42 protein-coding genes (2 of these 42 running past the window's edge) are annotated in these 53,485 nt (G+C 68.6%); 26 read left to right on the top strand and 16 right to left on the bottom strand.

Annotated features, from left to right (window positions below):
- Nucleotides 1–134: the 5' end (the start) of an LLM class flavin-dependent oxidoreductase gene (locus E6C72_RS28745; protein ID WP_109443578.1), read on the bottom strand. 865 nt of this gene lie to the left of the window's left edge; 134 of the gene's 999 nt are visible here — the first part of the coding sequence; it begins with the start codon at nt 132–134; its stop codon lies off the left edge, out of view.
- Nucleotides 135–268: 134 nt separating this feature from the next.
- Nucleotides 269–1,510 (bottom strand): sodium:proton antiporter, encoded by a 1,242-nt coding sequence (locus E6C72_RS28740; protein ID WP_247876003.1) that lies wholly within the window; start codon nt 1,508–1,510, stop codon nt 269–271.
- A gap of 306 nt (nt 1,511–1,816) precedes the next feature.
- Between E6C72_RS28740 and E6C72_RS28735 the strand changes: the two genes are divergently transcribed.
- Nucleotides 1,817–4,555: an ATP-binding protein gene (locus E6C72_RS28735; RefSeq protein WP_109443576.1), complete on the top strand. Its 2,739-nt coding sequence runs from the start codon at nt 1,817–1,819 to the stop codon at nt 4,553–4,555.
- A 139-nt stretch (nt 4,556–4,694) separates the two neighbouring features.
- Here the strand turns inward: E6C72_RS28735 and E6C72_RS28730 are convergent, their stop codons facing one another.
- Complete coding sequence (locus tag E6C72_RS28730; protein ID WP_109443575.1) at nt 4,695–7,847, bottom strand: efflux RND transporter permease subunit; 3,153 nt, start codon at nt 7,845–7,847, stop codon at nt 4,695–4,697.
- Between the two features lie 60 nt (nt 7,848–7,907).
- Complete coding sequence (locus E6C72_RS28725) at nt 7,908–9,113, bottom strand: efflux RND transporter periplasmic adaptor subunit (RefSeq protein ID WP_109443574.1); 1,206 nt, start codon at nt 9,111–9,113, stop codon at nt 7,908–7,910.
- Between the two features lie 290 nt (nt 9,114–9,403).
- Between E6C72_RS28725 and E6C72_RS28715 the strand changes: the two genes are divergently transcribed.
- The gene (locus E6C72_RS28715; protein ID WP_247876002.1) at nt 9,404–10,120 is read left to right on the top strand and encodes a TetR/AcrR family transcriptional regulator; all 717 of its coding nucleotides are present in this window, start codon (nt 9,404–9,406) and stop codon (nt 10,118–10,120) included.
- Between the two features lie 42 nt (nt 10,121–10,162).
- Here E6C72_RS28715 and E6C72_RS28710 read toward each other — a convergent pair whose 3' ends face one another.
- Complete coding sequence (locus E6C72_RS28710; protein ID WP_109443573.1) at nt 10,163–10,861, bottom strand: fumarylacetoacetate hydrolase family protein; 699 nt, start codon at nt 10,859–10,861, stop codon at nt 10,163–10,165.
- 28 nt (nt 10,862–10,889) lie between these two features.
- Entirely contained in the window at nt 10,890–11,528 is a 639-nt protein-coding gene (gene maiA, locus E6C72_RS28705) for a maleylacetoacetate isomerase (protein WP_109443572.1), read from the bottom strand.
- Between the two features lie 114 nt (nt 11,529–11,642).
- On the opposite strand from maiA, the gene E6C72_RS28700 reads away from it, so the two are divergent.
- Entirely contained in the window at nt 11,643–12,410 is a 768-nt protein-coding gene (locus E6C72_RS28700) for an IclR family transcriptional regulator (protein WP_109443571.1), read from the top strand.
- Here the strand turns inward: E6C72_RS28700 and E6C72_RS28695 are convergent.
- Nucleotides 12,370–13,635 (bottom strand): NAD(P)/FAD-dependent oxidoreductase, encoded by a 1,266-nt coding sequence (locus E6C72_RS28695; RefSeq protein ID WP_109443570.1) that lies wholly within the window; start codon nt 13,633–13,635, stop codon nt 12,370–12,372. The genes E6C72_RS28700 and E6C72_RS28695 overlap by 41 nt on opposite strands.
- A gap of 134 nt (nt 13,636–13,769) precedes the next feature.
- On the opposite strand from E6C72_RS28695, the gene E6C72_RS28690 reads away from it, so the two are divergent.
- From E6C72_RS28690 to E6C72_RS28670, 5 genes are all read left to right on the top strand, one after another.
- Nucleotides 13,770–15,041, top strand: coding sequence for an aromatic ring-hydroxylating dioxygenase subunit alpha (locus E6C72_RS28690; RefSeq protein WP_109443569.1), 1,272 nt, complete (start codon nt 13,770–13,772; stop codon nt 15,039–15,041).
- Nucleotides 15,038–15,541 (top strand): nuclear transport factor 2 family protein, encoded by a 504-nt coding sequence (locus E6C72_RS28685; protein WP_109443568.1) that lies wholly within the window; start codon nt 15,038–15,040, stop codon nt 15,539–15,541. Before E6C72_RS28690 ends, E6C72_RS28685 begins: the two co-directional genes overlap by 4 nt.
- Before the next feature lie 11 nt (nt 15,542–15,552).
- Nucleotides 15,553–15,879, top strand: coding sequence for a non-heme iron oxygenase ferredoxin subunit (locus E6C72_RS28680; RefSeq protein ID WP_109443567.1), 327 nt, complete (start codon nt 15,553–15,555; stop codon nt 15,877–15,879).
- A 4-nt stretch (nt 15,880–15,883) separates the two neighbouring features.
- Nucleotides 15,884–16,948: a gentisate 1,2-dioxygenase gene (gtdA, locus tag E6C72_RS28675; protein ID WP_109443566.1), complete on the top strand. Its 1,065-nt coding sequence runs from the start codon at nt 15,884–15,886 to the stop codon at nt 16,946–16,948.
- 98 nt (nt 16,949–17,046) lie between these two features.
- Nucleotides 17,047–18,411, top strand: coding sequence for an MFS transporter (locus E6C72_RS28670; RefSeq protein WP_109443565.1), 1,365 nt, complete (start codon nt 17,047–17,049; stop codon nt 18,409–18,411).
- A 33-nt stretch (nt 18,412–18,444) separates the two neighbouring features.
- On the opposite strand, the gene E6C72_RS28665 is transcribed toward E6C72_RS28670, so the two are convergent.
- The gene (locus E6C72_RS28665) at nt 18,445–19,917 is read right to left on the bottom strand and encodes an MFS transporter (protein WP_109443564.1); all 1,473 of its coding nucleotides are present in this window, start codon (nt 19,915–19,917) and stop codon (nt 18,445–18,447) included.
- 306 nt (nt 19,918–20,223) lie between these two features.
- Between E6C72_RS28665 and E6C72_RS28660 the strand changes: the two genes are divergently transcribed.
- The 7 genes from E6C72_RS28660 to E6C72_RS28630 all read left to right on the top strand — a co-directional run bounded on the left by E6C72_RS28660 (nt 20,224) and on the right by E6C72_RS28630 (nt 26,064).
- Nucleotides 20,224–20,898: an amino acid ABC transporter permease gene (locus tag E6C72_RS28660; RefSeq protein WP_109443563.1), complete on the top strand. Its 675-nt coding sequence runs from the start codon at nt 20,224–20,226 to the stop codon at nt 20,896–20,898.
- Nucleotides 20,899–20,911: 13 nt separating this feature from the next.
- Nucleotides 20,912–21,565, top strand: a complete 654-nt coding sequence (locus E6C72_RS28655; RefSeq protein ID WP_109443562.1) for an amino acid ABC transporter permease — start codon at nt 20,912–20,914, stop codon at nt 21,563–21,565.
- Between the two features lie 35 nt (nt 21,566–21,600).
- Nucleotides 21,601–22,410 carry a transporter substrate-binding domain-containing protein gene (locus tag E6C72_RS28650; RefSeq protein ID WP_109443561.1) on the top strand — a complete coding sequence of 270 codons (810 nt, stop codon included), beginning with the start codon at nt 21,601–21,603 and terminating at the stop codon, nt 22,408–22,410.
- An 82-nt stretch (nt 22,411–22,492) separates the two neighbouring features.
- Nucleotides 22,493–23,236 (top strand): amino acid ABC transporter ATP-binding protein, encoded by a 744-nt coding sequence (locus E6C72_RS28645; protein WP_109443560.1) that lies wholly within the window; start codon nt 22,493–22,495, stop codon nt 23,234–23,236.
- Nucleotides 23,237–23,281: 45 nt separating this feature from the next.
- Complete coding sequence (locus E6C72_RS28640; protein ID WP_109443579.1) at nt 23,282–24,220, top strand: 2-hydroxyacid dehydrogenase; 939 nt, start codon at nt 23,282–23,284, stop codon at nt 24,218–24,220.
- A gap of 12 nt (nt 24,221–24,232) precedes the next feature.
- Complete coding sequence (locus tag E6C72_RS28635; protein WP_109443559.1) at nt 24,233–25,330, top strand: LacI family DNA-binding transcriptional regulator; 1,098 nt, start codon at nt 24,233–24,235, stop codon at nt 25,328–25,330.
- Nucleotides 25,327–26,064: a 2-keto-4-pentenoate hydratase gene (locus tag E6C72_RS28630; RefSeq protein WP_109443558.1), complete on the top strand. Its 738-nt coding sequence runs from the start codon at nt 25,327–25,329 to the stop codon at nt 26,062–26,064. The genes E6C72_RS28635 and E6C72_RS28630 overlap by 4 nt, the downstream gene beginning before the upstream one ends.
- A gap of 43 nt (nt 26,065–26,107) precedes the next feature.
- On the opposite strand, the gene E6C72_RS28625 is transcribed toward E6C72_RS28630, so the two are convergent.
- Both E6C72_RS28625 and soxR read right to left on the bottom strand, forming a co-directional pair.
- On the bottom strand, nt 26,108–27,286 hold the full coding sequence (locus E6C72_RS28625; protein ID WP_247876001.1) for a D-alanyl-D-alanine carboxypeptidase family protein: 1,179 nt from the start codon (nt 27,284–27,286) through the stop codon (nt 26,108–26,110).
- A 122-nt stretch (nt 27,287–27,408) separates the two neighbouring features.
- Nucleotides 27,409–27,864 carry a redox-sensitive transcriptional activator SoxR gene (soxR, locus tag E6C72_RS28620; RefSeq protein ID WP_109443556.1) on the bottom strand — a complete coding sequence of 152 codons (456 nt, stop codon included), beginning with the start codon at nt 27,862–27,864 and terminating at the stop codon, nt 27,409–27,411.
- A gap of 162 nt (nt 27,865–28,026) precedes the next feature.
- Between soxR and E6C72_RS28615 the strand changes: the two genes are divergently transcribed.
- Entirely contained in the window at nt 28,027–29,217 is a 1,191-nt protein-coding gene (locus E6C72_RS28615; protein ID WP_109443555.1) for an HPP family protein, read from the top strand.
- Nucleotides 29,218–29,308: 91 nt separating this feature from the next.
- Here the strand turns inward: E6C72_RS28615 and E6C72_RS28610 are convergent, their stop codons facing one another.
- Complete coding sequence (locus tag E6C72_RS28610) at nt 29,309–30,316, bottom strand: zinc-dependent alcohol dehydrogenase family protein (RefSeq protein WP_109443554.1); 1,008 nt, start codon at nt 30,314–30,316, stop codon at nt 29,309–29,311.
- Between the two features lie 115 nt (nt 30,317–30,431).
- Here E6C72_RS28610 and E6C72_RS28605 point away from each other — a divergent pair, with 115 nt between their 5' ends.
- On the top strand, nt 30,432–31,280 hold the full coding sequence (locus E6C72_RS28605) for a LysR family transcriptional regulator (RefSeq protein ID WP_109443553.1): 849 nt from the start codon (nt 30,432–30,434) through the stop codon (nt 31,278–31,280).
- 97 nt (nt 31,281–31,377) lie between these two features.
- Here the strand turns inward: E6C72_RS28605 and E6C72_RS28600 are convergent, their stop codons facing one another.
- Nucleotides 31,378–32,307 carry a replication protein RepA gene (locus E6C72_RS28600; protein ID WP_109074722.1) on the bottom strand — a complete coding sequence of 310 codons (930 nt, stop codon included), beginning with the start codon at nt 32,305–32,307 and terminating at the stop codon, nt 31,378–31,380.
- 883 nt (nt 32,308–33,190) lie between these two features.
- Here E6C72_RS28600 and E6C72_RS28595 point away from each other — a divergent pair.
- The 3 genes from E6C72_RS28595 (at nt 33,191) to E6C72_RS28585 (ending at nt 36,225) form a co-directional block, all read left to right on the top strand.
- The gene (locus tag E6C72_RS28595; protein ID WP_109443552.1) at nt 33,191–34,183 is read left to right on the top strand and encodes a cation diffusion facilitator family transporter; all 993 of its coding nucleotides are present in this window, start codon (nt 33,191–33,193) and stop codon (nt 34,181–34,183) included.
- A gap of 109 nt (nt 34,184–34,292) precedes the next feature.
- Nucleotides 34,293–35,321 (top strand): AAA family ATPase, encoded by a 1,029-nt coding sequence (locus E6C72_RS28590; RefSeq protein WP_109443551.1) that lies wholly within the window; start codon nt 34,293–34,295, stop codon nt 35,319–35,321.
- Entirely contained in the window at nt 35,311–36,225 is a 915-nt protein-coding gene (locus E6C72_RS28585; RefSeq protein WP_109443550.1) for a ParB/RepB/Spo0J family partition protein, read from the top strand. The genes E6C72_RS28590 and E6C72_RS28585 overlap by 11 nt, the downstream gene beginning before the upstream one ends.
- Here E6C72_RS28585 and E6C72_RS28580 read toward each other — a convergent pair.
- Entirely contained in the window at nt 36,222–37,655 is a 1,434-nt protein-coding gene (locus E6C72_RS28580) for an aldehyde dehydrogenase family protein (protein WP_109443549.1), read from the bottom strand. The genes E6C72_RS28585 and E6C72_RS28580 overlap by 4 nt on opposite strands.
- 108 nt (nt 37,656–37,763) lie before the next feature.
- Here E6C72_RS28580 and E6C72_RS28575 point away from each other — a divergent pair, with 108 nt between their 5' ends.
- Entirely contained in the window at nt 37,764–38,663 is a 900-nt protein-coding gene (locus tag E6C72_RS28575) for a LysR family transcriptional regulator (protein ID WP_109443548.1), read from the top strand.
- 23 nt (nt 38,664–38,686) lie between these two features.
- Here the strand turns inward: E6C72_RS28575 and E6C72_RS28570 are convergent, their stop codons facing one another.
- A complete protein-coding gene (locus E6C72_RS28570; RefSeq protein ID WP_109443547.1) occupies nt 38,687–39,826 on the bottom strand; it encodes an NAD(P)/FAD-dependent oxidoreductase in 1,140 nt (379 codons plus the stop codon).
- Nucleotides 39,823–42,834 (bottom strand): LodA/GoxA family CTQ-dependent oxidase, encoded by a 3,012-nt coding sequence (locus E6C72_RS28565; RefSeq protein ID WP_109443546.1) that lies wholly within the window; start codon nt 42,832–42,834, stop codon nt 39,823–39,825. Before E6C72_RS28565 ends, E6C72_RS28570 begins: the two co-directional genes overlap by 4 nt.
- Nucleotides 42,835–43,158: 324 nt before the next feature.
- On the opposite strand from E6C72_RS28565, the gene E6C72_RS28560 reads away from it, so the two are divergent.
- The 5 genes from E6C72_RS28560 (at nt 43,159) to E6C72_RS28540 (ending at nt 48,439) form a co-directional block, all read left to right on the top strand.
- The gene (locus E6C72_RS28560) at nt 43,159–44,688 is read left to right on the top strand and encodes a malonyl-CoA synthase (RefSeq protein ID WP_136700868.1); all 1,530 of its coding nucleotides are present in this window, start codon (nt 43,159–43,161) and stop codon (nt 44,686–44,688) included.
- Nucleotides 44,689–45,014: 326 nt separating this feature from the next.
- Complete coding sequence (locus E6C72_RS28555) at nt 45,015–45,470, top strand: curli production assembly/transport component CsgF (RefSeq protein WP_109865434.1); 456 nt, start codon at nt 45,015–45,017, stop codon at nt 45,468–45,470.
- A gap of 96 nt (nt 45,471–45,566) precedes the next feature.
- Nucleotides 45,567–46,634 (top strand): CsgG/HfaB family protein, encoded by a 1,068-nt coding sequence (locus tag E6C72_RS28550; protein ID WP_109865433.1) that lies wholly within the window; start codon nt 45,567–45,569, stop codon nt 46,632–46,634.
- A gap of 80 nt (nt 46,635–46,714) precedes the next feature.
- Nucleotides 46,715–47,749: a hypothetical protein gene (locus E6C72_RS28545; RefSeq protein ID WP_109865432.1), complete on the top strand. Its 1,035-nt coding sequence runs from the start codon at nt 46,715–46,717 to the stop codon at nt 47,747–47,749.
- 66 nt (nt 47,750–47,815) lie between these two features.
- Nucleotides 47,816–48,439: a hypothetical protein gene (locus E6C72_RS28540; RefSeq protein WP_109865431.1), complete on the top strand. Its 624-nt coding sequence runs from the start codon at nt 47,816–47,818 to the stop codon at nt 48,437–48,439.
- On the opposite strand, the gene E6C72_RS28535 is transcribed toward E6C72_RS28540, so the two are convergent.
- On the bottom strand, nt 48,396–53,485 hold the 3' portion of the coding sequence (locus E6C72_RS28535; protein WP_136700867.1) for a non-ribosomal peptide synthetase. 916 nt of this gene lie beyond the right edge of the window; 5,090 of the gene's 6,006 nt are visible here — the last part of the coding sequence; the start codon falls outside the window, past its right edge; its stop codon occupies nt 48,396–48,398. The genes E6C72_RS28540 and E6C72_RS28535 overlap by 44 nt on opposite strands.

Raw genomic sequence — 53,485 nt, 5'->3', positions numbered from 1 at the left:
TGCTCGGCCAGCCAATAGCGCTTGTAGCCCCAGCGCTCCGCATGGCGCGCGAGATCGAGCGTGTTGCGGAAGCTGTCGGCGGCGGTCGCCCCTTGGGTGATCGGGCTGAGGTCGAGAACGGAAAACGGGATCATCGCGCGGTCCATAACAGCGGCGGGGTGGGGCCGGCTGGCGGCCATCGGTTGCCTTACAAGGTATGGTCGCGGTGCTGCCGGTTCCACGCCGGGGCCTGCGCGGCTGCCTTGCGTGGATGGGTGTGCGATGGGTATCAGCGGTCCTGGGAGCCGCCGTAAAGCCGCCGGCCGATGGCTTCCAGCGTCAGGCCCTGCACCAGGATGCTGAAGGCGACGGCGACATAGCAGACCGCCAGGATGGGATCACGGTAGGGGCTGGGCGGCAGCGACAGCACCAGGGCCACCGCAACGCCGCCACGCAGGCCCGCCCAGGTCAGGACGACCAGCGCACTGGTCTTGCCGGTGCGCCCCATATGCATCAGCAGGGCCGGGGTCAGGCTGAGCAGCCGCGCCGCCAGGGCCAGGGGAACCGCCAACGCCGCGGCAAGCAAAGCCGGCCCCGTCCAGGAGATGACCACCGTCGCCTCCAGCCCGACCAGCAGGAACAGCACCGAATTCAGCACGGCGTCGATCATCGTCCAGACCACGCGCAGGTCGCGACGGCTCCCGTCGCTGCGGACATGCCGTTCGGTCGTGGAGCCAATCAGCAGACCGGCCACCACCACGGCGATGGGACCCGACAGGCCGAGCCGGCTGGCCAGAGAATAGGTACCCAGCACGAGGGCCAGCGAGATGGTCAACTCCACCACGCTCTCGTCGACCCGCCGCTTCGCCTGATAGGCAATCCAGCCACAGACGAAGCCCAGAGCCGCACCGCCGAATGCCTCCTTCAGGAAATCCAGCGCCGCCTCCCCCACCGTCAGGTCCTGTCCGCTGCCGGTCGCCAGATGGAGCAGGGTGACGAAGAGCACCACCCCGGCGCCGTCGTTGAACAGGCTTTCGCCGGAGATCACCGAGCGCAGCGTGTCCGGAACCGGCAGCCGCCCCAGGATGCCGTGCACCGCCACCGGATCGGTCGGCGCAATGGCGGCGCCCAGCACCAGGCACCAGATCAACGGCACCTTGATCCCAACCAGACCGAAGAGGACGTGCAGACCCACCCCCATCAGGCCGGTGAACAGCAGCACACCCACGGTGGCCAGCGCCAGAACCGTCCATTTCCGCTTCAGCAGGGCGCACAGATCCTCATTCACTGCGGCGGTGTAGAGCAGCAGACTGAGGATGCCGTCGAGCAGGATCACCGGCAGACTGATCTGGTCGATCAGACGCCGCAGCCAGTCGCCCACCCCCAGGCCGGCGCTCACCGCATCGACGCCGCTGACCAGCAGGGCCAGAGCCAGCCCCTGGAAGAACAACGAGATGGTGCCGGGCAGCTTCAGCCACCTGTAATTGACGAAACCGGAGACGGCCGCCAGGGACAGCAATATGGCGGACAACTGAAACGGACCCACGGGCACTCTCCGAAAAAAAGCGGTACAAAATGAACGGTTCCCAGGCCGATCTTCCGCACAGAACAAGAAACGGCTGCCGGCTGCGATGATCTCGAAAACATCGACAGGATCGCGACGGTCGCGTCGGCATGAGGAAGCAAGAAAACTACTCCCAAATGGCTAGAGGCCGCTGATTGCCACCCATCTTGCGATTGCCTATTCTCGCGCCATGATCTGCTTCAAAGCCCCTATCTTTTATCGGACTGCACGGTATCGGCAGGGCGCCCACGCAGTCGCAATGTCGGTGACACGATGACCGATCCGGTTTGGCAGGACGCCGCAAAGCTGCGGCAATCCGCTGTTTCCCGCCGCGCGCCCGACGGTACCGGGAATGACCTCTGGGGCGGTCCGGACATCTTCACCGGCGGCGGGGAGATGGGCGCACGGATGCGGGCGATGGACTGGTCGGCGACCCCACTCGGCCGGCCGGAAGACTGGCCGCAGTCGCTGCGCACCATCGTCAACCTGATGCTGACCTCCAGCTTTCCGATGTTCGCGGTTTGGGGTCCGGAGCTGACCTTCCTCTACAATGACAGCTACCGCCCGATCCTGGGCGACAAGCCGGAGGCGCTGGGACGCCCCTTCGCCGAGGTGTGGGCCGACATCTGGGAGGATCTGGCCCCCCTGGCGGTGCGGGCGTTGGCCGGCGAGGCGACCTACCATGAGGACCGGCTGCTGGTGATGCAACGGCACGGCTATCGGGAGGAGACTTATTTCACCTTCTCCTACAGCCCGGTTCGCGACGAGACCGACCGGGTGGCCGGCATGTTCTGCGCCTGCACCGAGAACACCGCCCGCGTGCTGGCCGAACGGCGGCTGACCTTCCAGCTCGATCTGGCGGAACGGCTGCGCGGGCTGAACGATCCGGTCGGCATCACCGCCGCCGCCGCCGAGGCGATCGGCCGTCATCTCGGCGTGGCGCGGGCTGGCTATGGCCGCACCGACCCGACCGGCAGCATGATCTCGATCGAGCGCGACTGGAGCGACAGCGGCGTGGAGAGCCTCGCCGGGCAGACCCGGCTGCTCGACAGCTTCGGCCCGGCGCTGATCGCGGAGCTGCGGGCGGGATACACGCTGCGCGTCGACGACGTCACCACCGATCCGCGCACCAGCGGCAAGGAGCCGGCAGAGGCCGTCACCGGCAGCGGCGCGCGCTCGCTGCTGGTCGTGCCGTTGCTGAAGGCGGGGCAACTGACGGCGATCCTCTATCTGCACGAGACCAAGGCACGCCATTGGACCGATACCGACGCCGCCCTGGCGGAGGATGTGGCTGAGCGGACCTGGGCGGCGGTGGAGCGCGCGCTCGCCGAGGCGGCATTGCGGGCGGCCAACAAGGCGCTGATCCGCGAGCGCGCCGCGGTGGAGGCGGCCAACGCCCGGCTCGCGGCGGAGGGGGAGCGGCTGCGCACCCTGTTCCGGCAGGCGCCCGGCTTCATGTGCGTGCTGCGCGGACCGGATCATGTCTTCGAACTCGCGAACGACACCTACATCCAGCTGGTCGGACGCCGGGATCTGGTGGACCGCCCGGCGCGGGACGCCTTGCCGGAGGTGGAGGGACAGGGCTTCTTTGAACTGCTCGACCGCGTCTATGCCAGCGGCGAGACCTTCGTCGGGCGCAGCATGCCGATCAGTTTCCAGCGCCGGCCGGGCGAGCCGCTGGAGGAGCGCTTCCTCACCTTCGTCTACCAGCCGATCAAGGATGAGGACGGGCGGGTCAGCGGCCTGTTCGTCGAGGGCAGCGACGTCACCGAGGCCAAGCGGGCGGAGGAGGAACTGCAACAGCTCAACGCCACGCTGGAGGCCCGCGTCGCCGAGGAGGTGGCGGAGCGCGAACGGGTCCAGGTCGCCCTGTTGCAGACGCAGAAGACCGAGGCGCTGGGCCAGATGACCGGCGGCGTCGCCCACGACTTCAACAACCTGCTCCAGGCGCTGTCGGGCTGTCTGCACATGATCGAGAAGCGGGCCGAGGGGACGCGCATTCAGCCGCTGGTCGATGCCGGCCGGCAGGCGGTCGATCGCGGCGCCAAGCTGGTGCAGCAGCTGATGGCCTTCGCCCGCCGGCAGGCGCTGCGGCCGGAAACGGTCGATCTGCGCGACCGGATCCTCGGCATGTCGGAGCTGCTGAACCGGGCTCTGCGCGCCGACATCCGGCTGGAGGTCGACTTCGCCACCGGGCTGTGGCCGGTGGAGGTCGATGCGACGCAGCTGGAGCTGGCGCTGCTGAACCTCGTGGTCAACGCGCGCGATGCGATGCCGGAGGGAGGGGTGCTGACGATCCGGGCGGCGAACGTGACCCTGACGCAGGGAGAACCGGAGGGGCTGTCGGGCGAGTTCGTGCGGCTGACGGTGAGCGACACCGGAACCGGCATGCCGGCCGAAGTGCGGACGCGCGCCTTCGATCCCTTCTTCACCACCAAGGAGATCGGCAAGGGCAGCGGGCTGGGTCTTTCGCAGGTCTACGGCTTCGCCCGCCATTCCGGCGGCACCGCCTGGATCGACAGCGAGGAGGGGCGGGGCACCACCATCGGCCTGCTGATCCGCCGGTCCGGCGCCATGCCGCCGGGGACAGCGGCCGAACCAGTGGTGGCGGAGGCCGGCGCCAGCCGCATCGGCGGCCATGTGCTGGTGGTGGAGGACGATCCCATCGTGGCGCTGACGGTGGCGACGGCGCTGGAGGATGCCGGCTTCACCATCACCCGCGCCGGCACGGCCGACGAGGCGCTGCCCCTGCTGGAGGCCGGCGCCTTCGATCTGCTGTTCAGCGACGTGGTGATGCCCGGCAGCATGAGCGGGGTCGATCTGGCCCGCACGGCGCAGAAGCTGAGGCCGGACCTGCCTGTCGTGCTGGCGACCGGCTACAGCGAGGAGGTCGCCCGCGCCACCGGTGTGATGGTGCTGCCGAAGCCCTACCGCATCGACCATCTGGTCGATGTGCTCGACACCCTGCTGACGGAGGGGAAGATCCCCTCTCCCCCCCGGGGAGAGGGTTAGGGTGAGGGGGGAGCAAAGCCAGGATCTTCAAGCATCGCGCACTCCGCGTTCTCTCGGAAAATCCATGCCTTGCATTCCTCTCACCCCGACCCTCTCCCCGTGGGGAGAGGGAGATTTCTCGGGGGAGAGCACTCGCGCCTCAGTCCCCCGCAGCCGGCTGCGGCATGGTCCCATGCCCTGGCCGCCGGCGGACGAACAGGCGGTAGACGGCGACGAAGAACACGGGCACGAACAGGATCGCCAGCACGGTGGCGGAGATCATGCCACCCATCACGCCGACACCGATGGCGTTCTGGCTTTCCGACCCCGCGCCGGTGCTGATCGCCAGCGGCAGCACACCGAGGATGAAGGCCATCGAGGTCATGATGATGGGGCGAAGACGCTGACGGCAGGCCTCCGCCGCCGCTTCCTTCAGCTCCATGCCCTGATCGTAGAGCGCCTTGGCGAACTCCACGATCAGGATGGCGTTCTTCGCCGACAGGCCGATGGTGGTCAGCAGCCCGACCTGGAAATAGACGTCGCTCGGCAGGCCGCGCAACGTCGCGGCGATGACGGCGCCGATGACGCCCAGCGGCACCACCAGGATGACCGACATCGGCACCGACCAGCTCTCATAGAGTGCGGCCAGACAGAGGAAGACGATGATCATCGACAGGGCGTAGAGCGCCGGTGCCTGCGAGCCGCTGAGCCGCTCCTCGTAGGACAGGCCGGTCCACTCGTAGCCGATCCCAGGCGGCAGCTTCCGCATCATCGCCTCCATCTCGGACATCGCCTCGCCCGAGCTGATGCCCGGTGCGGGCGATCCCTGGATGTTCAGCGACGAGGAGCCGTTGTAGCGCTCCAGCTTCGGCGAGCCGTAGATCCACTGCGCCGTGGTGAAGGCGGAGAAGGGGACCATCTGGCCGCTGGCGTTGCGCACATACCAGCGGTCAATGTCGCTGGGCTGCATGCGGTAGGGCGCGTCGGCCTGGAGATATACCTTCTTCACCCGGCCCTGGTCGATGAAGTCGTTGACGTAGGACGAACCCCAGGCCGCCGACAGCGTCGTGTTGATGTCGCTGAGCGACAGGCCGAGCGCGCTCGCCTTCTCGCGGTCGATGTCCAGCTTGAACTGCGGGGTGTCCTCCAGCCCGTTGGGACGGACGCCGACCAGCTTGGGGTTCTGCGCCGCCGCACCCAGCAGCTGGTTGCGGGCCTGCATCAGCCGGTCATGGCCGAGCCCGCCGCGGTCGACCAGCTGAAGGTCGAAGCCGGTCGCGTTGCCGAGGCCGGGAACCGACGGCGGCAGGAAGGAGAACACCACCGCGTCCTTCAGCTTCGACATCGCCCCCATCACCCGGCCGGCGATGGCCTGCGGCTTCTGCGACGCCTGGGTGCGCTCGCTCCAGTCCTTCAGGCGGACGAAGGCCATGCCGGCATTCTGGCCACGGCCGGAGAAGTTGAAGCCGACAATGGTGAACAGACCCTCGACGCTGTCCTTCTCCTTTTCCAGCATGTAGGCGGTGACGGCCTTGGCGGTCTCGGCCGTGCGCTGGGAGCTGGCGTTCGGCGGGGCCGACCACAGCACGAACAGCTGGCCGCGGTCCTCCGTCGGCAGGAAGGAGGACGGCATCTGCACGAACAGGTAGCCCAGTCCGCCCAGGATCAGGGCATAGGCGATGAAGTAGCGGCCCAGCCGGTTCACCGCCCCGCGCACGCCACTGACATAGACCCGGCTGCCGGCGTCGAAGCCGCGGTTGAACAGGCCGAAGAAGCCGCCGCGGGCATGGCCGTGCCCCTCGCCATGGCTGGCGGCCGGCTTCAGGATCGTGGCGCAGAGCGCCGGGGTCAGGACCAGCGCGACCAGCACCGACAGCGCCATCGCCGACACGATGGTCAGCGAGAACTGGCGGTAGATGGCGCCGGCCGACCCGCCGAAGAAGGCCATCGGCACGAACACCGCCGACAGGACCAGCGCGATGCCGACCAGCGCGCCGGTGATCTGGTCCATCGACTTGCGCGTCGCCTCGCGCGGGGGAAGCCCCTCCTCGCCCATCACGCGCTCGACATTCTCGACGACGACGATGGCGTCGTCCACCAGCAGGCCGATCGCCAGCACCATGCCGAACATCGTCAGCACGTTGATGGAGAAGCCGAAGGCCGACATCACGCCGAAGGTGCCGAGCAGCACCACCGGCACCGCGATGGTCGGGATCAGCGTCGCGCGGAAATTCTGGAGGAACAGGTACATCACGACGAAGACGAGCACGATGGCCTCGAACAGCGTCTTGATCACCTCGTGGATCGACAGCTGGACGAAGGGCGTCGTGTCGTAGGGGTAGATGACCTCGATGCCGGACGGGAAGAAGGGCTGGAGTTCCGCCACCCGCGCCTTGACCGCGGCGGCGGTGTTCAGCGCGTTGGCCCCGGTCGCCAGCTTGATGCCGACGCCGGCCGCCGGCTTGCCGTTGTAGGCGGCGTTGATCTCGTAGGTCTCCGACCCGATCTCGATCCGCGCCACATCGCGCAGCCGCACCTGCGACCCGTCGGGGTTCACGCGCAGCAGGATGGCGCCGAACTGCTCCGGCGTCTGGAGCCGCGACTGGGCGCTGATGGTGGCGTTGATCTGCTGGCCCTGGACCGCCGGGGCGCCGCCGAGCTGGCCGGCGGAGACCTGGGCGTTCTGGGTCTTGATCGCGTTGGAGACGTCGGTGGTGGTCAGCGCGAAGTTGTTCAGCGCGTCGGGGTCGAGCCAGATGCGCATGGCATGCTGCGGCCCGAAGACGGTGATGTCGCCAACGCCTTCGACGCGGCTCAACGTGTCCTGAAGGTTGGAGGTGACGTAGTCGGCGATGTCGCCCTGGCTGAGGCGCCCGTCGCTGGACACGAAACCGACCACCAGCAGGAAGTCGTTGCCGGCCTTCGACACCTGGATGCCGCGCTGCTGGACCTCCTGCGGCAGCAGGGGCGTGGCAAGCTGCAGCTTGTTCTGGACCTGGACCTGGGCGATGTCGGGGTTGGCCTCCGGCTCGAAGGTCAGGGTGATGGTGACGTTGCCGGAGGAGTCGCTGTTGGAGGACATGTAGCGGAAATGGTCGAGCCCGGTCATCTTCTGTTCGATGACCTGGGTGACCGTGTCCTCCAGCGTCTTGGCCGAGGCGCCGGGATAGCTGGCGGTGATCGACACCGTCGGCGGCGCGATCTTCGGATATTGCTCGACGGGCAGCCGCAGGATCGCCAGGGCGCCCGCCATCATGATGACGATGGCGATGACCCAGGCGAAGACCGGCCGGTCGATGAAGAATCTGGACATGGGAGCGGTATCCTAAGAGCGGTACCTGGCAAGCGGCGCCTGGGCAAGCGGCGCCTGGGATCAGCGGGCCGAAGCGGCCTTTTCGGGCAACGCGGCGAGAGCGTTCTGGGCCGGCACCGGCTTCACCTCGGCACCGGGCTTCAACTTCTGCAGGCCTTCGACCACCACGCGCTCGCCGGGGGCCAGACCGTCCGACACCAGCCAGACATTGCCGACCGGACGTTCGGTCTTGATGGTGCGCGGAGTCGCCTTGTTGTCGGCACCCACCACCCAGACACGGGCGGAGCCGTCGGGCGAGCGGGCGACCGCGGCCTGCGGCACGGTGATGGCGTTCTCGGCCACCCCCTGCTCGACGCGGGCGCGGACGAACAGGCCGGGCAGCAGCTGCTTGTTCGGATTGGGGAAGACCGCGCGCAGCTGGACCGAGCTGGTGCCGGAATCCACCGTCACGTCGGCGAATTGCAGCTCGCCCTTCGCCGGATAGGCGGTGTCGTCGCCGCTGGCGTTGCTGTTCAGGAACAGCGTCACCGGGATCTTGCCGGGCTCCGCCGGGCGGATGCGGCCGCTCTCCATGTCCTCGCGCAGCTTCATCAGCTGCGAGGCGGTCTGCGTCACGTCGACATAGATCGGGTCGAACTGCTGGATGGTGGCGAGCGCCGTCGCCTGGTTGGAGGTCACCAAGGCGCCTTCCGTGACCGCCGACTTGCCGATGCGGCCGGAGATCGGGGCGAAGACCTTGGTGTAGTTCAGGTTGATGCTGGCGAGGTTGTAGGCGGCCTTGGCGGAGGCGAGCTGCGCCTCGTTCTGCTTCAGCGACGCCTGGACATCGTCGAAGTCCTGCTTGCTGACCACGCTGTTCTTGACCAGATCGCCATAGCGCGACGCCTTGTTGCGGGCGGCCTGGAGGTTCGCCTCGGCCTTCTGCACATCGGCCTGGGCGCTTGCAAGCGACGCCTCGTAGGTGGCGGGATCGATCTGGTAGAGCTGGTCGCCCGCCTTGACCTCGCTGCCCTCGCGAAACAGGCGCTTCAGCACGATGCCGCTGACCTGCGGACGGATTTCCGCCACCCGGTAGGCGGCGGTGCGGCCCGGCAGTTCGGTGGTCACCGGCAGACGCTGCGGCTCGATGGTGGCGACGGAGACCTCCGGCGGGCCGCCGGCTCCCGGGGGCTGGCCGGCCGCCTGCTTCTGCTGGTTGCAGCCGGCGAGCACCGCGATCAGGCAGGTCGCCGCGGCCAGCGTCATGAATGGCTTGGATCTGGACATCTCTTTACCTCGTCTCGGCGCCGCACGTCGGCGGACCCGTTTCCCTGCCGCGCGGCGGGGGCGGACGGTCCGGCACATCCCCGTTGCTTAGTACTGTCTCATACAGTACACTGTACCAGACGATACATTCAGATTGCTGCACCGCGCAAGGGGGTTCCGCAGATGCCCGATATGGGGCTGGAACATGGGAAGTCACCCTCGACGGGCGCGGCGGAAGACCCTTCGGCCCTGTTTAAGAGTGCGATCAGGATCGGGCCGGCCGAAACCGACAGGCCGGAAGGAAAAGCGAGATGACCAGCAGCCATAAGGCCCGCAGCAGCCCCAACTCCGGCCACCAGCAAGCCGCCGCGCACATGGCTGGGCCGCCTTGCGGACCGGCCACCTGCGGGCCGCGCGGCATGGCGCGCCGGCAGGCGATCCTGGCAGCGGCCCGCTGCCTGTTCGTCGAAAAGGGGTTCGAGAAGACGACGCTGAGCGACATCATCGCCGTCGCCGGCGGATCGCGCGCCACGCTGTACGAGCATTTCGGCGACAAGGAGGGGCTGTTCCGCGCCATCCTGGAGGAGGACAACGCCGTGATCCTCTCCGGCCTCGCCCCCGCCCGCACCAACGAGCAGGTGACGCCGGAAGCCGGTCTGACCGCCTTCGCCCTGCATCTGGTCAAGACGCTGCTGAACGAGGAGACGACCGCCACGATCCGCGTCCTGATCGCGGAGGGCGACCGCGTGCCCGACATCGCCGAGGCCTTCTTCCGCATCGGCCCGGAGAGCGCCATCGGGCAGCTGGCCGACTATCTGCGGCTGCTGTCGGATCGCGGTGATCTGCGCATCGACGATCCGGCCGCCGCCGCCCAGGCCTTTCTGGGCATGGTCAGCGGCAACCTGCTGATCCGCCGCCTGATCCTGCCGCAGAGCGCGCCGGCCATTCCCGATCTGGACCGCTATGTCCGGCAGGCCGTGCGCCTGTTCCTGAACGGCGCCCGCGCGCCGGGGACGAAGGCGGCCTGACGCGGAGAGGAAGGGGCCGGAAGCTTCCGGCCCCCGCCACGATCAGGCCGGTTCGCCGATGGTCAGCGCGATGGTGCCGATCCCGGCGATCGAGCCTTCGATGCGGTCGCCGGGCTTGACGGCGCCGACGCCCTCCGGCGTGCCGGTGTAGATCAGGTCGCCCGGTTGCAGATGGTACAGGGTCGACAGATGGGCGATCAGCTCCGGAATCGACCAGATCAGCAGGGTCAGGTCGGTGGACTGCTTCGTCTCGCCATTGACGCGCAGCTCCAGCGTGCCGCTGGTCGGGTGGCCGCAGTCCGCCACCGGGACGATCTCCGACAGGACGGCGGACTCCTCGAAATCCTTGCCGATATCCCAGGGCCGCTGCTTGGCGCGGGCGGCGAGCTGGAGGTCGCGCCGGGTCATGTCGAGACCGCTGCCATAGCCGTAGACCACGTCCAGCGCCTGTTCCCGCGCGATGCGGAAAGCCGGCTTGCCGATGGCGACGACCAGTTCCATCTCGTAATGATAGTTCTCGGTCGCGGGCGGATAGGCGACGGTCGCCCCGCTCGGCACATAGGTGCCGGGCGCCTTGGTGAAGTAGAAGGGCGCCTCCCGGTCGACCTGCACGCCCATCTCGCGGGCGTGGGCCTCGTAATTGCGGCCGACGCAGAAGATGCGGTTGATCGGGAAACGGGCGTCGGTGCCGCGGACCGGGGCGGCAGGAAGGGTGGCGGGGGCGAAGACATACTCGGTCATTTCAGGCTTTCCTCCAGTGTAAAGGCTGTTATTCGGCGTCGGGCTGGCGACCCGGCTCGGCGGCCTGGAAGGCCGGCAGGTCCGCGGCCGCCGCGGCGATGCGGCGGATGGTGGGATAGGCGTCGAGCGGGCAGTTCATCCGCCCGGCGTTGAAGACCTGCGGGACGAGGCAGATGTCGGCGATGGTCGGCGTGTCGCCGAAGCAGAAGCGGCCGACCCGGTCGTCCCCGGCCAGCATCGCCTCCAGCCCGCGGAAGCCCTCGGCCACCCAATGGGCGTACCAGCCGTTGCGGGCCGCCTCGTCCTGGCCCAGCGCATCGCGCAGATGGTTCAGGATGCGCAGGTTGTTGACGGGATGGATGTCGCAGGCGACGGCCAGCGCCAGCGAGCGCACCCAGGCGCGGTCGAGCGGATCGCGCGGCAGCAGCGCCGGGTCGGGGTGGGTCTCGTCGAGATACTCGATGATGGCGAGCGACTGGGTCAGCGTCCGGCCGCCGACCTCCAGCGCCGGCACCAGCCCCATCGGGTTGACGGCGAGATAGCCCGGTGCGCTCTGTTCCTTGCGGCGCAGGTGGATGAAGCTGCGGTCGGCGGTCAGCCCCTTCAGGTTGAGGGCGATCCGCAGCCGGTAGGCGGCCGAGGAGCGGAAATAATCATAGACCTTCATGCTGCTCTCCTCCTCATCAAGGGTTCCTGGTCGGGAATGGGTGTTCCGCCGGGCGCCGCCGCGCTATGGTGCCGGCCCTGCGGTGAGCCGGGGATTTCGGACGGGACGGGCGGCATGACGACGAAGCGCAAGGGCATCCAATCGGTGGAGATCGGCATGGGCGTGCTCGACGCCCTGGTCCGGCTGGGTCGTCCGAGCACGCTGACCGAGATCGCCAAGGCCAGCGAGATGTCGGTCAGCCAGGCCCACCGCTACCTTGCCAGCTTCGTCAACACCGGCTTCCTGCGGCAGGATCCGGCGACCACCCTCTACGACCTGCACAGCGGCGCCCTGCGGCTGGGGCTGGCGGCGATGGCGCGGCTCGATGTGTTCGAGCAGGCCAGCAAGATCGCGCAGGAACTGGTGGATGCCACCGGCCGTACCCTCCAGCTGGCGGTCTGGGCCGATCTGGGGCCGACCATCGTGCGCTGGTATCCCGGCTCGCCGCCGATCTACACCACGCTGACCATCGGCTCGCGGCTGCCGCTGACCCAGTCGGCGACCGGCAAGGTCTTCCTCGCCTTCCAGAACGAGACCTTCGTGTCCGACGTGCTCCAGCGCGAGCTGGTGCGCGACCGCACCGACGGCCCCATCGACATCGACGCCATCCGGCGGCAGGTGCGGCGCGAGCTGATCGCCGGCGTCGACGGCACCACGGTGCCGGGGCTGCGCGCGCTGGCCGGACCGGTCTTCAACCTGCAAGGCCAGCTGGTCCTCGTCGTCTCGGTCATCGCGTCGCAGGCCTTCAAGGCCGACGAGGATCCGGCGGTGCGCGGGCAATTGCTGGACGCCTGTCGCGAGATCACGCATCGACTGGGCGGGCGCTGGCCGGAGACGGCGTGAGCAGCGCGCGGGCGGCCCGCGCGTCGAACCGGTCGGACTCCAGCAAATCGGCGGGCAGCACGGCCCCGGCAGCGACCAGCCGGCGGCAGACACTCATGTCGCGCCCGGCATTGATCGCCGCCGCGCCGACCAGCCGGCAATCGCCGTCCAGCATCAGGTAGAGCCGGCCGCCGGCCACCGTCGCGCGCTGTTCCACCAACCGGCCGGAATCGCCGATCATCGTGTCGCCGGTCAGCTGCACGTTCAGGTCATACTGGTCGGTCCAGAACCAGCTGGCCTCGCCCGGCGGGATCGCCTCGCCCAGGATGGTCGCCACCGCCCGTTCGGCGGTGACGTTGGCGTTCTGCCAGGTCTCGCAGCGCATCGGCCGGCCATCCGGTCCCGGAATCGCCGCCATGTCGCCCACCGCCAGGATGTCCGGATCGGACGAGCGCATGTCGGCGTCCACCACCACGCCGTCGTCGGTCACCAGCCCGCAGTCCTGGGCCAGCGCCGTGTCGGGCGTGATGCCGATGCCGGCCACGGCGAAGTCGGCGCCGATCGTGCCGCCGTCGGACAGGGTGGCGTGCAGCCCGGCGTCATCCTCGCTGATCGCGCGGACCCGCACCCCGGTGCGGACCGTCACGCCTTCGGCGGCGTGGCGCTCGGCAATGGCGGTGGCCACCGGTTCGGGGAAATTGCGGCCGAGCAGGCGTGAGCCGACCTCCACCACCGTCACCGCCAGCCCGCGCCGGCGCAGAGTCGCCGCCACCTCCAGCCCGATGACGCCGCCGCCGATCACCAGCACGCTGGCCGCCTGTTCCGCCCGCGCCGCGATGGCGCGGACATCCTCGACCGTGCGCAGAACCTGCAGGCGCTCCAGCGTGAAGGGCAGCTGCCGCGGCCGACCGCCGGTGGCCAGAACCAGCCGGCCATAGGGCAGGCTTTGCCCGTCGTCCAGCATGACCCGGCGGCGGGCGCGGTCGATGGCGGTGACGCGGCGGCCCAGCCGCAGCACGATCGCCAGCCGCTCATACTCCTCCGCCGGAACCAGCAGCGGCAGCGGGTGGCGCGGATCGGCCAGCATCTCCTTCGACAGCGGCGGCCGCTCGTAGGGGGGCAGCGTTTCCGCGCCGACCAGAGTCACCGGACCGGGATAGCCGCGCTGGGCCAGCAGCAGCGCCACCCGTCCACCGGCCTGTCCGGCCCCGACGATGACCACGCCCGCATCCGTGACTGTCTCCATGCCCGCATCCTCCTTGGTGGACGAACTGTCTCTGTCGCTGATGGTTCGGCCTTGACGCATCGTTCGTGTTGCGCAATATACAATTCATCGCACGATATGCAATACGCATTGCCAACGAGATGCGCGGAGGAGCGATGAGCACGGCCAGCAGTCCCGCCAGCCGGGACGTCACACAGCAGGACCGCCCGGCGCCAAAGCGCTGGACCGGCGACGGGACCTCGCAGGTTCCCTACTGGGTCTATTCGGACGAGGAGACCTACCGGCGGGAGCTGGAGCGGATCTGGTACGGCCCGCACTGGCTCTACTGCGCGCTGGAGGCCGAGATCCCGAAGGTCGGCGACTTCAAGACCACCATTCTGGGCGAAAAGCCGGTGATCGTGGTGCGTAGCGCCGAGGACGAGATCAGCGTGGTCGAGAACCGCTGCGCCCACCGCGGCGTGAAGTTCTGCCAAAGCCGCTCCGGCCACACCAAGGACCTGCTCTGCCCCTATCACCAGTGGGCCTACGATCTGCGCGGCGAGCTGATCGGCGTTCCCTTCCGCCGCGGCGTGCGGCGCCAGGGCGGCATGCCGGCCGATTTCGACACCGCGAAGCACGGGCTGCGCCGCCTGCGGGTCGAGGTGGTCAACGGCGTGGTATGGGCGACCTTCTCCGACGACACCCCGCCCTTCCGCGAGTATCTCGGCGAGAAGTTCTGGAAGCACTACACGCGCGTCTATGACGGCCGGAAGCTGGAGGTGCTCGGCTACAACCGCCAGCACATTCCCGGCAACTGGAAGCTGATGATGGAGAACATCAAGGACCCGTACCATGCGGGCCTGCTGCATGTGTTCTTCGTCACCTTCGGCCTGTTCCGCGCCGACCAGAAATCCGCTGTCGACATCGACGAGACCGGCCGCCACGGCATCCTGATCAGCCGCAAGGGCGCGCAGGAGGTCAACGACGTCACCGCCGACATGCGCAACTTCCAGGGCGACCTGAAGCTGGCCGACCCGCGCATCCTCGACGTGGTGAACGAGTTCCCCGGCGACGAGACGGTGGGCATGATCACCATCTTCCCCAGCGTCATCCTGCAACAGCAGGTCAATTCGCTGACCACGCGCCAGATCGTGCCGACCGGGGCCGGCGGCTTCGACTTCCACTGGACCCACTGGTGCTACGCCGACGACACGCCGGAGATGAAGCTGCGGCGCACCCGGCAGGCCAACCTGTTCGGCCCGGCCGGCTTCGTCTCGGCCGACGACGGCGAGGTGATCGAGATGTGCCAGCAGGGCTTCGCCGCCTCCCCCGATGCCGAGGCGCTGGTGACGATGGGCGGGCACGACATCGCCCCCACCGACCACATGGTCACCGAAACCGCGATCCGCGGCATGTACCGCTACTGGCGCGAGGTGATGGGGCTATGAGCACGCTGACGATGGACCGCCCCGGCATGGCGGCGGATGCGGCGCTGCGCGCCCGCGTCCGCGACTTCTACGACGCCTATTACGACGCGCTCGACGATGTGCGGCTGGAGGAGTGGCCGGACTTCTTCACCGCGGAGTGCCTCTACCGCGTCGTCCCGCGCGAGAACCACGAGCGCGGCTACATGCTCTGCACCATGCAGGCGGAAAGCCGCGGCATGTTGCAGGACCGGGTGACCGGCCTGCTGAAGACCCAGATGTACGCCCCGCGTTACTACCGCCGCTTCCCCGGCCCGCTGCGGGTGACGGCGGGCACCGACGGCATCCGCGCCCGCCACAACCTGCTGATGGTCCAGACGCTGATCGACCAGCAGCCGAACATCGTGCTGTGCGGCGTCTGCCACGACCGTCTGGTCGAGGATGCGGAGCGCCTGCGTCTGGCGGAACGGGTGGTCGTCTTCGATTCCGAGATGATCGCCAACAGCCTGATCTATCCGGCCTGAGGGGTATTCCCATGACAGTGACCACCACCTGGCACAAGACCATCCCGGCCGCCACCGTCGAGCAGGACGGCGTCGCCCGCGCCCAGGCCGGCGGCCAGCGCATCGCGCTCTATGCCGTGGAGGGCGAGTATTTCGCCACCTCCGACGTCTGCACCCACGGGCAGGCCTTCCTGTCGGACGGCTATCTCGACGGCCACCTGATCGAATGCCCGCTGCACCAGGGCCTGTTCGACGTCCGCACCGGTGCTGCGGCCGGCGCCCCCTGCACCGTGCCGGTCCGCAGCTTTCCGGTGAAAATCGAGGACGGCATCCTCCATGTCCAGATCGAGGAGGCGTGACGCCATGGCCCCCGACAGCCACGGACTGCTCAGCAACGACACCGACGCCCAGCTCAGCCAGCTCTACGAGGCGATGCGGCCCCAGCATCTCTATCCCCTGTGGGAGGTGCTGGGCGCGCTGGTCACCCCGACTCCGCGCGCCCCGACGGTGGCGGCGAAATGGGACTATGCCACCGCCCGCGCCCATCTGATGCGGGCCGGCGACCTGATCAGCGCCGAGAAGGCCGAACGCCGCGTGCTGATCCTGGAGAATCCCGGCACGCCCGGCACCGCCGGCATCACCACCAGCCTCTATGCCGGGTTGCAGATGATCCTGCCGGGCGAGGTGGCGCCCTGCCACCGCCACAGCCAGTCGGCGTTGCGCTTCGTCATGGAGGGCCATGGCGCCTACACCGCGGTGGATGGCGAGAAGGCGGTGATGAACCCCTTCGACCTCGTGCTGACGCCGAACTGGCAGTGGCACGACCATGGCAATACCACCGACCAGCCGATGATCTGGCTCGACGGGCTGGACATCCCGACCGTTCGCCATTTCGACGCCAGCTTCGCCGAGCATCTCGGCCAGCCCGCCCATCCCGAGACGGTGCGGCCCGGCGACAGCAGCGCCCGCTACGGCCACAACATGCGGCCGATGCGCGGCACCACCGCCGACCGCCGGCCAGCGCACCAGCCGCTGTTCCACTATCCCTATCCGGAATGGCGGGTCGGCCTCGACGCCCTGGCGGCGGCGGAGACGCCCGATCCCTGGATCGGCCATGCGCTGGAGTTCATCAACCCTGCCGACGGCGGGGCGATCATGCCGACCATCTCGGCCCATGTCCGCCTGCTGCCGAAGGGCTTCGAGACCAAGCCGCGCCGCTCCACCGACGGCACCGTCCTCGTGGTGGTGGACGGCCATGGCCACGCAAGGGTCGGCGACCGCGAGTTCGCCCTGTCGGAGCGCGACGTGATCGTCGTGCCGAGCTGGGACGAGCTGACGATCCAGGCCGGCAGCGATCTGGTGCTGTTCGGCTATTCCGACCGCACCGCCCAGGAAAAGCTGGGCCTCTACCGCGAACAGCGGACTTAAGCCCCTAAAGAGGGGCGAACGGCCGGCGGTCCCGAGACAGCCGCCGGCCGGCCGGACAACGATCCGGACCGGACACCATACATCATTGGGAGGGGCACATGCCCGGACAGCAGCACGTCATCGACGTGACCGCCGCGATCGAACGCGCGCGGTTCGGCCGGTTCCAGTTCCTGATCACCGCGCTGTGCGCGCTGATCGCGCTTCTGGACGGTTTCGATACCCAGGCCATCGCCTATGTGGCACCGGTCATCGCCGAACAATGGGGGATGAACGTCGCCGGTTTCGGCCCGATCTTCGGCGCCGGCCTCGCCGGCCTGACGGTCGGCGCCTTCCTGCTCAGCCCGGCGGCCGACCGCTTCGGGCGCAAGAGCATCATCCTGCTGTCCATGCTCATCTTCGGCGTCTTCTCGCTGGTGACCGCCTGGGCCGGCACGATGAACGAGCTGCTGCTCTACCGCTTCCTGACCGGCGTCGGGCTGGGCGGGGCGATGCCGAACATCATCGCGCTGACCTCGGAATATGCGCCGGCGCGGCTGCGGGCGACGCTGGTCACCGTGATGTTCTGCGGCTTCCCCTTCGGCTCGACCATCGGCGGCATCATCAGCGCGCCGCTGATCGGCGCCTTCGGCTGGCAGTCGGTGTTCATCGTCGGCGGCATCGCCCCGCTGGCGGTGCTGCTGGTCCTGATCGCCTTCCTGCCGGAATCGCTGCGCTATCTGGTCGCCAGCCATGCCCCGCGCGAACGGATCGCCGCCATTCTCCGGCGTCTCGATCCCGACAACGCCGCCCGCATCGAGGCCGGCACCGACTTCGTCCTGCATGAGCCGAAGGCCGCCGGCTTCACCGTCGCCAAGCTGTTCCAGGACGGGCGGGCACGCACCACGCTGCTGCTGTGGGCGGCCTTCTTCATGAACCTGCTGGTCATGTATTTCCTGGTCAACTGGCTGCCGTCGCTGCTGCGCGCCAGCGGCATGCCGATCCAGACCGCGATCCTGTCCACCGCCGTGCTGAATCTCGGCGGCGTGGTCGGCGCCATCACGCTCGGCCGCATGATCGACCGCATGAACCCGCATCTGGTGCTCGGCACCGCCTATGCCGCGTCGGCCCTGTTCATCGTCGGCGTCGCCTTCGGCGCGCATGACCTGTGGCTGCTGATGCCGGCGATCTTCCTGGCCGGCTTCGGCGTGGTCGGCGCCCAGATCGGCATGAACGCGCTGGCCGCCGGCATCTATCCCACGGCGATCCGCTCGACCGGCGTGGGCTGGGCACTCGGCATTGGCCGCATCGGATCCATCATCGGGCCGGTGGCCGGCGGCGCGCTGCTGGGTGCCGGCTGGACCGCGCAAGGCGTCGTGCTGGCGGCGGTCGTCCCCGCCCTGCTCGCCTCGCTGGCCGTGTTCGCCCTTCGCCGCCACCCGGCCCCGGCCGGTGCGCTGAAGGCGCAGGCAACGCTGGCCCATTGATTGACGGGCACCAACTGACGGGCAAGGACATCGTCAGACCGTCTCCACTGCCGCCTCCCCCACCCTACGGTGGCGGTCGGCCTTGGTCAGCGGTTCGGCGATGTCCTCCAGCCCCTTGCCTTCGGCATCGACACCATAGACCAGCGCCACCACCCCGCCGAAGATCATCACGACCGATCCCAGCACATAGCCCCAGAACAGCGGGTCGCGCTCCGTCCCCTCCCCCACCAGCCAGCCGAACAGCAGCGGGCCGGTGGAGCCCACCACCTGGGCAATGGCGAAGAAATAGGAGATCGCCTGCGCCCGCACCTCCAGCGGGAAGATCTCGCTGACCGTCAGGTAGGCGGACGAGGCGCCGGCCGAGGCGAAGAAGAAGGAGACGCACCAGAAGATCGTGTGCGTGTTGGCGGTCAGCACCCCCTGGCGGAACAGGAAGGCGGAGACCAGCAGCACGACCCCCGCCAGCAGATAGGTGCCGAAGATCATCCGCCGCCGCCCCACACTGTCGAACAGCGGACCCAGCAGCAGCGGCCCGATCAGGTTGCCGGCAGCGAAGGGGAAGAAATAGACCGCAGTCTGCGACGGGTCGAGATGGTAGAAATTCTGCAGGACCAGCGCGTAGGTGAAGAAGATCGCGTTGTAGAGGAAGGACTGCGTCACCATCATCGTCACGCCCAGGATTGTGCGTGTCGGGTATTGCCGGAAGAACACGTCGACAAGCTGGCTCCAGGATACGGAATCCTCCGGAACGATGTGCATGGCCCGCTTGGGATCGACCGGCGCCAGACTCTTGCCCTGCGCGCGCACGCTGGCTTCGATGTCGTCGACGATGCGTTCGGCCTCCGCCTCCCTGCCGTGGGTGACCATCCAGCGTGGGCTTTCCGGGATGTGCCGGCGCAGATGGATGATGATCAGGCCCAGCAGCGGCCCGATGAAGAAGGCGATGCGCCAACCGAGATTTTCCGGCACCAGCGAATGGTCGAGCAGGAAGACGCTGCCGACCGCCCCGATCATCGCGCCGGCCCAATAGGTGCCGTTGACGGCGATGTCGACCCGGCCGCGGAAGCGCGCCGGGATCAGCTCGTCGATGGCGGAGTTGACGGCGGCATATTCGCCGCCGATGCCCATCCCGGCGACGAAGCGCCAGACATAGAGGAACCAGGGGGTCCAGGCGAAGCCGGCGATGCCAGACGCGATCAGGTAGAGTGCCAGCGTGGTGATGAACAGCCGCTTGCGCCCCCAGCGGTCGGTCAGCCGGCCGAAGACCAGCGCGCCCACCACCTGCCCGATCAGATAGATGGTGCCGGCCAGCCCGACCTCGGCGCTCGACATGCCCAGGCTTTCCTTGTAGCCGGAGGCCGAGATCAGCTGGATCTCGATGCCGTCGAGGATCCAGCTGACGCCCAGCCCGACCACCACCATCCAGTGGAACCGCGCCCAGGGCAGCCGGTCCATCCGCGCGGGCACCAGGCTGCTGACAGCGACGGCGCTTTTTGCTGCGGTCATGTCGGGCGGACTCCCCAAGGCTGATTGTCGGTAGACGGCGTTCCGGTGAAACGCCGCATGCCACCGGAAGGTTTCCGCACGCGCTGGGAACCGCGAAATATCTGATATACTAATTATCATTCCTCCCCTCATTTCCCATTGCGCTTTTGGATCGATCCAATTACCGTGGCGAACAGTTGGTGCGCAGGGAAGCATCCTGCGGGATCCGGGCGAGCGTCCCGGACGACAGGCCCTAAGCGGACAAAGGCAATCCGCGCGACGCCGGCCCCCGGACGGGCAGCGCGACGCGGGTGCGGAGGAACGCCCGTGACCTACGATTTTCAATTCGACGCGGTGTTCGCGTCCTGGGACTATCTGCTGGACGGGGCATGGCTGACCGTCCGGCTGTCGTTCGGCGCCATGACCATCGGTCTGGTGATCGCCATCCTCTGCGCGCTGGGCAAGACCTCCGGGCCGAAGCCGGTGCGCTGGCTGATCAACGCCTATATCGAAGTCATCCGCAACACACCCTTCCTGGTGCAGATCTTCCTGATCTTCTTCGGGCTGCCGACCGTCGGCCTCCGGCTGTCGCCGGACGTGGCGGCGCTGATCGCGATGGTGGTCAATGTCGGCGCCTATGCCACCGAGATCATCCGCGCCGGCATCGAATCCATCCACAAGGGCCAGATCGAAGCGGGTCTGGCGCTGGGACTGCGCCCACTCCAGGTCTTCCGCTACGTCATCCTGAAGCCGGCGTTGCGCACGGTCTATCCGGCGCTGACCAGCCAGTTCATCCTGCTGATGCTGAGTTCCAGCGTGGTGTCCGCCATCTCCGCCGACGAGCTGACCTCGGTCGCCAACAACATCCAGTCGCAGACCTTCCGCAGTTTCGAGATCTACATCGTGGTGACCGGCATCTATCTGGTGCTGGCGCTGATGTTCTCGGCCCTGTTCGCCGGTATCTACCGGCTGGCCTTCGCCTACACCATCGATCGGCGCTGAAGGAGGCCATCCCATGATCCGCGCCTTCGGGTACAACGAATTCCTGTTCCTGCTCAGTGCCGTGCAATGGACGCTGCTGCTGTCGGTCATCGCCTTCATCGGCGGCGGCATCGTCGGGCTGGTCGTGGCGCTGGGCCGCACGTCGGACGTGAAGCCGCTGCGCTGGCTGGCGACCGGCTATATCCAGATCTTCCAGGGCACGCCGCTGCTGATGCAGCTGTTCCTGGTCTTCTTCGGCGCCACCGTGATCGGCATCGACATGAGCCCGTGGGTCGCCGCGGCGGTCGGACTGACGCTGAACACCAGCGCCTTCCTCGGCGAGATCTGGCGCGGCTGCATCCAGTCGGTGCCGCGCGGCCAGTGGGAGGCGGCCTCGTCTCTCGGCCTGCGCTATCCCGGCCTGATGCGCTACGTGATCCTGCCGCAGGCGGTGAAGGTCGCGGTGCCGCCGACGGTGGGCTATCTGGTGCAGGTGATCAAGGGCACCTCGCTGGCCGCCATCATCGGCTTCGTCGAACTGACCCGCGCCGGCCAGATCGTCAACAACGCCACCTTCCAGCCCTTCCTGGTCTTCGGCATCGTCGCCGCGATCTATTTCGCGCTGTGCTGGCCCCTGTCGCTGCTGAGCCAGCGTTTGGAAACCCGCTACGCCGCGCCGTCTCGTTAAATCCTTAAAAACATTCGCACTCGGAGGAAACACCCATGGCCTTCACCGTCACCCGCCGCCTGATCGTCGCCGGCGCCCTGATGACCGCCGCTGTTGGACTTACCGCCACGGCGAACGCCCAGAGCGTCGAGGACATCAAGGGCAAGGGCAAGCTGACCATCGGCATGCTGGTCGATTTCCCGCCGTTCGGCATCACCAGCGCCGACGGCAAGCCGGACGGCTATGACGCCGACGTCGCCAAGCTGATGGCCAAGCATATGGGCGTGCCGGTGGACATCGTGCCGGTGACCGGGCCGAACCGCATCCCCTACCTGCTGACCGGCAAGGTCGACGTGCTGGTCGCCTCGCTCGGCATCACGCCGGAGCGCGCCAAGCAGGTCGCCTTCTCCGAGCCCTATGCCGCCATCGAGATCGGGCTGCTCGCCCCGCAGAAATCGCCGGTCGCCAAGGCAGAGGATCTGTCGGGCAAGAGCGTCGGCGTCGCCCGCGCCAGCACCCAGGACCAGTCGCTGACCGCGGTGGCGCCGAAGGATGCCCGCATCATGCGCTTCGACGACGACGCCAGCGCCGTGCAGGCCCTGCTGTCCGGTCAGGTCGATGCGCTGGGCGTCAGCAACGTGGTGGCCCAGCAGATCAAGACGATGGCGCCCCAGGCCAACTACGAGATGAAGTTCGTCCTGAAAAGCCAGGTCCAGGGCGTCGCCTTGCGCCAGGGCCAGGACAAGCTGCTGGGCTGGGTCAACGGCTTCCTCGACACCGTCAAGAAGAACGGCGAGCTGAACGCCATCCACCAGAAGTGGCTGGGCACCGACCTGCCGGCGGCGGTCACCGCCAGCAAGTCGTAAATCAGGCAAAGCGCAATTCCCGGTGGAGGGTACGACCATGGCAGTGGCGTCTGAGCCGACGCGCGGCGGCAAAGCACCTGCAATGAGCGCGGATGTCGTCATCCGCATGGAAGGCGTCCAGAAATGGTACGATCACTTCCAGGTGCTGAAGGACATCGACCTGGAGGTCCACCGGGGCGAGCGCATCGTCATCTGCGGCCCTTCCGGATCGGGAAAATCGACCCTGATCCGCTGCATCAACCAGCTGGAACGTCACCAGAAGGGCCGGATCACCGTCAACGGCGTCGAACTCGGCCCGCACCACCGCCAGCTCGACATGGTGCGGCGGGAGGTCGGCATGGTGTTCCAGAGCTTCAACCTGTTCCCGCATTTGACCGTGCTGGAGAACTGCATGCTGGCACCGTTGAAGGTGCGCGGCATTGCCAAGGCCGAGGCGAAGGCCACCGCGATGCGCTATCTGGAGCGGGTGCGCATCCCCGAACAGGCGGACAAATATCCCGGCCAGCTGTCGGGCGGCCAGCAGCAGCGCGTCGCCATCGCGCGGTCGCTGTGCATGAACCCGAAGGTGATGCTGTTCGACGAGCCGACCTCCGCCCTGGATCCGGAGATGGTCAAGGAGGTGCTGGACACCATGATCGGCTTGGCCGAGGACGGCATGACCATGCTGTGCGTGACGCACGAGATGGGCTTCGCCAAATCGGTCGCCCACCGCGTGATCTTCATGGACCGCGGCGAGATCGTCGAGCAGAACACGCCGGAGGAGTTCTTCACCGCCCCGAAATCGGAGCGGACGCGGAGCTTCCTCGGCCAGATCCTGGCCCATTGATAAATTGTGCTCCACCAAGGACGAGTTGAGATGAAGCCCGAAATCCTGCCGCCAGAAATCTTGCTCATCGAACCGATGATGCCCGCCGTCGAGCAGGGTCTTGATGCGGCCTACACCGTCCACCGCCTGTCCGCGGCCCCTGACCGCGACCGGCTGATCGCCGAGGTCGGCGACCGCGTGCGCGCCGTCGTCACCGGCGGCGGCACCGGCGTGAAGAACGCGGTGGTCGATGCGCTGCCCAATCTCGGGATCGTCGCCATCAACGGCGTCGGCACCGACGCGGTCGATCTGGAGCATTGCCGCGGCCGCGGCGTGCGTGTCAGCAACACGCCGGACGTGCTGACCGACGATGTCGCCGATCTCGCCATCGGGCTGATGATCGCCGCCTCGCGCCGGATGATGGTCGGCGACCGCTTCGTCCGCGCCGGTCAATGGCCGAAGGGCAAGCTGCCGCTCGCCCGCAAGGTCAGCGGCAAGCGGCTGGGCGTGCTGGGGCTGGGCCGCATCGGCGAGGCCATCGCCAAACGGGCCGAGGCCTTCGGCATGACCATCGCCTACACCAACCGCAAGCCGCGCGACGGCGTGTCCTACCGTTTCGTCGCCTCCCCGGTCGATCTGGCGCGGGAGAGCGACATTCTGGTGGTCGCCGCTTCGGCCGGGGCGGATGCCCGCAACATGGTCGGCCGCGCCGTGCTCGACGCGCTGGGCCCGGAGGGGCTGCTGGTCAATGTCGCCCGCGGCAGCGTGGTGGATGAGCCGGAGCTGCTGGCTGCCCTGACCGAGGGCCGGATCGGCGGCGCCGGGCTGGACGTCTTCGCCGACGAGCCGAACGTGCCGGAGGGCTTCTACGGCCTCGACAACGTCGTGCTCCAGCCGCATCAGGCCAGCGCCACGGTGGAGACGCGGACGGCGATGGGCCAGCTCGTGCTCGACAATCTGGAGGCCTTCTTCGCCGGCCGGCCGCTGCCGACCGCCGTGGTGTGAGGCACCGCCGCCGTGGCCGCGCCGCGCGATAGCAGGAAACCGGGCAGCGGAAAGCCGGGAACCGTCACCCTGACGGAGGTCGCCGGCCATGCCGGGGTGTCGCGCTCGACCGTGTCGCTGGTGCTGCGCGGCAGCCCGCTGGTGGCGGCGGAAACGCGGGAGCGGGTGCAGGCCGCCATGGCGGCGCTCGGCTACATCTACAACCGCGGCGCCGCCACCCTGCGCGCCGCCCGCACCCAGACGGTCGGGTTGCTGGTCTGCGAACTGAACAACCCCTTCTATGCCGAGCTGACGGCGGGGGTGGACGACGTGCTGGACACCGAGGGCTTCGTCGCCTTCATCGCCAACACCGCCGAGCAGCCGGAGCGCCAGGACCGCTTCCTGCAACGGATGCGCGAGCACAATGTCGACGGAGTGATCCTCTGCCCCGCCGCCGGGACGCAGGCCGAGTTGCTCGACCGGCTGGACCGCTGGCGGCTGCCCTGCGTCCAGGCGTTGCGCGTGGTCTCGGATCACGGAAGAGACTATGCCGGGGTGGATTACCAGGCGGGCATGGAGACGGTGACCGAGCATCTCGTCGCGCTCGGCCACCGGCGGATCGCCTTCGTCGGCGGCACTTTGGACCATTCCGCCTACGCTGCGCGGCTGGCCGGATTCACCGCAGCGATGCGGCGGCACGGGCTGGCCGACGATCTGGTGCTGCGCTGTCCGCTGACCCGGCGATCGGGTGCTGCGATGGCTGATGATCTGCTGAATAGGCCGCAGGACGCAACGGCGCCCCCGACGGCGGCCCTGTGCTACAACGACGTGGTGGCGCTCGGGTTGATGCTGGGGCTGGAGGCACGCGGTCTCAGGGCCGGGCGCGATCTGGCCGTCACCGGCTTCGACGACGTGCCGGAGGCCGCACTCAGCCGGCCGGCGCTGACCACCGTCGCCACCTCCGCAAGGCAGATCGGGCAGGAAGCCGCCCGGCTGCTGCTGCGCCGGATCGCCGACCCGCAGGGCCCGCCCGAGCGGATCATCCTGCCGAGCCGGCTGGTGGTCCGCCAATCCTGCGGTGCTCCTGGCGGCACCCCCTCTCCCTCCCCTCACCACAGAGACTTGTCATGACCGATACCGTCGACGCCCTGATCGCGGCCCGCGAGACCCGCCAGTGGCTGACCGGGCTGGACAGCCGCCCCGCGACCGAAGCGGAGGCCTATGAGATCCAGGACGCAGTCGCCCGCCGCCTCGGCCCCGTCACCGCCTGGAAGGTCGGCGCCCGCACGCCGGATGCCGAGCCCTTCCGCGCGCCGATCAACGCCGCCACCGTCTTCGAGAACACCGACCACCTGCCGGCCAGGCTGTTCCAGGTCATCGGGGTGGAGGCGGAGATCGCCTACCGCTTCGCCCGCGACCTGCCGCCGCGCGAGCAGCCCTATACGCGGGACGAGGTGCTGGATGCCATCGCCTCGGTCCATCCGGCCTGGGAGATCGTCGACACCCGCTTCGCCGGTTTCGGCAGCCAGGACGGGCTGAGCCACATGGCCGACCAGTTCAACCACGGCGCCCTGATCGTCGGCCCGGCCATCGCCGACTGGCGCTCGCTCGACCCGGTCAAGGAGACGGTGACGCTGGAGGTCGACGGCGAGACCAAGGTGGATGTCGTCGGCGGCAACAGCGCCGGCGATCCGGTGCGGCTGCTGGTGTGGATGGCCAATGTCGGCGCCCGCAGCTTCGGCGGCCTGCATGCGGGAGAGGTGGTGACCACCGGCTCCTGCACCGGCACCGTCTTCGTCGAGCCGGGCAGCCGCTCGGTCGCCCGCTACGGCACCATGGGCACCATCACGCTGAAGGTCGATTGAGCGAAGTGGTTGCGGGCCGGAACTCGCCGGCCCGCGACGCACATCACGGCAACAGATGCCCAAGCCGCTGGCCGAGCGCGGTCAGGCCGCTGGAGGCCGGAACGTCGGCGCCGGCGACCAGATCAACCTGCCGGCGGACGGCGCCGTCATAGTCGATGCGCAGCTGGCCGACGACGTCACCGCGATGGACCGGGCTCGGCAGCGGTTCGACCAGGGTGGCGACGACATGCAGGCTGTTGCGGTCGGCCGGCGCCATGGTGACGGTCACGTCGTCGGCGACCGTCACCGGCACGCTGTCCTCCGCCCCCATCCACACCGGCGCCTGTTCGACCAGCTCGCCCTTGCGCAGCAGGGGATAGAGCCTGAAGCTGTTCCAGGCCCAGTCGAGCAGCCGGGTCGGCTCGTCGTTGCGGGACTGCGGGCTGGGCAGGCCGTTGACCACCAGCACGAGACGGCGGCCGTTGCGCTCGCCCGACGCGGTCAGGCCATAGCCGCCGACCTCGGTGTGGCCGGTCTTGATGCCGTCGACGCTGACCGGGTGGTAGAGCAGCGGGTTGCGGTTGCCCTGGCGGATGCCGTTCCAGGTGAAGGTCCGCTCCGACTCGTAATGGTAGAATTGCGGAAAGTCGCGGATCAGATGGCCGGCGAGGATCGCCAGATCGCGGGCGGTGGTGTAGTGGTCCGGATCCGGCCAGCCGCTGGCGTTCATGAAATGGCTGTCGGCCATCCCCAGCGCGCGCGCCTTGGCGTTCATCATCGCGGCGAAGGCGGATTCGCTGCCGGCCAGCCCCTCGGCCAGCGCGACGGCGGCGTCGTTGCCGCTGTCGATCAGCAGCCCGCGCAGCAGATCCTCGACCCGCACCGTGCTGCCCAGCTTCAGGAACATGCGGGAGCCGCCCATCTTCCAGGCGGTCTGGCTGACCGGGAAGCTGGTGTCGAGCGTCGTCCGGCCATGGACCAGCGCATCATAGGTCAAATAAGCCGTCATCATCTTGGTCATCGAGGACGGCGCCATGCGGGCCGTCCCGTTCTTGTCCAGCAGCACGGCACCGCTGGAGAGATCGACCAGATAGGCCTGCCTGGCCGCCGTGTCCGGCTGGGACAGCGCGAGAGCGGGAACCGGGAGCAGGACGGCGGCGGCCAGAGACAGGCAGGCGGCCAAGCGGCGAAAGAGGGCGGCGGACCGGCCTTCGGAGCGCGGCCGCGGATTGACGACGATCACCCTGTGGATCCCCTGAGGCGACGGATGGGTCTTGTGACGGCCGCTTCCATGGACCATCGCCGCGCCGGCTTCACCCCTTATTTTCGTATGGCTCCCACTTTTAATCTGGGAGGGCTGGAGGATCAGGCCGGATCGAGCAGCCGCGGGCCGGGGCCGCCGTCGCCAAGCTCGTCCCACGGGTTGCGCAACGGGCAGTCGCGGATCGACAGGCAGCCGCAGCCGATGCAGCCGTCCAGATTGTCGCGCAGCTTGGTCAGCTTGGTGATGCGGTCGTCCAGCTCGGCCCGCCAGCGCTCCGACATGCGGCGCCAGTCGGCGGTGGTCGGGGAACGGTCCTGCGGCAGGGCGTTCAGCGCGTCGGCGATGGAGGCGAGCGAGATGCCCAGCCGCTGCGCCACCTTGATGACCGCCACCCGCCGCAGCACGTCGCGGGAGAATCGGCGTTGGTTGCCTGGGTTGCGCCAGCTTTGGATCAGCCCCTGCGCCTCGTAGAAATGGATGGTCGAGACCGCCACGCCGGACCGACGCGCCACCTCCCCCACCGTCATTTCCTTGTCGTAGTCCTCCGGCGACAGCATTCCGGCCCCTCCCCTCTCCTGCAACCCTCCGTCCCGCCAGTCTGGCGGCTTTTCCGCTTGACCTCAAGTTCTGTTGAGGTTTTAGCCTGCCCCGACTTTGCCGCCTGAATGGGCAGAGTGCCGATTGGGTGATCAGATGTTCAGACCGGGGATGGGGACCGAATGACCAGGGAAAAGCTTGCCGCCTTGCGGGACCGTCTGGCGGGTTTGGGGGAGGTCGTGTTCCGGCCGATCCTGCCCGGCGCCACGCTGCGCGACCGCATGATCGCCTGCTGCGGTGCGTTGCTGGGCATCGCCGCGACCGGGCTGCTCTGCCGCAACATGCTGGACTTCATCTCGAGCGCGCCGGTGCTGGTGGCGCCGATGGGGGCGTCGGCGGTACTGCTGTTCGCGGTGCCGGCCAGCCCGCTCGCCCAGCCCTGGTCGATCGTCGGCGGCAACACGCTGTCGGCCATCGTCGGGGTGCTGGTCGCCACCGTCATTCCCGACCCTATGCTGGCGGGCGCCGCCGCGGTGGCGCTGGCCATCGCCACCATGTCGCTGACCCGTTGCCTGCATCCGCCCGGCGGCGCCGCCGCCCTGACCGCGGTGCTCGGCGGGCCGGCGGTGACGGAGATGGGCATCAAGTTCGCCTTCTTCCCCGTCGCGGTGAACTCCGTCCTGCTGCTGACCGCCGGACTGATGTTCCACCGGCTGTCCGGCCACCGCTATCCGCACAAGCCGGTCAACGCCCACCGCACCAACGACCCGCCGCCGCAGTTGCGCCCCGGCCTGACCCAGGGCGATGTCGACGATGCGCTGCGCACGCTGGCCGAGACGCTGGACGTCAGCCGCGACGATCTCGGCGCCCTGCTGGTCAATGCCGAGCTGCACGCGCTGGAGCGGCTGCATGCCGACATCACCTGCCGCGAGATCATGTCGCGCGATCTCGTCACCGTCACGCCGGACACCCACCCGCAGGTGGCCCGCGCCCGGCTGCTGGAGCATGGCTTCCGCACACTGCCGGTGGTGGATGGGCAGAACGCGGTCGTCGGCATCGTCGGGCACGAGCAGCTGTCGCACGGCGACGCCGTCCATCACGGAGCGCGTGTCGCCGCGGTGATGGCGCCGGCGGCGACCGAGCTGCCGGACACTCCGGTCTTCCGCCTGCTCGGCCGCCTGTCCGACGGCCGGACCCATGACGTGGTGATCGTCGACCAGAACCGCCGGGTGCTGGGAATGATCACCCAGACCGACCTGCTGGTGGTGCTGGCCCGCACCGCGCTGGCGCGTGCGGTGCAGACCGGGGTCGATGGGCTGAACGATGCCCTGCCACGCGGCTACCTGCGCGACGTGACCGCCGGGCGGGCGTAGCGGTCCAAGGGCCGGGGCGCCTCCCTTCGCCGTACCGGCCCTCTGGTCCGCAGCCGGAGCGTTTGAACTCTGGTGACGGCGGTCCATGCGCTCAGAGTGCGATGTCGACGACGATCTTGCCGCCGGCACTTCCATCGGTCACGGCGGTGTGCGCGTCGTCGGCCTGCTCCAGCGAGAAGCGCCGCGGATCGAGGCGGGGCAGCAGTTTGCCGGCTTCGACCAGCGCGGCGGCGCGGCGCAGGATTTCGCCATGGTTCGCCATTCCTTCCCCCGTCAGCAGGGGCAGCAGGGTGAAGACGCCGGAATAGGTCGCCGCACGGAACGAGAGCGGCGCCAGCGCATGCGTTCCCCAGCCCAGGCAGCTGACCACATGGCCGAAGCGCCGCACCGCCTGGAACGAGGCATCGAGCACCGGTCCGCCGGCGGTGTCATAGACCAGATCGAAACCGCGGCCTCCGGTGTGGCGGGCGACGTATGTTTCGACCGTCTCGGCCCGGTAATCGATGGCGGTGGCGCCGAGTTGTTCGACCACTGCCTTCTTGCCTGCGGACTCCGTTGCCCAGACGGTCGCACCGAACGCGCGGGCGATCTGCACCGCAACATGCCCCACACCGCCGGCCCCGCCATGGACCAGGACCGTCTGGCCGGATTGGACATTGGCGCGGTCGACCAGCCCCTCCCAGGCGGTGATGGTGATCAACGGCAGGGCCGCGGCTTCGCGCATCGTCAGGTTCGCCGGCTTGTGCGCGAGCAGGTCGGCCTGCACGGTTGCGTACTCCGCCAGCGAGCCCTGGCGCCCGCCGACGCCGCCGGTCATGCCATAGACCTGATCGCCGGGCTTGAAGGCGGTGACACCGGGACCGACGGCGACGACCTCGCCCGCCAGATCGATGCCGAGGATGGCGGGCAGCGGATGTTTCGCATGGGCGGCGGCACCGGCCCGAATCTTGGTGTCCAGCGGGTTGACGCCGCTGGCGGCGATGCGGACCAGCACCTGGCCCTGACCGGCCACCGGTCGCGCGACCTCGGTCAGCCGGAACGGGGCGTTATACGCGTCCAGCACCAGCGCGCGCATCGTGTTGTTCGGATCCTGGGACATGGCCTTGCTCCTTCGTCGGGGTGCATCGTGGTGACGTTCCGAAGGATGTGCCGAACGCGAATGTTTGAAAAATAAAGATACTGTTTGAACTCCATTCATTTATGTATGATCTGGCATGGAATGGAGCGACCTTCGGATTTTCCTGGCGATCGCCCGCGCGGGCACGCTTGGCGCAGCCGCGCGGCGGATCGGGCAGACCCAGCCGACCATGGGGCGGCGTCTGCGCGCCTTGGAAGAATCTGTGGGGCACGCTCTGTTCCAGCGAACCAGCGACGGCTTCGTGCTGACCGACGAAGGGACCGCCGTGCTGCGCCATGCCGAGCGCATGGAAGAGGAAAGCCTTGCGCTGGAACGCGAGCTGTCCGGGCAAGGCGGGCGGTTGGAGGGCAGCCTGCGGTTATCGTCTTCCGACTGGTTCGGCCTGCACATGCTGACCCCGGTGATTCGCGACTTCACGCGGCGCCACCCCGGCGTGATGGTGGAACTGCTCACCGAATCCCGGCTGCTCAGCCTCTCCAGGCGCGAGGCCGACCTTGTGTTTCGCATTCGTCCGTTCGACGAGCCGGACGTGGTGCAGCGCAAGCTGACCCGGATCGACTATGCCCTTTACGGTCCGATCGAAGGCCCGGAGCCGAAGGGCGGTGACGGCTCGGGCTGCGCCCTGGTCACGATGGACACCGCCTTCGGCGGCATGCCGGATGTCGCATGGCTGCGGCGTATGCTGCCGAACGCCCATGTCGCGTTTCGCAGCAACAACCGGGACGTCCAGGCCGCCATGGCCGCTTTCGGCGTCGGATTGGCGGTTCTGCCGCGCCCCATCGGCGACGTCTCGGACAGGCTGCGGGTCATCGACCTCGGCGAGCCGCCGCCCGGACGTGATGTCTGGGTCGGCTATCACCAGGATCTTCGCCGGCTGGCACGCCTGCGCTTTCTGCTGGATCTGATGATCGAGCGCTTTTCGTGAGTGCCTGAGTCCGATGTACAGCGTCACCAGAGTTCAGGAATCGCGGTAACCGGCGTCACCAAAGTTCAGCGATCAGAGGCCGTGCGGTAGGACGCCGTCAGGCGATGCGTGCCATCACCCGCTCGTTGATCGGCGGACGTGACGGGTAAAGGATCAGCCCTTCGGCCGCTTCCTCGACGCGGGCGTCCGGGTAGGCGGCCATGGCGTATTTCAGGTTGGGGATGAACTTGGTCTTGAACTGGCGCACCAGGGCATAGCCGGCACCGAACTGGCCATGCAGGGCCGCCCAGGTGATCGGCGTCGGCTTGTCCAGCGAATGCAGGCGGTAGGCCAGCCAGATATAGACGTCGAGCGCCATCGATTTGCCGCTGATCGCCTTCAGCGCCTCTTCGGCCACCGGAACCGGATGCTCGCGCAAGGCTTTGAAGAAGCTGTCGCTCAGCCGAACCGTTTCTGTGAACAGGGTTCCCTGGCGGTCGTCGGGACGGCGCAGCTGGATGGCGTCGGCGACGATCGATTCCTTGCTCTGCCGCCGGCCGCCGTCGGCGTCGGTGAAGAAGGTCAGATGGCAGGCGGACAGGCGGGCGGCCTGATCCTCCACGTCGCGATAGGCCTTGCCGCAGATCGGTATGTCCATGCGCTTCAGCCAGTCATGCATGGATCCGCCCAGCTCGACCTCCGGATTCCCGGTCTGGATGGCGCGGGTCTGGAGATAGAGCAGGATCATGCGGGCACGGCTGCCATAGGGCACGCCGATTCGGCGGGTGACGCCGTTGCGGTCCTCGATCACGCCGGGTTGGATGACCAGCTTCACCTTGTGGCCGGGCCGTTCCCAATGCTGATCGTCGGGAAGCTGGCGGTGTGGCAGTGCTGTCTGGCAGAATCCGGCATAGGTGATGCCCAGCTTGCCGTTTTCCGCCGCCTGGACCGCGGCGGCAATGTCGATCAGCGGCCGTTCCTCGTCCGAAACGAGGGCCAGCGCGCCGTCGCGTCCGTGTGTCTCGATCAAACGATGAATGCTGCCCATACCCGTCTCCAGCCTTTGGCCACCATGACCGTCCTGTGACCGCCCTATGACCGAACCTGCCAGATACAACACCCCGGATCGCGCCGAAGGCAATTTGAACCTTGGTGACGCAGGCTAATTGGAAGCTATTTGGAACCAACTATTAGATTCGTCACCAAGGTTCAGGGGATAAGTCCGAGTCGCGTCACCACAGTTCAAGACTGGCGTCACCAGAGTTCATGGGGAAAAACCTTGGGCCTGTGGGCGAATCGAGGTGGTGGAGCGGCTGTCCGCTTGAACCTTGGTGACGCTGTGCCGGTCGATTCGGGGGTGGATTCGGGTGGCGGGGCCTGCTGGGCGTCACCAAAGTTCAAGGATTCCAGCAGGTAAGACGGGTGGCGTTTTGGGCCTGTGCCAGGGTCCCCTTTCTTTGGTCTGGCTGGCGGGGCCATTGAAAATCATCGGCGTCGCGTCATCTCTGCGAAGGCGGGGATCCGGGAGCTTTGCTCAATAATGCATTGAATTGGCTGGATTCCTGCCTTCGCGCGAATGACGGCTGGGAGCGCTTCCCACCGCTTGGACGGAAGGTTTTGCGCAGCCGGAGGCTTGTTCCGCGGCTCTTCATCGGTCCGGATTGTCCGGGCGTCACCAAAGTTCAAACGCGTCGTCGAGTCGATTCCCGACTCCAGGCGTCACCAAAGTTCAAACCCTGGAAGGGGCCAGCGTCACCAAAGTTCAAGAGTCATGCCGAGTCGGTCCGGCCAGGGGCGTCACCAAAGTTCAAACCGTCCCCGGTTCTGCCGCCTCGGGGGCGTCACCAAGGTTCAGGACTCCGGCCGCCAGGGAACAGGTTGACCGTGGCGGAGTTGTCTTGCCCTAGGGCCGGATCGGTGGAGGGGGTGATATGGTGCGCGAAGCGGTGGCGGCATCGGCTGGGGCGGCTTCGGCCGGGGATGCCGAAGACGGGGACTCGGGAAAAGTCGTCATCGCCGCCATCGCGGCCAATCTGGCGATCACCGTCACCAAATTCGGCGCGGCGCTGATCACCGGCAGCGCGTCGATGCTGAGCGAGGCCGTGCATTCCCTGGTCGATAGCGGGAACGAGGCGCTGATGCTGGTCGGGCTGAAGCGGTCGCGGAAGCCGCCCGACGAGCGCCACCCCTTCGGCTACGCGCGCGAGCTTTACTTCTGGACCTTCGTCGTGGCGTTGGTGATCTTCGCCGGCGGTGCCGTGGTCTCCATCTATGAAGGGGTGGAGAAGATCCTGCACCCGCAGCCGGTGGAGTCCGCCTGGATCAACTTCGTCGTGCTGGGCGTCGCCTTCGTCATGGAGGCGATCAGCTGGGTGGTGGCGCTGCGCGCCTTCAACGCCGACCGCGGTGAGGCCGGCGTGTTCGAGACCGTCCATGCCAGCAAGGATCCGACCGTCTTCATCGTGCTGTTCGAGGATTCGGCTGCCCTGGTCGGGCTGATCATCGCCGCCGCCTGCCTGTCGGCCGACCTGCTGCTGGACCAGCCGATCTATGATGGCGTCGGGTCGATCCTGATCGGGCTGGTGCTGGCCACTACCGCCGCCTTCCTCGCCTATGAGACCAAGAGCCTGCTGATCGGCGAGTCCGCCCGCCCCGACCTTGTCCATGGGGTGCGCGTCCTGGTGCGGGAGGAGAAGGCGGTCGACCAGGTGAACGAGGTGCTGACCATCCATCTCGGCCCCAAGGTGGTGATCGTGAACGTCAGCCTGGACGTGCGCGACGACGTCAGCGCCGGACAGGTGGAACAGGCGCTGGCCCGCATCGAACGGCGGGTGAAGGAACGGTTCCCGGAAGTCCGCCGCGTCTTCACCGAGTTGCGGGCGAGGGAGCATCGGGACCGACCGGAGCGGACCGGACGAGGCTGACCGATCGGTCGGCTTGTTGTTGCAACTCCGCACGGGGTCCATTGACAAAGTTCCGGCAACTTGCTCAGACTCCGCGCGGCTATCCGCCGGGGGGCGGAGTCCGAGGCGAATGACGGGAGTGTTGTCGATGGGTGCCGGGGGCGACGACATGCGCCAGCTGCGCGAGCGGCGCGGCGAGAACCAGACGCAGTTCGCCGAATGGCTGAACGCGCAGCTCGGCCGCAGCTATACCAAGGCGCGGATCAGCCGCTGGGAAAGCGGGGCGGAGCGGATCCCGCAGCAGCTCGTCGATTTCCTGACCCGTCACAAGGCGGACGAACGGCCCCGGTCCGCAACCTATCTTGCCGTCGCCAACCAGAAGGGCGGCGTCGGCAAGACCGCCACCGCCGTCAACCTCGCCTATGCCCTGACCGAGGGCGGGGCGCGGGTGCTGCTGATCGACTGCGATTCCCAGAGCAACGCCACCGTCCATGTCGGCATCGGCAACGCCGCCATCGTCGCCTTGGAGCAGCAGCGCAAGACACTCTATTATGTGCTGCGCTCGGAAGAGCCGCTGACCTCGGTCATCATGCCGACGGCGGAGCGCGGGCTGGATCTGGCGCCGGCCGGCTTGTCGCTGGCCGATGCCGACGTGGAGCTGGCGGCGGATTCCACCGGCGGGCTGATCCTGCGCGAGAAGCTGGACGAGGTGCGCCACGCCTATGATTTCGTGGTGATGGACTGCGCGCCGAACCTGGGGCTGGTGACCGCCAACGCGCTGTCGGCGGCGGAGCTGGTGGTGGTGCCGGTGCAGACGGAGGCGCTGGCCCTGCTGGGCGTCAAGCGGCTGGTCGACACCATCGGCCGCATCCGCCGCCGGGTGAACCCCAGCCTGCGCATCGCCGGCATCATCCCGACCATGTACAACGACCGGCTGACCCAGGACCGGGCGACCTTGCAGGAGCTTATGGAGTCCTACGCCAGTCAGGTGCCGGTCTTCGATCCCATCCCCCGTGCCACCGTCTATGGCAAGGCGGCGGCGGCCGGCATGATCACGCTGGCCGGCGATCCCAAGGCGCCGGGGGCCGAGACCTTCCGCGAGGTGGCGCGCCAGATCCGCGCCTATGCCCAGAACCGGGAGATGCCGCATGTCGCGTAAGTTCGAACGCAAGACCCGCGAACTGCTGGGCGGCGCGGCGGAGCCGGCCGGCGTGGTGGCCGGCGGGCTGACGGTGGGCAGCGACCGGCTGTTCGGCACCTCGGCCGGCTTCCCGCATGTGGTGGAGCTGGACCTTGCCCGCGTCCGCCGCAACCCCGACCAGCCCCGCCGCCATTTCGACGAGGCGGAGCTGCGCAGCCTCGCCTCCTCCATCGAGCGGCATGGCTTGCAGAACCCGATCCTTGTCCGCCCCCTGCCCCAGGGCGAGTATCTGCTGATCGGCGGCGAGCGCCGCGTGCGTGCGCATGAGATGCTGGACCGCAAGACGGTCTTCGCCATCCTGACCTCCGGCGATCCGGACGAGATCGGACTGATCGACAATGTCCAGCGCGTCGATCTGAACGCGGTGGAGTATGCGGCGGCGCTGGCCCGGCTGATCGACAAGCATGGCTACACCCACGACGAGCTGGCCGCCGTCGTCGGGCGTGATCGCACCGACGTGACCAAGCTGCTGGCGATCATGGGGCTGCCGGTGGAAATCCGGGAGGAGTATGCGACGCGGTTCGCCCATGTCTCCCGCTCCGTGATGATCGAGATCGCCGCCGCCCCGGCCGAGCTGCAGGATCGGCTGTGGGAGCGCGCCAAGGAGGGCGCCAGCGTCAAGGCGGTGCGGCAGGCCAAGCGCGAGCATGCCAATGGCGCCGTCGCCGAGGCTCCGCCGCCGGATGCCGCCCAGGAGCCGGAGGCGAAGGAGGCGGTGCGGGCCTTGCAAGCCAGCGTGAAGCGCATCCTGCGCGATGTCGCCGTGGTGCGCGAGCAGCGCCGCTACCTCGATCCCGACAACCGCGACCGGCTGCTGCAACTGCGGGCGGAGATCGATGCTATTTTGGAAGAGGGCGCCTAAACGCCCTCACCCAGCAGAGCCTTGGGTTCCAGGAAGGCGTCCAGGCCGAAGCTGCCATACTCGCGGCCGATGCCGGACTGCTTGAAGCCGCCGAAGGGCGCCTTCGGGTCGTGGGCAAGGCTGTTGATCAGCACCCGGCCGGCGACGATGCGGTCCGCCACCCGGCGGGCGCGGGCGCTGTCGCCCGATAGCACATAGGCCTGGAGTCCATAGACGGTGTCGTTGGCGATGGCGACCGCCTCTTCCTCATCCTCATAGGGGATGATGGAAAGGACCGGGCCGAAGATTTCCTCCCGCGCGATGGTCATCTCGTTGCGGACGCCGGTGAACAGGGTCGGGCGCACGAACCAGCCCCCGGAAAACTCCGGCGGCCCCTCTGGCCGCCCTTCCCCGCCGGCCAGCAGGACGGCGCCCTCTTCCAGCCCGATGCGGATGTAGCGCTGCACCCGCTCCCACTGGATCCGGCTGACCATCGGGCCGACGGTGGTCGCCTGATCGCGGGGATCGCCAGCCCGTACCGCCTCGACCGCCGCCCTGGCCAGCGCCTCGATCTCGGCGAGGCGGCTGCGCGGGGCCAGCAGGCGGGTGCCGGCGATGCAGGCCTGTCCGCTGTTCATGAAGGCGGCGTTGAGCGCCAGCGGGATCGCCTGGGACAGGTCGGCGTCGTCGAGGATGATGGTCGGCGACTTGCCGCCCAGCTCCAGCGTAACCCTTTTCAGCGTGTCGGCCGCCGCGCGCAGGATCGCTTTGCCGGTGGCGGTGGAGCCGGTGAAGGAGATTTTGGCGACGTCGGGATGGCTGGAGATCGCCGTCCCCACCCGGTCGCCGCGGCCGGTCACGATGTTGAACAGGCCGGGCGGCAGATCGGCGGCATGCAGCGCCTCGGTGACGATCTGCGTCTGGCGGGCGCTCATCTCGCTGGGCTTGATCACCGCGGTGCAGCCGGCGGCGAGTGCGGTGGCGAGCTTGCCGCAGATGAAGCCGGCGTTGCTGTTCCACGGCGTGATCAGACCGGCGACGCCGAGCGGTTCCATGCTGACCTCGGCCCTGCCCATCCGGCGGAGGAAGGGATGGTCGGCCAGCAGTGCGGCGGTCTCGCGGAAGGCGCTCACCGGGTGATCGACCATGAAGGCGGCGCGCGAGGCGGGGGCACCATATTCGTCGATCACGGCGTCGAGCAGGTCGCCGCGCCGGGCGGCGACGGCATCGCCCAGCCGGTGCAGCAGGGCGATGCGTTCCGCCTTGCCGGTCCGGGAGAAGGCGGGGAAGGCCCGCTTGGCGGCGGCGATGGCCGTCCGCGCGTCCTCCTCGTCGGCAAGGCGGACGCGGCCGGTGACGGCGCCGGTCGCCGGGTTGTGCAGGTCGGACAGCTCCGTCCCGTGCGGGGTGACGAAGCGGCCGTCTATATAGATGGTGTCGATCTCGTGCATGACGGGTCTCCCGAATGCGTCGTTGGGCGGCTGGTCATTCAGGTGGCGCAGGGGCTGTCGGGTGATAAGGTGGACAATCCCGCATGAATCGGTGAACGGATCGGGACAATGTCACTCACGGGATTGGCGGAGCTGGAGGCTGTGCAGGCGGTCGCCCGGCATCGCGGCTTCCGGGCCGCGGCAGCCGAACTGGGGATGTCGCGCTCGGCGCTCAGCCACGCCATCGCGGCGCTGGAGGAGCGGCTGGGGGTGCGGCTGTTCCACCGGACGACGCGCAGCGTGGCGCTGACCCGGGCGGGGGAGCAGTTCGTCGCCGACACCGCCCCTGCCCTGCGCGACATCCGCGCCGCCATCGACCGGCTGTCCGACCATCGGGCGTCACCGGCCGGAACGCTGCGCATCAACAGTTCGGCCGGGGCGGCGCGGATGGTTATGAAGCCACTCATCCTGGAGTATCTGCGCCGCTATCCCGACATGATTGTGGACATCGTCACCGAGGGGAAACTGGTCGATATCGTGCTGGAGGGCTTCGATGCCGGCGTGCGGCTGGCCGAGCAGGTACCGCAGGACATGATCGCCATCCCGCTCGGCCCTGAACTGCGCTTCGCGGTCGTCGGCACACCGGGGTATTTTGCCGGGCGCTCCCTGCCGGCGACCCCGGCCGATCTTTCCGGTCACCGCTGCATCCGCAGCCGCCTGCCGAGCGGCGCCCTCTATCGCTGGGAATTCGAGCGCCATGGCGAAACGGTCGCCATCGACGGCAGCGGGCCGCTGATCCTGGACGATCCCGTTCTGATGCTCGACGCGGTGCGGGCGGGGCTGGGGGTGGGCTATCTGGCGGAATGGCATGTCGCCGAGGACATCGCCGCCGGTCGCCTGCTGCGCGTGCTGGGGGAGTGGACCCAGCCGTTTCCGGGATTGTGCCTTTACTATTCAGGCCGGCGCCATCTGCCGCCGGGGTTGCGGGCGCTGGTGGATCTGGTGCGGGAGCTTGGGGGCGGGTGGTAGAGGGTGATGTGGGACGTCCCACATCATCCTTCCTCTCCTGAGACGGGAGAGGGCGTATCAAGGCGCCGGCGCCAGAAGGGGCGGTCCTGCCAGCGGCGTTCCAGGCCGTACCAGGCGCGGAGATGGGTGCGGTAGGCGTCGCGGATTGGCACGAGGCCGGCGGCGTAGCCCGATAGCGCGGCGGGATCACCGGACATGAGGCGATCGGCGGCTTCCGCGGCGGCGAGGCCGGTGTAGAGCGCGTTGAAGATGCCCTGGGACGACAGCGGGTCGAAGCCCAGCGCGGCATCTCCGACCGCCAGCCAGCCGTCGCCCGACGCCGGGGACAGGGTGCTGCTGTGGGCGGCGCAGAAGCCCCCCTGCCCGTCCGGTTCAAAGCCGCAGGCCTCCAAAGATCGGGACAGGACGGAGCAGCCCGACAGACGGCGCAGCAGCGATACGGCGTGGCGGGTGTCGGCCGCGGCGTCGAGGTCGGCGTCGGTGTGGAAGGCGACCACCCGGCGGCCGGCGGGCAGTGGGGCGCTGTACCACCAGCCGTCCGGCTCCGCCTCGATCCAGGTCAGGCCGGACTGACGGCCGGGGGCGTCAAAGCCGTGGATCCAGCCGCAGACCAGCCGGTCCGACACCGTCCGCCGGGCACCGAACCGCTTCGCCAGTGGCGACCCGCGTCCGCCGGCATCGACCAGCAGGCGGGCGCGGACGGGAATGCGGCGGCCGGCGGTCTCCACCTCCAGCAGCCAGCCCTCCCCTGCCCTGTTGACCGACAGCGGCTGGGCCGGCACCAGCAGGGCGGCACCCCGGGAGACCGCCACCCGGCGCAGCCAGCCGTCGAAGCGGCCGCGGTCGAGGTGCCAGCCCGGCCCGTCGAGGTCGCGCAGATTGTCGGCCTCGACCGGCACCGGTCCGCCCCAGACCGACCGGCCACCATGGCAGGGGGAATGGCCTTCGGCCAGGAAGGCCTCCCACAGACCCATGTCGGTCAGCAGCCGGCGGGCAGCCGGGGCCAGCGATTCGCCGATGCGGGATACGCCGTTTTGAACGGCGGGGCCGTCCCGTCGGTCCAGCACCAGCACCCGATGCAGCGGCGCGAGGTTGAGGGCGAAGGCGGATCCGGCCGGACCCGCCCCCACCACCACCGCATCCGCCTCGACGGGTGTCGTCACCGCAGCCCGCGTGGGAAGCGGCGGACCTTGTCGATCCGGCTGATGTCGACCGGTTGCGTCGACCGCAGCCCGGCACCACCACCGGCCCCTCCGCCCGAGGCGGCCGGCGCCCTGGTGGACAGGGTGTGGTGGGCCGTCCGCACCGCCTTGGTGTCGACGGTGTCGTCCACGTCGGGGATCGGGATGTGCTGGTCCTCCACTTCGATCAGCGGCGGGAACAGCTTGGCGCCATCCGGATCGGTCGGGCCGGGATTGACCTCGACCACGCCGAGATGGTCGAAGTGATGGATCATGTTGTTGATCTGGTCGGTGTAGCTGGTGGTGCCCAGCGGTGCGATCCAGGCGGCGCGGTTGGCGAAGGCGGCCAGTCGCACCTGCGGCGGCTGGTCGGCATCCATCACGATCCGGTAGTTTTCGCGGGTCAGCACCTCGTTCGGCACGCGGGCCGGCCAGAAGGTGGGGACGTTGGGATCATAGCTGGCGTCGTAGCCCGACCGGCAGCTGCCGGTGTCGGTCTGCCACGGCACAGCCATCCAGCGGGTGATGCCGCCGGGCAGCTGGCCATAGAGCGGGCCGTTGGGGATGGTCACCGTGTCGCTGGACAGGATGGCGCCCAGGCCCGGCTCCACCCAGCCCTTCGGCGCATGGGCGAAGCGGAACGGCTCCATATACATGGTGGAGGCGCGCACCGGCCACGTCATCTCGCAGCCGGGATGGAAGGCGTCGGCGAGGCAGAAGTCCAGTGCGGCGCGGGTCAGCACGTCGCCCTGCTCGTCCAGCGGCACCTGATCGAACTCGGTGTAGACCGGCACCTTGCCCCAATCGTCGTCGAAGTCGCCGGCGACCCACTGGTCGAGGAAGTCCAGCTGCGTCTGGGTCAGTGCGGTGTATTGGCGCGGCGTCTGGGCCGGCGGGATGTTCATCGCGTCGCCATAGACCCAGGGCCAGGGCATCGGCGACCAGCTGTCCACCGCGTCATGCCGGAAGGAGTTCTTCAGCACCCGCCGGGTTTCCTGGTTGGCGAGGCTGCGGTCGTTCAGCCGCGCGATCCACTCCTCCCTGGTGAAGTCGTTGGCGGACTTCCAGCCGAACCCGGCGGCGAAGCCGGCATTGACCCATTGCAGCCCGGTCATCCGCTCGAACACCGGGTAGATGTCGTGGGTGAAGGACGGGCGGGCCGGCTTCGGCAGGGTGCCCGCCTGGATCGCCACGTCGCGCATCAGGTCCCACATGGTGCGCACCGACTTGCGCTGCGGCCCATAGTTTGGCGGGGCGACGACGATCCAGGCCGGGGTGACCGGCAGCTCCATGCCGTTCAGCTTGACCACCGCATCGACCGGACCGTCGGAGGTGTCGTCGTGCCAGCCCTCGTTGTTGCCGAAGGTGATCGCCTTGGTGCCGTTGTAGGAGGCGGAGAAGCCGCGCCCGCCGGTGACCAGCAGGCGGTGGTCGCCCTCCTCGCACCACATGCGGCCGAGATAGACCGGCTCGCCCTGGTGCATGAATTTGCCGGCGACCAGCTTGCGGCTCTGCTTGCCATGGCCGGCATGGATCGCCTGTTCGCCGGCGTCGAGCACCAGCGCCTCGCGGTCGGCGACGGTCGGGTTGCGCAGCGTGGTCGGGTCGGCCGACGATGCTTCCGGAATGTCGAGCGCCAGCTGGAAGCCGTACCAGGCCGATTTCTTGTTGGCGAGATGGACCTTCCAGGTGATGTCGGCCTTGCTGTCCGGCGCCGTCAGCTCGCGGACGATCCGGCCCATGGCGTTGACGCCATAGATGCGGAAGCGCGCCGCCTGCGGCAGAAGCCGGCCCTCGGCGTCACGGTAGGGGTTCTGTGCCGGGTCGTCGCCGGCCATCAGCGGCTTCGGGTTCGGCACTTCGGGGCCGACGACATAGCCCTTCGGCGCGTTGCCGATGCGGGCGACGCCGATCGGCGGATAGATCACCGCCTTGACGATGCAGTCATCCTTGGGCAGCGGCGGCGCTTCGGTGCGCGGCACGGTCGGCTGTTCCAGCGGCTGGCCGTTGGCCTGATGGCGGACGTCGGCGCCGTGGTTGTAGACCAGCTTGCGCACCGCGGCGATGCTGCCCTGCGGCGTCTGCTCCACCGGCGTGCGCCAGATGTTGAAGGCCAGCTCCTGCCCATAGTCGCCCTGGCCGCGGGCGCAGACATCCTGCTTCGGCAGGATCAGCGTCGCCACCGGCTGGTAGGGATACCGGTCGGTCGGCCATTCCTCCGTCGCCTTGTCCAGCGGATAGCCGGCGCTCCTGGGAACCACCTGCACCATGAAGGTGAAGCGGTAGTCGTCCTCCAGCAGCCGGTTGGCGAGGTCGTTGGCGAGATAGTTCTGGTCGTCGGTCGGCACATTGACCGCCGGATGGCCGGGCGGCGGCGCTTCCGGCACCAGCGAGTATTTGGCGTAATGGTCGGGGCCGAAATCGAAGGGCAGGATCGCCCAATATTGGGTGGTCAGCACGCTGCCGTCGACCTGGGCCGACATGGCGTTCAGGATGTCGTTGGTCTTCGGGTGCGTGTTGAGATAGCCGGGATAGTCGTTCAGGACCACGCCGGCATAGGTGAACTCGCACATCTCCTCCGCATTGTTGACGAAGAAGACCGGGTAGTTCTGCATGATGAAGTCGGCGACGTCGCCCTGCTCGCCCAGCGCGTTGACGCCATCGACGCCCCACAGCTTCAGCCCGATGCCGAGAGTCGATCCCAGATCCGGGGAGGTCGGGCCGGTGTCGCTGGAAAAGCGCACCCAGGCCGGCAATTCGTCCTTGGCGAAAACGCCGACGCGCAACGACTCCGGCCGGTTCGGATCCATCACCAGCCGGCCATGCGCGGCGCCGTGCAGCTTGCGGAAGACCGCGCGTTCCGCCGGCTTCTGGCCCAGCGCGATGCGCTTCATCTGGACCATGCGGATGAACATCTCGTCCAGCCGCTCGGTGGAATTGGTGGCGCAATCGAAGCAGGGAGGACTCTTGGTGGAATCGTTGGCCGTCATTCGCTCCATCTCCTGTATCGTCCGGCGGCACCGCCGGGGCGGGGTGGTCAGGTGGGCGCGGAAAGTTGTCTTTGCGTTATGATTTTCCCGTGCAATGAATCGTGCTTACGCAAGCACTTCGCGGCTTTCCACCATAAATAATCAGTTTGGCGCACATTTTTGCCTTTTCGGAGAGCCGATGGCGATGGACCGTTGCTGCGGTTGGAAGGGTGTAGGGGTTTCACCCCAGCCGTCCGGCATTGCCGATGTGGGACGTCCCACAGTCCCCACCCTGCCCTGCTCCGGTGTATGGTGGGCGATCCGTTCCGCAGGGATCCGACCAGAATGACCGACAACTTCTTCGACATCGTCGCCGCCCGTTTCCCCACCGATGCCGACACCCCGTTCATCGAGCTGGAGTCCGGCCGGCGCTACAGCTACCGCGATCTGATGGAGATCAGCGGCCGCTATGCCCGGCTGCTGGCGGATCTGGGCGTTGCCAAGGGCGACCGGGTGGCGGTGCAGGTGGAGAAGTCGCCGGAGGCGGTCTTCCTCTATCTCGCCTGCCTGCGCGCCGGTGCCGCCTATCTGCCGCTCAACACCGCCTATACCAAGGCGGAGGTCGATTATTTCCTCGGCGATGCTGAACCGGCGGTCTTCGTCTGCACGCCGGGCAGTGCTGCGGCGCTGGCCGACACCGCCAAGGCGGCCGGGGTGGGCACGCTGCTGACGCTGGGCAGCGACGGCGATGGCAGCCTGCCGGAGCGGGCAGCCGGGCTGGAGCCGGCGTTCGACACGGTGGCCTGCGCGGCGGATGATCTGGCGGCGATCCTCTACACCTCCGGCACCACCGGGCGGTCGAAGGGGGCGATGATGAGCCACCGCAACCTGTCCTCCAACGCCGCCACCCTGCACCGCATCTGGGGCTTCCGGCCGGACGATCTACTGCTGCACGCCCTGCCGATCTTCCACACCCATGGTCTGTTCGTCGCCACCAACTGCGTGCTGATGAACGGCACCGGCATGCTGTTTCTGCCGAAGTTCGATCCGGACGCCGTGTTCCGCCTGCTGCCGCGGGCGACGGTGATGATGGGGGTGCCGACCTTCTACACCCGCCTGCTGACCGACCCGCGGCTGACGTCGGCGGCGGCGGCGCATATGCGCCTGTTCATCAGCGGCTCCGCCCCGCTGCTGGCCGACACCCACCGCGAATTCCGCGAGCGCACCGGCCATGCCATCCTGGAGCGCTACGGCATGACCGAAACCGGCATGCTGACCTCCAACCCGCTGGACGGCGAGCGCATCCCCGGCACCGTCGGTTTCCCGCTGCCCGAGGTGTCGGTCCGGGTCGCCGACCAGAAGACGGGGGAGCCGGTTCCCGATGGCGAGATCGGCGTGCTGGAGGTGAAAGGGCCGAACGTGTTTTCCGGCTATTGGCGCATGCCGGAGAAGACGGCGCAGGAGATCCGCCCCGGCGGCTGGTTCATCACCGGCGATGTCGGCCGGATCGACGGGCGCGGCTATGTCCACATCATCGGCCGTGCCAAGGATCTGGTGATCTCCGGCGGCTTCAACGTCTATCCCAAGGAGGTGGAGACGGCGATCGACGCGATTCCCGGCGTGGTGGAATCGGCGGTGATCGGCGTGCCGCATCCCGACTTCGGCGAGGCGGTGATGGCGGTGGTGCTGCGCCGGCCGATCGAGGCCGGTGGCGGGATGGACGAGGCGGCGGTGATCGCCGCCTGCAAGGAGCAGCTGGCGAACTTCAAGGTACCGAAGGCGGTGGTCTTCGTGGACGAGCTGCCGCGCAACGCCATGGGCAAGGTGCAGAAGGCCCTGCTGCGGGAGACGTACAAGGGCCGGTTCGCCGGATAACGGCGATTCCGGAAGGGGAGGAGGCCGGTGGTTTCATCCGCCGTTCGGCTCCCTCCCTCCTCCCAAAGCGGCGGATGGTATCCTGTCATCCGACCCGATTTTTCAGGAGAAGCTGCCGGGATTACGCCACCCCGCTACAACCTTGCTTTGTGGGTAAAGGCAAAACTATCCTCCTCCGCAATTTATTTCGGGCGGTTGCTCAAATAGCTTCCTCTGAGTTGGTGCCCGACACCGTGGAAGTTACCGAAGCTGTTCCCAAGCGGAGCCATTCGGGTGCAGGGGCGGGCGCGAAACATGTAAGTCAAATTTGAAGGGAGTGCTGCGGCATGCGAGGATCCTTGCTCCTGGCCGCGTTGACGCTTGCCCTGGGTTCCCTGGCGATTTTTCAGGCAGTGGGGCCGGGTGGGGCGGCTCTGGCCGGTGAACTGGTCTATACTCCCCGAAACCCGTCGTTTGGCGGGAACCCCTTTTACAGCGAGCATCTGCTCGGCACCGCCAACGCCAACAACAAGTTTGAAAAGCCGAGCGGCAACAGCGGCCTTCTTGCACAGTCGGACCCGTCGAAGGAGTTCGAGCGGGTCATCCAGAGCAGCCTGCTGAGCCGGATCTCCTCGCAGATCGCCGACCAGATCTATGGGGAGAATGCCAGGGACTCCGGCCGCTTCGTCATCGGCAGCACGACGGTCGATTTCGCCAAGAGCGGCGGCTCGACCTCGGTCACCATCACCGACAGTTCGACGGGCGGCAGGACGGTGATCCAGATTCCGACGCCCGCCTACTGATCCCCGCGTTCCTTCCGCACGTGCCGGCTCTTTACCGGTCCTGACCATCGGTCGGGCACCGCATCCCTTCGCTCGCCTTCCTCCCGGACGGACCCCATGCGCCTCGTTTCCCTGCTTCTGGCCGGCGCCTGCCTTCTGCTGGGCGCCTGTTCGGCAACGCGCCCGGAAACCGCCTTTTCCGAAACCCCCCGGCTGGAGCCGAAGACGGCTATGCTGGACGACCTGCTGGCCCTGCCGCCGCCGGTTCGGCAATTGACGGTCGCGGTCTATAATTTCGAGGATCTGACCGGGCAGAACAAACCGAACGAGACCTTTTCCGAATACAGCCGGGCGGTGACCCAGGGCGGCGCCACCATCCTGGTGAACGCGCTGGAGCGGGCAGGGCGGCGGTCCTGGTTCCGGGTCGCCGAACGGCGCGGCCTGCCGGCCCTGCTTCAGGAACGGCAGATCATCCGTTCCATGCGGGAAACCTATGGCGGAGGATCGCAGGCCCTGCCGCCGCTGACCTATGCCGGGATCCTGCTGGAAGGCGGCATCGTCGGATATGACAGCAACACGCTGACAGGGGGCTTCGGCGCCCGCTTCCTCGGCGTTGGCGGCGACACGCAGTATCGGCGGGACACCGTCACCGTCTATCTGCGGGCGGTGTCGGTGCAGAACGGCGAGGTGCTGAAGAGCGTCAACACCACCAAGACCGTCTATTCGGTGCTGCTGCATGGCGACGCCTTCCGCTATGTCGGCTTCAACAAGCTGCTGGAGATCGAGGGCGGCGTCACCACCAACGAACCGGTCCAACTGGCGGTGAAGCAGGCCATCGAGAAGGCTGTCTACACGCTGGTGATGGAAGGGGCCCTGGACGGCTATTGGGAGTTCCGGGGGCCGGAGGCGCAGCCCTTCATCGACCGCTACCTTGAGGAACGCGACGGCATCGTCGAACGGACGCGCATCCAGGCGACGCCGGAGGATTTGCGGGCCGAACCGCAGCCGGTCACGATTCCGCCGCCGGAAAGCCGGACGCCGACCCGGACGCCGACGGGCTCCGCCGCCAACGGCGAGCGCAGCATGGTGCCGCCGGTGGGATCGCCCCAGACGCCGCAGGGCGGCCAGACCTTCATCCTGCCGACAACGCCCAACCGCGGCGCCCTTCCGCCGACGACCCAGTAAGGCGGCATCTCCCTGCAACACCCCATTCGTTTGGCTCTTTGGCAGCCGTGTCGCACCATAAATTGAGGAAATCGCACGCCATGAAGACGTCTCTCTTCGTCACCGCCGCGGTTCTGGCTCTCGCCGCGGTGTCGGGAACGGCATCCGCCCAGTCGCGGGGGAACGCCGCCTACATCGATCAGGCCGGCACCTTCAACACCAACGAACAGACCCAGGAGCGGGGCAGCGGCAACAGCACCAGCACCGTCCAGAAGGGCTTCTCCAACAAGGCCGTGCTGTCGCAGACCGGGGGTACGGGCAACAGGGCCGCCGCCTCGCAGACCGGCGACCGCAATGACCTTGCCCAGAAGCAGACCAACGGCCAGCGCAACCAGCTGTCGGCGACGCAGGCCGGCTCCGGCCATGTGCTGACGCAGACCGGTGCGGGCGGCATCGCCAACCGCGCCGTCGCCTCGCAGACCGGCGTCACCAACACCGGCAGCCAGAGCCAGTCCGGCGGCTCCAACAGTCTGCTGGACCTGCGCCAGTCAGACAGCAGGAACAAGGCGACGCAGGCCCAGACCAACACGGCCGGCAGCGCCGCCTACATCGAGCAGGCGGAGACCGAAAACCAGGCGACGCAGAACCAGCGGGACGGGCGGTCGCAGAGCGCGCGCATCACCCAGACCGGCGTCAGGAACACCGCCGGCCAGACCCAGAGCGGCGATCTGAACGTGGCCGCCGCCCTCCAGAGCGGCTCCTACAACACCATCACCCAGACCCAGAGCGGGACCGGCAACAGCGCCTCCGGTCGGCAGGATGGGATGTACAACGGCCTGACCCAGACGCAGTCCGGATCGGGCAACGCCGCCACCGGCCGTCAGCAGGGCATGTACAACGTGCTGACCCAGAGCCAGACGGGCAACGGCAACAGCGCCGACGCCCTGCAGATCACCAGCGCCACCGCGTCGCCCACCAACACCGGCGAACAGACCCAGCGCGGCAACTTCAACACCGCCTCGCTGTACCAGAACGGCGCCGACAACCGGTCCATCCAGTCGCAGACCGGCAACAACAACACCGTCGGCGCCCGGCAGGACGGCACCGGCAACCGCAACACGCAGATCCAGCGCTGATCCGAGGGAAATAGGGCAGGGAGGCGGGGCAGCGCTCCACCTCCCCGCCGGCAAAGGAGGTCCACCATGCGTGTTCCCTGCACCGTCCTGCTGATCCTGCTGGCCGGTCCGGCGGCGGCCGGCAGCGTCGCCTACATCGACCAGATCGGCGAGGGCAACCGGGCCAGCCATGTGCAGACCGGGGCGAACAGCGCCGATACCCGGCAGACCGGAACGCAGCTGTGGGCCGAGCAGGTGCAATCCGGCAGCAACAGCGCCGCCATCACCCAGTCCGGCCAGCGGCAGCGGGCCAGCATCAGCCAGCTCGGCAGCAATGCCGCGTCGATCGCCCAGGCCGGGAGCGGCAACGACGCAACGCTGATGCAGGACGGCGCCGCCAACCGCGCGACCGTCACGCAGTCAGGGTCCGGCAACCGCTCCAGCGTCCGCCAGAGCGGCAGCGGCAACCTGTCCTCCACCGTTCAGCGCGGTGCCAACAACGACTCAGAGCACCGGCAGGACGGCGTGGGCAACGAGGTGACCACCGTCCAGGAGGGCAACAGCAGCCTGTCCGTCACCCAGACCGGAGCCAACAACAGCATCGACAGCACCATCCGCAACGGCGGTCAGGGCTTCCGCATCCTTCAGAACGGCTCGGGCATGGACATCAGGGTGATCCAGACGCCGGGTTTCCAGAAACCGGGGCGCTGAAGCGCTCCAGCTCCGCCACCAGACGGTTGGCCAGGGCCGTCACGTCGGCGCGGCGCAGCAGGGTGCCGGCATATTCCAGGCGCAGCACCAGCGTGTCGCGCGGCACCACCACCAGGGTCAGCGGCCAGCTCATCCGGCCACGGTTGCCGACGTCGCGGAAGGACAGGGTTGCCCGCTCGCTCAGCCACAGGGCGTCGTCCACCGGATAGTTCTCGAAGATCACCACGCTGTCGAAGGGGGCGGTTCCAGTCCAGCTTTGCAGATCCGGTGGCGGGGCATGCTCGTGCTGGCGGGCGGCGATGTTGGCGTCGAAGAGGGCGCGCAGCCGGCTGCCGTCATCGCCGGTGCCGTCATCCGCGCTGGCGTCCGCCTCGCAGACCAGCGGCAGGACGCCGACCAGCAGTCCGGTGACATGATCGATCCCCGGCATCTCGACGGAGCGGCCGGACATCACCGCGCCGAAGGCAACGGTGCGCTGGCCGGTCAGCGCCGCCAGCAGCCGCAGCCACGCCGCCTGGACCAGCGTGTTCAAGGTCACCTTGCGGGCGCCGGCATGGCGCTGGAGCCGCTGGACGGTGGCGGCGTCGATGGTGCGCTCCTCCGCATCGTCCGCTTCCGGCTGGGGGGGCGGCGGCAGGACTTCGGTCAGGCGGGTGGGGGCGGGCAGGGCGGCCAGCTGCGCGCGCCAATGGGCGGCGGCCTGTTCCCGTGCCGGACCGGCCGCCTGGGTCCAGGCGGCGAGATCGCGCAGGCGCACGACCGGCGGCGGCACGGGGGCGCCGTCATAAAGGCGCAGGACATCGCCCAGCAGGCGCGACATGCTCCAGCCGTCGAGCAAGGCGTGGTGCCAAGTCCACAGGAAGCGGTGGGTGGCCGGGCCGGTGCGCACCATCGTCACCCGCATCAGCGGCGCCTGGTCAACGTCGAAGCGGCGGCGGTATTCATCGTCGCACAGGCGGTTCCAGGCGGTTTCCGGATCGGGCTCGTCGCGCCAGTCCAGCAGGGTGACGGGCAGGTCGGCGGCCTTGGCGACGACCAAAAGGGGCTGCGTCCCGCCGTCGGTCTGCGGTACCTCGGCGAAGGCGGCGCGCAGAATGTCGTGGCGGGCGATCACCTCGCGCCACACCGCGGCCAGCCGGTCGGGGTCGAGCCGGTCGATGGTCGCCCAGACCTGCACCTTGTAGGCGTCGGAGGACGGGTTGGTCAGGCTGTGGCGCAGCATCGCCGCCTGCATCGGCGTCGCCGGCAGGATATCGGCGATTGCCGTGGCGGGGATGGGCAGCGTGTCGATGTCGGTCTGGGTCAGCGGCACCAGCGGGAAGTCGGACGGGGTGGCCTGACCCGGCGGGACGCTGGCGCAGTGCGTGGTCAGCTCCGCCAGGGCGGCACGGACATCCTCCATCAGGGCGGCGATCACACTGTCCGGGAACAGGGCGGCGCTGGCGCGGGCGTGCAGGGTCAGCTCCCCCGCCATCACCTGCCCGTCGATGGAGATCAGCGCGCCCAGCGGCGCGTCCGGATCGGTGCCGGCACCGCACTCCTCCGGCGCCGGGCGCCAGGGCGTGTCGGCGGCGCCGCCGTCGAACTGTCCCAGATAGTTGAAGGACAGCGCGACCGGACGGCCGGACAGCGCGGCGCGGGTGTCGGGCGGGCCGAGATGGCGCAGCAGGTTGAAGCCGATGCCGCCATCGGGAACGGCGCGCAGCGCCTCCTTGACATGGCGGATGGCGCCATCCCAGGAGGGCGGCGGGGCGAGGCGGACGGGAAAGACGCTGGTGAACCAGCCGACGGTGCGGCCGACGTCGAGGTCGGGGAACAGGGCCTCGCGGCCATGGCCCTCGACATGGACGGTCAGGGCGTCGGCGGACCAGCGGCGCTGGACCGCGCGGGCGACCGCGGTCAGCAGCAGCGTGTCGATGCGGGTGCGGTAGGCGGCCGGCGCCTCGGTCAGCAGGGCGCGGGTCCGGACGCGGTCGAGCCGGAGGCTGTGGGTGACGGCATGGCGGCGGGTGTTGAGCGATAGCGGGCCATCCACTGGCAGCGGCGGAGTGTCCAGTGCATGGCGCCACCGGTCGAGCTGGCCGAGGAAGCGGGGAACCTCCTGCACCAGACGCCGCGCCCACAGGGCGAAGGGGGTGCCGGCGGCGGGCAGCCGGTCGAGCATGCAGGGGCCTTGCAGGGCCGCCGCCAGATCCTCCAGCAGGATGCGCCAGGAGACGCCGTCCACCACCAGATGATGGGCCACCAGGAACAGACGCTGCGCACCATCCGTCTTGCGGATCAGCAGCGCCCGCATCAGCGGCCCGGCGGCGAGGTCGAGCCGGCCCTGCGCCTCGTCGCACAGGCGGGTGACGGCGTCGTCGTCGGCGGCCTCCGCCTCGTCCAGCGGGATGGTGGCGGGGCCGTCGGCATGGGTCTGCGTCCAGCTGCCGTCCGCCGTCTGGCAGAAGCGCAGGCGCAGCGCGTCATGCCGGCCGTCGGCATGGGTCTGCGCCCAACTGCCGTCGGCCGTCTGGCAGAAGCGCAGGCGCAGCGCGTCGTGGCGGCCGGCGACCATGGCGAGCGCGCCGGCCAGCCGGGCGGCGTCGACGCGGACGGTCGCGGCCAGCAGCACCGACTGGTTCCAGCGGTGGCGGTTGGGGACCGGCTGGTCGAAGAACCAGGCCTGGATCGGCGCCAGCGGCGATGGGCCGTCGGGAGCCTCCGTCGCGGTACCGGCGGTGGGGGCGACCTCCTCCGCCACCAGCGCCAGGGCGGCGATGGTCTGGCGCTCCAGCAGCTGCTTCGGGGTGATGCGCAGGCCGGCGGCGCGGGCGCGGGCGACGATCTGGAGCGCGATGATCGAATCGCCGCCGATCTCGAAGAAATTGTCGGTGACGCCGACGCGCCCCGCGTTCAGCGCCTCCCGCCACAGCCGGACCAGCAGCTCCTCCACCGGGGTGGACGGAGCCACCTGGTCGGCGGCTTCCCAGCGCGGGGTGGGCAGGGCGGCGCGGTCGAGCTTGCCGGTCGGGGTGACGGGGATGGCGTCCAGCACCATCAGCCGGGCGGGCACCATGTGGGCGGGCAGGCGGGCCGCCAGCGCCGCGGTGACGGCGGCGGGGTCTGGCTTGGCGCCGGGGGATGGCACCAGATAGCCGACGAGACGGGTGACGCCGTCGGTCTCCTGCGCGACCACCACGGCTTCGCGCACGCCGGGTTCGGCGGCCAGATGGGCCTCGATCTCGCCCAGTTCGATGCGGAAGCCGCGCAGCTTCACCTGATGGTCGCGGCGGCCGAGGAACTCGACGGTGCCGTCCTCCCGCCAGCGGGCGAGATCGCCGGTGCGGTAGAGGCGGGCGCCGGGACGACCGAAGGGGTCGGGGATGAAGCGCTCTGCCGTCGCCGCCGGGCGGCCGAGATAGCCGCGGGCAAGGCCGCCGCCGCCGATCCACAGCTCCCCCGTCACGCCGATCGGCAGCGGGTTGAGATCGTCGTCGAGGATATGGGCGCTGCGGTCGCCGACCGGGCGGCCGATCGGAACATAGGGGCTGTCGGGCAGGCTGGTGCCGTCGCCTTTCCAGACAAGCGGGGTCACGACGGTCTCGGTCGGGCCGTAGCCGTTGATGGCGTGGCGGGGGCGCAGGGCGCGGAACAGCCGCTCCAGCCCGGCCCGTGGCATCGCCTCCCCGCCGAAGGAATAGAGCTGCATCGGCGGCGGCTCACCGCCCTGCTGCTCTGCCCAGGCGGCCAGCTGTTGCAGGTATTTCGGCGGGAAGCCGGCGTGGGTCAGGCGGTGGCGGCGGATGGCGTCATAGGTCTGCTCCGCCGTCCACAGGCTGTCGTCACGCAACAGGATGGCGCCGCCGGCGGCCAGCGCCGTCATCCAGCGTTCATGCGCGCCGTCGAAGGTGAAGGACAGGAAATGCAGCTCGCGGCTGTCCGGCCCCATGTCGTAGACGGCGCCGGTGGCGACGCAATGCATGGCGAGCGGGCCATGCTCCACCGCCACCCCCTTCGGCGTCCCGGTGGACCCCGAGGTGTGGATGACATAGGCGAGGCCGTGCGGGTGGATCGCCACTTCGGGTGCGTGATCGGGGGTGTCATCCACCTCGTCGGGACGGAGTGTGGTCACGCCGTCGAGCGGGGTATCGGCGATCAGCAGCGACAGGCCGGCTGCCTCGCGGATCGCCTGCTGGCGCTCTGCGGGGTGGGCGGGGTCCAGGGGGATGAAGGCCGCACCGGACTTCAGCACGGCCAGGAAGGCGACGATCAGCTCGGGCGAGCGGGACAGGCAGACGCCGACGCGGCTTTCCGGCCCGGCGCCGAGCGCGATCAGCCGGTGGGCGAGGCGGTTGGCCCGGCGGTCCAGCTTCCCGCGGGTCACGGTGTCCGCGCCGAACAGGATGGCCGGGGCGTCCGGCCGCTCGGCGGCGAGGCGGGCGAGCAGGACGGGGACAGGCTCTGGGGTGATGCCGGTCCAGTCGGGATCACGGGACCATCGGGCGATGGTCTGGATTTCGTCCTCGCAGCGGATGTCGAGGGCGCGCAACGGGCGGTCGGGGGATGCCGCGACCTGCGTCAGCAGGCGCTGCCAGCGCCGCAGCAGGCGGGCCGCCGGGATGGCCTCTCCCCGGTGGGCGAGGCGGGCGAGGATCGTGCCGTCGGGCCGTTCGGTGCCGGCAAGGGCGAGGTCGAACTTGGCGCGGCGCACCGGCAACTCCAGCGGCTCCAGCCGCAGGCCGTCCAGTTGCAAGCCGTCCGGGCCGCCGAAAGTGACGGGGGCCGGGCGGTGGTCGAACATCACCTGGACCAGCGGAGCGGCGCCGCGTTCCGCCCGCACCGTTTCCTGGATGAGGTCGAAGGGGAGGTCCTGGTTGTCCTGGGCGGCGGCGACAGCACCGGCGATCTCGTGCAGCCAGCGTCGGAAGGGCTGGGCGGGGGAAAGGCGCAGGCGAAGGGGCAGCGTGTTGACGAAGCAGCCGATGGCCTGTTCGGCTTCCGGCTGGCGGCGGCCGGCGACGGGGATGCCGATGACCAGTTCGTCCTGCCCGCTCATCCGGCCGA

Origin of the sequence: Azospirillum sp. TSH100, assembly GCF_004923295.1 — a bacterium.
GTDB lineage: Bacteria > Pseudomonadota > Alphaproteobacteria > Azospirillales > Azospirillaceae > Azospirillum.
Note: the sequence above shows the minus strand (reverse complement) of the source record. Positions and strands in the feature narration are given on the sequence as shown.

Bases quoted from the DNA above. Each gene is read 5' to 3' on its own strand.
- E6C72_RS28555 (WP_109865434.1), top strand. From the start codon at position 45,015: ATGCGAGGATCCTTGCTCCTGGCCGCGTTGACGCTTGCCCTGGGTTCC.
- E6C72_RS28630 (WP_109443558.1), top strand. From the start codon at position 25,327: ATGACCGATACCGTCGACGCCCTGATCGCGGCCCGCGAGACCCGCCAG.
- E6C72_RS28550 (WP_109865433.1), top strand. From the start codon at position 45,567: ATGCGCCTCGTTTCCCTGCTTCTGGCCGGCGCCTGCCTTCTGCTGGGC.
- E6C72_RS28605 (WP_109443553.1), top strand. From the start codon at position 30,432: ATGGAATGGAGCGACCTTCGGATTTTCCTGGCGATCGCCCGCGCGGGC.
- E6C72_RS28580 (WP_109443549.1), bottom strand. From the start codon at position 37,655: ATGCACGAGATCGACACCATCTATATAGACGGCCGCTTCGTCACCCCG.
- E6C72_RS28665 (WP_109443564.1), bottom strand. From the start codon at position 19,917: ATGACCGCAGCAAAAAGCGCCGTCGCTGTCAGCAGCCTGGTGCCCGCG.
- E6C72_RS28615 (WP_109443555.1), top strand. From the start codon at position 28,027: ATGACCAGGGAAAAGCTTGCCGCCTTGCGGGACCGTCTGGCGGGTTTG.
- E6C72_RS28725 (WP_109443574.1), bottom strand. From the start codon at position 9,113: ATGTCCAGATCCAAGCCATTCATGACGCTGGCCGCGGCGACCTGCCTG.
- E6C72_RS28695 (WP_109443570.1), bottom strand. From the start codon at position 13,635: ATGGAGACAGTCACGGATGCGGGCGTGGTCATCGTCGGGGCCGGACAG.
- E6C72_RS28670 (WP_109443565.1), top strand. From the start codon at position 17,047: ATGCCCGGACAGCAGCACGTCATCGACGTGACCGCCGCGATCGAACGC.
- E6C72_RS28590 (WP_109443551.1), top strand. From the start codon at position 34,293: ATGACGGGAGTGTTGTCGATGGGTGCCGGGGGCGACGACATGCGCCAG.
- E6C72_RS28540 (WP_109865431.1), top strand. From the start codon at position 47,816: ATGCGTGTTCCCTGCACCGTCCTGCTGATCCTGCTGGCCGGTCCGGCG.
- E6C72_RS28545 (WP_109865432.1), top strand. From the start codon at position 46,715: ATGAAGACGTCTCTCTTCGTCACCGCCGCGGTTCTGGCTCTCGCCGCG.
- maiA (WP_109443572.1), bottom strand. From the start codon at position 11,528: ATGAAGGTCTATGATTATTTCCGCTCCTCGGCCGCCTACCGGCTGCGG.
- E6C72_RS28565 (WP_109443546.1), bottom strand. From the start codon at position 42,834: ATGACGGCCAACGATTCCACCAAGAGTCCTCCCTGCTTCGATTGCGCC.
- E6C72_RS28560 (WP_136700868.1), top strand. From the start codon at position 43,159: ATGACCGACAACTTCTTCGACATCGTCGCCGCCCGTTTCCCCACCGAT.
- E6C72_RS28575 (WP_109443548.1), top strand. From the start codon at position 37,764: ATGTCACTCACGGGATTGGCGGAGCTGGAGGCTGTGCAGGCGGTCGCC.
- E6C72_RS28645 (WP_109443560.1), top strand. From the start codon at position 22,493: ATGAGCGCGGATGTCGTCATCCGCATGGAAGGCGTCCAGAAATGGTAC.
- E6C72_RS28710 (WP_109443573.1), bottom strand. From the start codon at position 10,861: ATGACCGAGTATGTCTTCGCCCCCGCCACCCTTCCTGCCGCCCCGGTC.
- E6C72_RS28610 (WP_109443554.1), bottom strand. From the start codon at position 30,316: ATGTCCCAGGATCCGAACAACACGATGCGCGCGCTGGTGCTGGACGCG.
- E6C72_RS28715 (WP_247876002.1), top strand. From the start codon at position 9,404: ATGACCAGCAGCCATAAGGCCCGCAGCAGCCCCAACTCCGGCCACCAG.
- soxR (WP_109443556.1), bottom strand. From the start codon at position 27,864: ATGCTGTCGCCGGAGGACTACGACAAGGAAATGACGGTGGGGGAGGTG.
- E6C72_RS28595 (WP_109443552.1), top strand. From the start codon at position 33,191: ATGGTGCGCGAAGCGGTGGCGGCATCGGCTGGGGCGGCTTCGGCCGGG.
- E6C72_RS28655 (WP_109443562.1), top strand. From the start codon at position 20,912: ATGATCCGCGCCTTCGGGTACAACGAATTCCTGTTCCTGCTCAGTGCC.
- E6C72_RS28730 (WP_109443575.1), bottom strand. From the start codon at position 7,847: ATGTCCAGATTCTTCATCGACCGGCCGGTCTTCGCCTGGGTCATCGCC.
- E6C72_RS28690 (WP_109443569.1), top strand. From the start codon at position 13,770: ATGAGCACGGCCAGCAGTCCCGCCAGCCGGGACGTCACACAGCAGGAC.
- E6C72_RS28680 (WP_109443567.1), top strand. From the start codon at position 15,553: ATGACAGTGACCACCACCTGGCACAAGACCATCCCGGCCGCCACCGTC.
- E6C72_RS28735 (WP_109443576.1), top strand. From the start codon at position 1,817: ATGACCGATCCGGTTTGGCAGGACGCCGCAAAGCTGCGGCAATCCGCT.
- gtdA (WP_109443566.1), top strand. From the start codon at position 15,884: ATGGCCCCCGACAGCCACGGACTGCTCAGCAACGACACCGACGCCCAG.
- E6C72_RS28650 (WP_109443561.1), top strand. From the start codon at position 21,601: ATGGCCTTCACCGTCACCCGCCGCCTGATCGTCGCCGGCGCCCTGATG.
- E6C72_RS28700 (WP_109443571.1), top strand. From the start codon at position 11,643: ATGACGACGAAGCGCAAGGGCATCCAATCGGTGGAGATCGGCATGGGC.
- E6C72_RS28685 (WP_109443568.1), top strand. From the start codon at position 15,038: ATGAGCACGCTGACGATGGACCGCCCCGGCATGGCGGCGGATGCGGCG.
- E6C72_RS28600 (WP_109074722.1), bottom strand. From the start codon at position 32,307: ATGGGCAGCATTCATCGTTTGATCGAGACACACGGACGCGACGGCGCG.
- E6C72_RS28585 (WP_109443550.1), top strand. From the start codon at position 35,311: ATGTCGCGTAAGTTCGAACGCAAGACCCGCGAACTGCTGGGCGGCGCG.